The organism is Ciceribacter thiooxidans (assembly GCF_014126615.1).
Taxonomy (GTDB): Bacteria; Pseudomonadota; Alphaproteobacteria; order Rhizobiales; family Rhizobiaceae; genus Allorhizobium; species Allorhizobium thiooxidans.
Window position 1 is genome coordinate 1,348,932 of sequence record NZ_CP059896.1, and the last position, 55,904, is coordinate 1,404,835.

The 55,904-nt window shown below is 64.1% G+C and carries 56 protein-coding genes, 1 pseudogene and 2 riboswitches (2 of these 59 cut by a window edge); of the genes and pseudogenes, 34 read left to right on the top strand and 23 right to left on the bottom strand.

The genetic code is table 11. The features are described 5' to 3' along the window. The 3 genes from H4I97_RS06300 to H4I97_RS06310 all read right to left on the bottom strand — a co-directional run. Positions 1-1,499 carry the 5' portion of a sensor domain-containing protein gene (locus tag H4I97_RS06300; RefSeq protein WP_182307056.1) on the bottom strand. 964 nt of this gene lie to the left of the window's left edge, so only the first 1,499 of its 2,463 coding nucleotides appear in the window; it begins with the start codon at positions 1,497-1,499; its stop codon lies beyond the left edge, outside the window. A 165-nt stretch (positions 1,500-1,664) separates the two neighbouring features. Beyond that, the gene (locus tag H4I97_RS06305; RefSeq protein WP_182307057.1) at positions 1,665-2,213 is read right to left on the bottom strand and encodes an RBBP9/YdeN family alpha/beta hydrolase; all 549 of its coding nucleotides are present in this window, start codon (positions 2,211-2,213) and stop codon (positions 1,665-1,667) included. An 80-nt stretch (positions 2,214-2,293) separates the two neighbouring features. Beyond that, the gene (locus H4I97_RS06310) at positions 2,294-3,757 is read right to left on the bottom strand and encodes a ferredoxin reductase family protein (RefSeq protein ID WP_182307058.1); all 1,464 of its coding nucleotides are present in this window, start codon (positions 3,755-3,757) and stop codon (positions 2,294-2,296) included. Positions 3,758-3,931: 174 nt separating this feature from the next. On the opposite strand from H4I97_RS06310, the gene H4I97_RS06315 reads away from it, so the two are divergent. Continuing rightward, positions 3,932-4,390: a low affinity iron permease family protein gene (locus H4I97_RS06315; RefSeq protein WP_182307059.1), complete on the top strand. Its 459-nt coding sequence runs from the start codon at positions 3,932-3,934 to the stop codon at positions 4,388-4,390. Positions 4,391-4,402: 12 nt separating this feature from the next. Here H4I97_RS06315 and purB read toward each other — a convergent pair whose 3' ends face one another. The 4 genes from purB to rpe form a co-directional block, all read right to left on the bottom strand. After that, entirely contained in the window at positions 4,403-5,704 is a 1,302-nt protein-coding gene (gene purB / locus H4I97_RS06320) for an adenylosuccinate lyase (RefSeq protein WP_182307060.1), read from the bottom strand. Between the two features lie 61 nt (positions 5,705-5,765). After that, a complete protein-coding gene (locus tag H4I97_RS06325; protein WP_182307061.1) occupies positions 5,766-6,287 on the bottom strand; it encodes a hypothetical protein in 522 nt (173 codons plus the stop codon). A 1-nt stretch (position 6,288) separates the two neighbouring features. Continuing rightward, positions 6,289-7,023, bottom strand: coding sequence for a DUF2259 domain-containing protein (locus H4I97_RS06330; RefSeq protein ID WP_378143582.1), 735 nt, complete (start codon positions 7,021-7,023; stop codon positions 6,289-6,291). After that, positions 7,020-7,697 carry a ribulose-phosphate 3-epimerase gene (gene rpe, locus H4I97_RS06335; RefSeq protein ID WP_182307062.1) on the bottom strand — a complete coding sequence of 226 codons (678 nt, stop codon included), beginning with the start codon at positions 7,695-7,697 and terminating at the stop codon, positions 7,020-7,022. The genes H4I97_RS06330 and rpe overlap by 4 nt, the downstream gene beginning before the upstream one ends. 146 nt (positions 7,698-7,843) lie before the next feature. Here rpe and H4I97_RS06340 point away from each other — a divergent pair, with 146 nt between their 5' ends. The 3 genes from H4I97_RS06340 to H4I97_RS06350 all read left to right on the top strand — a co-directional run bounded on the left by H4I97_RS06340 (position 7,844) and on the right by H4I97_RS06350 (position 10,124). Then, on the top strand, positions 7,844-8,599 hold the full coding sequence (locus H4I97_RS06340; protein WP_182307063.1) for an SDR family NAD(P)-dependent oxidoreductase: 756 nt from the start codon (positions 7,844-7,846) through the stop codon (positions 8,597-8,599). Between the two features lie 131 nt (positions 8,600-8,730). Beyond that, positions 8,731-9,654, top strand: coding sequence for a pilus assembly protein TadG-related protein (locus tag H4I97_RS06345; protein WP_182307064.1), 924 nt, complete (start codon positions 8,731-8,733; stop codon positions 9,652-9,654). Beyond that, entirely contained in the window at positions 9,630-10,124 is a 495-nt protein-coding gene (locus H4I97_RS06350) for a vWA domain-containing protein (protein WP_182307065.1), read from the top strand. The genes H4I97_RS06345 and H4I97_RS06350 overlap by 25 nt, the downstream gene beginning before the upstream one ends. Positions 10,125-10,167: 43 nt before the next feature. On the opposite strand, the gene H4I97_RS06355 is transcribed toward H4I97_RS06350, so the two are convergent. Further along, positions 10,168-11,250, bottom strand: coding sequence for a branched-chain amino acid ABC transporter substrate-binding protein (locus tag H4I97_RS06355; RefSeq protein WP_244658723.1), 1,083 nt, complete (start codon positions 11,248-11,250; stop codon positions 10,168-10,170). A gap of 183 nt (positions 11,251-11,433) precedes the next feature. On the opposite strand from H4I97_RS06355, the gene H4I97_RS06360 reads away from it, so the two are divergent. From H4I97_RS06360 to H4I97_RS06390, 7 genes are read left to right on the top strand one after another with little or no spacing between them, the layout of a single operon-like run. Beyond that, a complete protein-coding gene (locus H4I97_RS06360) occupies positions 11,434-11,928 on the top strand; it encodes a flavin reductase (RefSeq protein WP_182307067.1) in 495 nt (164 codons plus the stop codon). A 23-nt stretch (positions 11,929-11,951) separates the two neighbouring features. After that, complete coding sequence (locus H4I97_RS06365) at positions 11,952-12,881, top strand: AAA family ATPase (RefSeq protein ID WP_182307068.1); 930 nt, start codon at positions 11,952-11,954, stop codon at positions 12,879-12,881. A gap of 1 nt (position 12,882) precedes the next feature. Continuing rightward, on the top strand, positions 12,883-14,154 hold the full coding sequence (locus H4I97_RS06370) for a vWA domain-containing protein (RefSeq protein WP_182307069.1): 1,272 nt from the start codon (positions 12,883-12,885) through the stop codon (positions 14,152-14,154). Further along, positions 14,138-14,467 carry an XdhC family protein gene (locus tag H4I97_RS06375; RefSeq protein ID WP_182307070.1) on the top strand — a complete coding sequence of 110 codons (330 nt, stop codon included), beginning with the start codon at positions 14,138-14,140 and terminating at the stop codon, positions 14,465-14,467. The genes H4I97_RS06370 and H4I97_RS06375 overlap by 17 nt, the downstream gene beginning before the upstream one ends. Next, the gene (locus H4I97_RS06380; RefSeq protein WP_182307071.1) at positions 14,467-15,171 is read left to right on the top strand and encodes an XdhC family protein; all 705 of its coding nucleotides are present in this window, start codon (positions 14,467-14,469) and stop codon (positions 15,169-15,171) included. Before H4I97_RS06375 ends, H4I97_RS06380 begins: the two co-directional genes overlap by 1 nt. Continuing rightward, positions 15,168-16,799, top strand: a complete 1,632-nt coding sequence (locus tag H4I97_RS06385) for an NTP transferase domain-containing protein (protein ID WP_182307072.1) — start codon at positions 15,168-15,170, stop codon at positions 16,797-16,799. The genes H4I97_RS06380 and H4I97_RS06385 overlap by 4 nt, the downstream gene beginning before the upstream one ends. 4 nt (positions 16,800-16,803) lie before the next feature. Next, positions 16,804-17,145, top strand: coding sequence for a TfoX/Sxy family protein (locus H4I97_RS06390; protein ID WP_182307073.1), 342 nt, complete (start codon positions 16,804-16,806; stop codon positions 17,143-17,145). On the opposite strand, the gene H4I97_RS06395 is transcribed toward H4I97_RS06390, so the two are convergent. The 6 genes from H4I97_RS06395 to H4I97_RS06420 all read right to left on the bottom strand — a co-directional run bounded on the left by H4I97_RS06395 (position 17,133) and on the right by H4I97_RS06420 (position 22,607). Beyond that, on the bottom strand, positions 17,133-17,540 hold the full coding sequence (locus H4I97_RS06395; protein ID WP_182307074.1) for an NUDIX domain-containing protein: 408 nt from the start codon (positions 17,538-17,540) through the stop codon (positions 17,133-17,135). The genes H4I97_RS06390 and H4I97_RS06395 overlap by 13 nt on opposite strands. Further along, positions 17,540-19,021 carry a DEAD/DEAH box helicase gene (locus H4I97_RS06400; RefSeq protein WP_182307075.1) on the bottom strand — a complete coding sequence of 494 codons (1,482 nt, stop codon included), beginning with the start codon at positions 19,019-19,021 and terminating at the stop codon, positions 17,540-17,542. Before H4I97_RS06400 ends, H4I97_RS06395 begins: the two co-directional genes overlap by 1 nt. Before the next feature lie 148 nt (positions 19,022-19,169). Then, positions 19,170-19,793 (bottom strand): LysE family translocator, encoded by a 624-nt coding sequence (locus tag H4I97_RS06405; protein ID WP_182307076.1) that lies wholly within the window; start codon positions 19,791-19,793, stop codon positions 19,170-19,172. Between the two features lie 58 nt (positions 19,794-19,851). Continuing rightward, on the bottom strand, positions 19,852-21,141 hold the full coding sequence (locus H4I97_RS06410) for a M23 family metallopeptidase (protein WP_244658724.1): 1,290 nt from the start codon (positions 21,139-21,141) through the stop codon (positions 19,852-19,854). A 160-nt stretch (positions 21,142-21,301) separates the two neighbouring features. Continuing rightward, positions 21,302-22,129 (bottom strand): ferritin-like domain-containing protein, encoded by an 828-nt coding sequence (locus H4I97_RS06415; RefSeq protein WP_182307077.1) that lies wholly within the window; start codon positions 22,127-22,129, stop codon positions 21,302-21,304. A gap of 1 nt (position 22,130) precedes the next feature. Further along, positions 22,131-22,607 carry a peroxiredoxin gene (locus tag H4I97_RS06420; RefSeq protein WP_182307078.1) on the bottom strand — a complete coding sequence of 159 codons (477 nt, stop codon included), beginning with the start codon at positions 22,605-22,607 and terminating at the stop codon, positions 22,131-22,133. 123 nt (positions 22,608-22,730) lie between these two features. On the opposite strand from H4I97_RS06420, the gene H4I97_RS06425 reads away from it, so the two are divergent. Further along, complete coding sequence (locus H4I97_RS06425; protein WP_182307079.1) at positions 22,731-26,141, top strand: hypothetical protein; 3,411 nt, start codon at positions 22,731-22,733, stop codon at positions 26,139-26,141. Positions 26,142-26,194: 53 nt separating this feature from the next. On the opposite strand, the gene tyrS is transcribed toward H4I97_RS06425, so the two are convergent. Continuing rightward, positions 26,195-27,448 carry a tyrosine--tRNA ligase gene (gene tyrS, locus H4I97_RS06430; protein ID WP_182307080.1) on the bottom strand — a complete coding sequence of 418 codons (1,254 nt, stop codon included), beginning with the start codon at positions 27,446-27,448 and terminating at the stop codon, positions 26,195-26,197. A gap of 123 nt (positions 27,449-27,571) precedes the next feature. On the opposite strand from tyrS, the gene H4I97_RS06435 reads away from it, so the two are divergent. Together H4I97_RS06435 and H4I97_RS06440 are read left to right on the top strand one after the other, a co-directional pair. After that, positions 27,572-28,717 (top strand): anhydro-N-acetylmuramic acid kinase, encoded by a 1,146-nt coding sequence (locus tag H4I97_RS06435; RefSeq protein WP_182307081.1) that lies wholly within the window; start codon positions 27,572-27,574, stop codon positions 28,715-28,717. 114 nt (positions 28,718-28,831) lie between these two features. Then, positions 28,832-29,998, top strand: coding sequence for a GGDEF domain-containing protein (locus H4I97_RS06440; RefSeq protein WP_182307082.1), 1,167 nt, complete (start codon positions 28,832-28,834; stop codon positions 29,996-29,998). Positions 29,999-30,063: 65 nt separating this feature from the next. Here H4I97_RS06440 and H4I97_RS06445 read toward each other — a convergent pair whose 3' ends face one another. Beyond that, complete coding sequence (locus H4I97_RS06445; RefSeq protein ID WP_182307083.1) at positions 30,064-30,741, bottom strand: alpha/beta hydrolase; 678 nt, start codon at positions 30,739-30,741, stop codon at positions 30,064-30,066. A gap of 217 nt (positions 30,742-30,958) precedes the next feature. Here H4I97_RS06445 and H4I97_RS06450 point away from each other — a divergent pair, with 217 nt between their 5' ends. The 9 genes from H4I97_RS06450 to H4I97_RS06490 all read left to right on the top strand — a co-directional run bounded on the left by H4I97_RS06450 (position 30,959) and on the right by H4I97_RS06490 (position 39,313). Then, positions 30,959-32,125, top strand: coding sequence for a cysteine desulfurase family protein (locus H4I97_RS06450; protein WP_182307084.1), 1,167 nt, complete (start codon positions 30,959-30,961; stop codon positions 32,123-32,125). A gap of 143 nt (positions 32,126-32,268) precedes the next feature. Continuing rightward, positions 32,269-33,738: a Fe-S cluster assembly protein SufB gene (sufB, locus tag H4I97_RS06455; protein WP_182307085.1), complete on the top strand. Its 1,470-nt coding sequence runs from the start codon at positions 32,269-32,271 to the stop codon at positions 33,736-33,738. A gap of 160 nt (positions 33,739-33,898) precedes the next feature. Next, positions 33,899-34,654, top strand: a complete 756-nt coding sequence (sufC, locus tag H4I97_RS06460) for a Fe-S cluster assembly ATPase SufC (RefSeq protein ID WP_129332726.1) — start codon at positions 33,899-33,901, stop codon at positions 34,652-34,654. Between the two features lie 23 nt (positions 34,655-34,677). Further along, positions 34,678-35,952, top strand: coding sequence for a Fe-S cluster assembly protein SufD (gene sufD / locus H4I97_RS06465; protein ID WP_182307086.1), 1,275 nt, complete (start codon positions 34,678-34,680; stop codon positions 35,950-35,952). Next, complete coding sequence (locus H4I97_RS06470) at positions 35,945-37,189, top strand: cysteine desulfurase (protein WP_182307087.1); 1,245 nt, start codon at positions 35,945-35,947, stop codon at positions 37,187-37,189. The genes sufD and H4I97_RS06470 overlap by 8 nt, the downstream gene beginning before the upstream one ends. Positions 37,190-37,199: 10 nt before the next feature. Then, complete coding sequence (locus H4I97_RS06475) at positions 37,200-37,580, top strand: SUF system Fe-S cluster assembly protein (protein WP_182307088.1); 381 nt, start codon at positions 37,200-37,202, stop codon at positions 37,578-37,580. A gap of 76 nt (positions 37,581-37,656) precedes the next feature. Beyond that, on the top strand, positions 37,657-38,049 hold the full coding sequence (gene sufA, locus H4I97_RS06480; RefSeq protein WP_182307089.1) for a Fe-S cluster assembly scaffold SufA: 393 nt from the start codon (positions 37,657-37,659) through the stop codon (positions 38,047-38,049). Positions 38,050-38,235: 186 nt separating this feature from the next. After that, positions 38,236-38,685, top strand: coding sequence for an Lrp/AsnC family transcriptional regulator (locus H4I97_RS06485; RefSeq protein WP_182307090.1), 450 nt, complete (start codon positions 38,236-38,238; stop codon positions 38,683-38,685). Position 38,686: 1 nt separating this feature from the next. After that, positions 38,687-39,313, top strand: coding sequence for a LysE family translocator (locus tag H4I97_RS06490; protein ID WP_182307091.1), 627 nt, complete (start codon positions 38,687-38,689; stop codon positions 39,311-39,313). 8 nt (positions 39,314-39,321) lie between these two features. On the opposite strand, the gene H4I97_RS06495 is transcribed toward H4I97_RS06490, so the two are convergent. From H4I97_RS06495 to gcvT, 6 genes are all read right to left on the bottom strand, one after another. Beyond that, on the bottom strand, positions 39,322-39,957 hold the full coding sequence (locus tag H4I97_RS06495; protein WP_182307092.1) for a LysE family translocator: 636 nt from the start codon (positions 39,955-39,957) through the stop codon (positions 39,322-39,324). A 116-nt stretch (positions 39,958-40,073) separates the two neighbouring features. Continuing rightward, positions 40,074-40,316: a flagellar basal body rod protein gene (locus tag H4I97_RS06500; protein ID WP_182307093.1), complete on the bottom strand. Its 243-nt coding sequence runs from the start codon at positions 40,314-40,316 to the stop codon at positions 40,074-40,076. A 233-nt stretch (positions 40,317-40,549) separates the two neighbouring features. Beyond that, positions 40,550-40,684: a hypothetical protein gene (locus tag H4I97_RS24760; protein ID WP_280527685.1), complete on the bottom strand. Its 135-nt coding sequence runs from the start codon at positions 40,682-40,684 to the stop codon at positions 40,550-40,552. Between the two features lie 107 nt (positions 40,685-40,791). Next, the gene (gene gcvP, locus H4I97_RS06505; RefSeq protein WP_182307094.1) at positions 40,792-43,656 is read right to left on the bottom strand and encodes an aminomethyl-transferring glycine dehydrogenase; all 2,865 of its coding nucleotides are present in this window, start codon (positions 43,654-43,656) and stop codon (positions 40,792-40,794) included. Continuing rightward, positions 43,653-44,015, bottom strand: a complete 363-nt coding sequence (gcvH, locus tag H4I97_RS06510; RefSeq protein ID WP_182307095.1) for a glycine cleavage system protein GcvH — start codon at positions 44,013-44,015, stop codon at positions 43,653-43,655. The genes gcvP and gcvH overlap by 4 nt, the downstream gene beginning before the upstream one ends. An 83-nt stretch (positions 44,016-44,098) precedes the next feature. Further along, a complete protein-coding gene (gene gcvT, locus H4I97_RS06515) occupies positions 44,099-45,232 on the bottom strand; it encodes a glycine cleavage system aminomethyltransferase GcvT (protein WP_182307096.1) in 1,134 nt (377 codons plus the stop codon). Between the two features lie 153 nt (positions 45,233-45,385). Continuing rightward, a riboswitch (glycine riboswitch) is annotated at positions 45,386-45,474 on the bottom strand. Positions 45,475-45,698: 224 nt separating this feature from the next. On the opposite strand from gcvT, the gene H4I97_RS06520 reads away from it, so the two are divergent. Then, positions 45,699-46,070, top strand: a complete 372-nt coding sequence (locus tag H4I97_RS06520; protein WP_182307097.1) for a hypothetical protein — start codon at positions 45,699-45,701, stop codon at positions 46,068-46,070. 336 nt (positions 46,071-46,406) lie between these two features. Then, positions 46,407-46,799, top strand: a pseudogene (locus tag H4I97_RS24515) (copper chaperone PCu(A)C); the annotation flags it as partial. Positions 46,800-46,878: 79 nt separating this feature from the next. Here the strand turns inward: H4I97_RS24515 and H4I97_RS06530 are convergent. Further along, a complete protein-coding gene (locus H4I97_RS06530; RefSeq protein ID WP_182307099.1) occupies positions 46,879-47,154 on the bottom strand; it encodes a hypothetical protein in 276 nt (91 codons plus the stop codon). A 290-nt stretch (positions 47,155-47,444) separates the two neighbouring features. On the opposite strand from H4I97_RS06530, the gene H4I97_RS06535 reads away from it, so the two are divergent. The 9 genes from H4I97_RS06535 to cobN form a co-directional block, all read left to right on the top strand. Further along, positions 47,445-47,981 carry a flavodoxin domain-containing protein gene (locus H4I97_RS06535; RefSeq protein ID WP_182307100.1) on the top strand — a complete coding sequence of 179 codons (537 nt, stop codon included), beginning with the start codon at positions 47,445-47,447 and terminating at the stop codon, positions 47,979-47,981. 59 nt (positions 47,982-48,040) lie between these two features. Beyond that, a complete protein-coding gene (crcB, locus tag H4I97_RS06540; protein ID WP_182307101.1) occupies positions 48,041-48,418 on the top strand; it encodes a fluoride efflux transporter CrcB in 378 nt (125 codons plus the stop codon). A gap of 94 nt (positions 48,419-48,512) precedes the next feature. Continuing rightward, on the top strand, positions 48,513-49,505 hold the full coding sequence (locus H4I97_RS06545) for an RluA family pseudouridine synthase (protein ID WP_182307102.1): 993 nt from the start codon (positions 48,513-48,515) through the stop codon (positions 49,503-49,505). Further along, positions 49,502-50,173, top strand: a complete 672-nt coding sequence (locus tag H4I97_RS06550; protein ID WP_182307103.1) for an HAD-IA family hydrolase — start codon at positions 49,502-49,504, stop codon at positions 50,171-50,173. The genes H4I97_RS06545 and H4I97_RS06550 overlap by 4 nt, the downstream gene beginning before the upstream one ends. Further along, positions 50,166-50,957, top strand: a complete 792-nt coding sequence (locus tag H4I97_RS06555) for an ATP12 family chaperone protein (RefSeq protein ID WP_182307104.1) — start codon at positions 50,166-50,168, stop codon at positions 50,955-50,957. The genes H4I97_RS06550 and H4I97_RS06555 overlap by 8 nt, the downstream gene beginning before the upstream one ends. 62 nt (positions 50,958-51,019) lie before the next feature. Further along, a complete protein-coding gene (locus H4I97_RS06560; RefSeq protein ID WP_182307105.1) occupies positions 51,020-51,487 on the top strand; it encodes a hypothetical protein in 468 nt (155 codons plus the stop codon). Positions 51,488-51,548: 61 nt separating this feature from the next. Further along, positions 51,549-51,916: riboswitch (cobalamin riboswitch) on the top strand. Positions 51,917-52,084: 168 nt separating this feature from the next. Beyond that, positions 52,085-52,609, top strand: coding sequence for a bifunctional adenosylcobinamide kinase/adenosylcobinamide-phosphate guanylyltransferase (cobU, locus tag H4I97_RS06565; protein ID WP_182307106.1), 525 nt, complete (start codon positions 52,085-52,087; stop codon positions 52,607-52,609). 3 nt (positions 52,610-52,612) lie between these two features. Then, positions 52,613-53,692, top strand: a complete 1,080-nt coding sequence (gene cobW, locus H4I97_RS06570) for a cobalamin biosynthesis protein CobW (protein WP_182307107.1) — start codon at positions 52,613-52,615, stop codon at positions 53,690-53,692. A gap of 947 nt (positions 53,693-54,639) precedes the next feature. Beyond that, positions 54,640-55,904, top strand: the 5' portion of a protein-coding gene (gene cobN, locus H4I97_RS06580) for a cobaltochelatase subunit CobN (RefSeq protein ID WP_425306241.1). 2,098 nt of this gene lie beyond the right edge of the window; 1,265 of the gene's 3,363 nt are visible here — the first part of the coding sequence; the start codon lies at positions 54,640-54,642; its stop codon lies beyond the right edge, outside the window.

The following is a 55,904-nucleotide window of genomic DNA, read 5'->3' on the forward strand; positions in this document are numbered from 1 at the left end:
AATTCCGCGATCAGCCGTTCCGCCATGACCGCAAGGGCGTCATCGTCGCCGTCGTAAGCTGTCAGGAAAACGAACTCGTCGCCGCCGATCCGCGCAACGAAGTCCCCGTTGTGGTGCATGGCGTCGCGCAATACGCGCGCGGCGTGGCGCAGCATCTGGTCACCGGCGTTGTGACCGAGTGTGTCGTTCACCTGCTTGAACCGGTCGAGGTCTATGTGCAGGGCGGCGAGCCCTTGTCCGCGCTCGTCGCAGTCGGCGACGATCCGGTCGAGCATCTGGTCAAGATAGCGGCGGTTCGGAAGGTCGGTCAGATAGTCGTGAAGGGCGATATGCTCGATCCGCGCCTTGGCCTCCTCGAGCTCCTCGTTGCGCGCCTCGGCAAGCGTTTTCGCCCTTTCGAGTTCCCTGTGCAGGACGACGTCGCCGGTGACGTCCCAATTGGCGCCGATCATCTTTCGGTGACCATCCGAATCGATGAAGGGCAGGGTGCGCGAGCGGATATAGTGCGTCGAACCATCCCGCAGGATCACGCGGTATTCGTCCGAGAACGGCAACAGATTGGCGACGTGGCGTTGGACCTCGCCGAACACGTGCTCTCGATCCTCCGGATGCAGCATACTCTCCCAGAGCCCGCCGATCTTGACCTCCTCCTTCCTTTCGACGCCATAGAGGGCGAACATGCCGTCGTCCCAATCCGACGTGCCGAGATCGAAATCAGCCTCGAATACGCCGACCCTGGATACTTCGAGGGCAACCTTCAGCCGCCGCGAGAGGTGTGTGAGGCGCTCCTCGGTCTGCTTGCGCGCGGTGATGTCCGTGTCCGTGCCGCTGATCCGCAGAGGACGTCCGTTGGGGGCACGCTCAATGCAAGCGCCTCGACATTCGATCCAGATGTAATGACCATCCCTGTGCAATTCGCGGTAGTCGAACGTCATGTAATCCGGATCGCCGGCGATCTGACGGTCGACACAATGGGCGACCCTTTCGCGGTCCTCCGGATGAATGCGCTCGAGCCAGGCATCCGTCTCGGACGGAATGGGTTCGTCGGGGCCGATGCCACGTATCTGCCGCCAGATGTCCGAGCAGTACCATTGGTCGAGGTCGGCGCGGTATTCCCACACGCCCGAGGACGAGCCCACGAGCGCGCTGTGCCAGCGGTTTTCCGATGCCTCGCAAGTCGCGAGCCGGTTCTTCAGGGAGGTGATGTCTGAAAGGGTGACGACAAAGAGGTCACCATCGTCCGGACACGGCGCAAGCGACCCCATGATCCAGGTTTTGCCGTCTTCCCTCTCGAGTTCGAGGCCGTGCTGTGCCTCGCCGCTCGCCGACGCGGAGAGGAGGGCTGCAGCGAACTGCGCCCGGCAAGCGGGAGTGAAGAGGCTGGAGAGGTGCCCGGCGCCGTTCAACAACGCATGCGCGGTCGCATTCGCTGCCCTTACGGCAGTTCTGACGTCAATGACGAGTGCCGCTGACGGAACTGCGCCAAGCAGGTCTGCCATCTTCGCCCGGTGCAACTCGTCCTCTTTTCGGCGGCTGCCTTCGGCCTGTGGCAATTCTAGCGCTCGCTTTGCATGGACATTTCCAGCGAAACGCTAACCTCCGCGAATTAAGATGAAATTAAAGGCGGTTCGTCGGCCCGTTCGGGCCAGCGATGGGGCCTTTCCTCAGAGCCGGGAAAGAAACTGGGCGAAAACCATCGTGCCTTCCGGCCAAGGGCCGTGGCCGGACTCGGCATTGATATGGCCGCACTCGCCCGCGTCGAGAAGCAGTGAACCCCAGGCATTCGCGACGTCCTCCGTCTGCTCGAACGCGCCGAACGGATCGTTGCGACTTGCCACCGTGATCGACGGGAACGGCAGCGGCTCGCGCGGGTAAGGTCCGAAGGTCATCAGGTGCCTGGGCCGGATCGCAGGGTTGGCGACGTCCGGCGGTGCGACGAAAAAGGCGCCCGCTACCTTGCTCGTGAACCGGGGAATGGCGTGGACCGCGGTCGCCACACCGAGCGAGTGAGCGACCAGCACCACCGGTCGGGTCGAGGCGTTCACCTCCTCGACCACGCGCTCCACCCAGTCCTCCCTGACGGGTTTCGACCACTCGGCCTGCTCCACGCGGCGGGCGGTCGAGAGTTTCGACTGCCATCGGCTTTGCCAGTGATCGGGGCCGGAATTGGTGTAACCGGGAATGATGAGAATATCGACGTCAGATGCTTTCATGCCGCTTATCTGCGTTCGCGAAGGCGCTGCGTCAAGACGAGCGCCGTGGGCGCAAGCAGAAAATAGGCTTCTCTGCCGAGTTAGCGGAAGAGGGCCGCAGTGAGGGCCACGGCGAAGGTCGCGCCATAGACGAGTGCCATCACGGAGATGAAACGCCGTCTCACGATCCGGCAGATGACGTCGTCACCCGCGTCGAAGTCGAAGCGTTCCATGACCACCCGTTCCGCCGGGACACCAGCTTCCACAAGCAAGCCGACGGCGGTTTCCATCATGACCGGCGGGCCGCAGACGAAGGCGGTGACGGCACCGGGATCGAGGCCATCGAGGATTCGGGCGAGGTGGCCCGCGTCGCAGGTCCCTTTTTCGCAGCCCGCCTCATCGTCCATATCGGTCAGGAAAATCGCCCTGAAATCATGTCCTGCCATCAGGTCCTCGATTTCCGTCCGGACCACGTGGTCGGCGGCCGACCGGGCACCGGCGATCAGCCTCACCGGTCGCGGGTCGCCGGCAGCAGCGAGTGCGCGAACGAGGCTCAGCACCGGTGCAATTCCGATACCGCCGGCGAGAAGCAGGATAGGACCGTCGCCTGCTTCGTTCAGCGTGAAGCTGCCGTGCGGTCCGTCGACGCCGATCCGCGTTCCGGACGCAAGGCGGGTGATGCTGCCGCTCATATCGCCGGCATCGCGGATCAGGAAACGCAGTTCCGGCAGGTCGGACGGGGCTGAGGCGATGGAGAACGGGTTGTCCGTCACCGTATGCCGGCGGCCGATCGTCAGCCAGGCGAATTGGCCGGCGGCGAAGGAAAAACGTTCGGGCGTATCCGTTTTCAGCACGAGTTCGGCGATCGTGGGGCTGAGTGCGCGCGCAGAGGCGACCGTGAACCCGTTGCGGAAGGCGTGGACAGGCCTGAGGACATAGACCACGAGGAGCGACGCCAAAGCAACGAGGGCGATGAAGAGCAATGCGGAAGCGCCGAGGGGATCGGCCATGAAACGGGCGTTCGTGAAGGCGTGGTGCAGCCCGAGTAGAACGAGAGCCACTGCCGCTGCACCGTGACCGAGGCGCCATGCCGGATAGGGCAGCAGCTTTCCGCGCAAATATTTGCCGGCGAGAATGAGGAAGACTGCAAGCAGCGTCGCAACCACGCCCGTGAAGAGGTCCGCGCGCAGCAGATATCCGAAGAGCCTTCGCGCCATCGCCGCGACACCGCTTTCGCCGGGGCGAAAGAGGAAGAAGACGATATGGAGGCCGAGCATGCCGAGAGCGCCGCCGGCGGCAAGCCGGTGAAAGCCCATGGTCCGGTCGAGACCGATCCGGCCGGAGATGGTCTCGAAGCGGCCCGAGGTCACGAACTGCATGAGGAACATGGCGAGTGCCGCGACACCCGCAGCGCGCGCAAGCAATGAGAATGCCGTCGGTCCTTGCTGCCCACCTGTAAACGATGCGAGCAGAACGGGGCCAGCCGTCAGGACGACATAGGCGACCGCGAGAAGCGGTGCGGACAAACCGATGAAGCGACCTCCGGCTGAACTGGGATGCGGCATTCGATGTTTCTCCCTAGGCGGACGCCATTCGCCGGCGGATGTATTGCCATTTCCGTATGCACGAATGTTCTGCTGTCGGTCTTGACGCAAGTCAATGTGGAAGCGTGTTCGCACACGCCGGAACGTCGCAGCACTTCGCGCGTTTACCTGCGACTTTTCTACGGCGGAGCACAAATGGCAGAGAAAATCAGTATCTTCGCACGATTTGCGACGGCGGTTTCTGAATGGACCGGCCGTCCGGCCGTTTTCGCTCTCGCCCTGGCATCGATTGCAGTCTGGGGACTGACCGGCCCAGTGTTCGGCTTCAGCGAAACGTGGCAACTGGTGGTCAATACCGGCACGACCATCATCACCTTCCTGATGGTCTTCGTGCTCCAGAACGCGCAGTCGCGCGATACCCGGGCGATCCAGACGAAGCTCGATGAACTGATCCTTACCAGCAAGGCGGAGAACCGTTTCATCGGCATCGAGAATCTCGATGAGGAAGAATTGAAGCGTCTCAACGCACTTCTCGGCGAGGCCGCAAAGCGTGACCTGCACGCGCGGGAGACGGCCCTTTCGACCTATGGTGGTGGTTCGCCGGCAGGACACGACGATGAGGCGCCGCCGCTCGAATCGGCGGCGCCTCGCTGACCGGTTGACGGCTCAGCCGAAAACGCGCCTGAAGATCGTGTCGACGTTCTTGGTGTGGTAACCGAGGTCGAACTTTTCGCGGATCTGCTCTTCGGAGAGCGCCTTGCGCACGTCGGCGTCGGCGAGCAGCTCCTCAAGGAAGTCCTTGCCCTGTTCCCAGACCTTCATGGCATTGCGCTGGACGAGGCGGTAGGCGTCCTCACGCGAGACGCCAGCCTGCGTGAGTGCCAGCAGCACGCGCTGCGAGTGCACGAGGCCGCGGAACTTGTTGAGGTTCTTCAACATGTTCTCGGGATAGACGACGAGCTTCTCGACGACGCCCGCGAGCCGGTTGAGGGCGAAGTCGAGGGTGATCGTCGTATCGGGACCGATGCCGCGTTCGACGCTCGAATGGCTGATGTCGCGTTCGTGCCAGAGCGCCACGTTTTCCATCGCCGGCACGACCGACATACGTACGAGGCGGGCGAGGCCGGTGAGGTTCTCCGTCAGGACCGGATTGCGCTTGTGCGGCATGGCCGACGAGCCCTTCTGGCCGGGCGAGAAGAATTCTTCCGCCTCCAGCACTTCCGTGCGCTGCATGTGACGGATCTCGATCGCAACGTTCTCGATCGAGGAGGCGATGACGCCGAGCGTTGCGAAGAACATCGCGTGCCGGTCGCGCGGGATCACCTGCGTCGAGATCGGTTCCGGCTTCAGACCGAGCTTTTCGCAGACATGTTCCTCGACGCGGGGGTCGATATTGGCGAAGGTACCGACGGCGCCGGAAATGGCACCCGTCGCGATCTCGGCACGCGCCGCTTCGAGGCGTGCACGGTTGCGGTTCATCTCGGCATAGAAGCGGGCGAAGGTCAGCCCCATCGTCGTCGGCTCGGCATGAATGCCGTGGCTGCGGCCGATGCGGATCGTATCCTTGTGTTCGAAGGCGCGGGTCTTCAGCGCAGCGAGGACGCGGTCCATGTCGGCAAGCAGGATGTCGGCGGCGCGAACGAGCTGGATGTTGAAGGTCGTGTCGAGCACGTCCGAAGAGGTCATGCCCTGATGGACGAAGCGGCTGTCGGGTCCGACGAATTCGGCAAGATGGGTGAGGAAAGCGATGACGTCGTGCTTGGTGACGGCCTCGATCTCGTCGATGCGGGCGACGTCGAACTCCGCCGCGCCGCCCTTTTCCCAGATGGTCTTTGCCGCTTCCTTCGGGATCACGCCGATCTCGGCGAGCGCGTCGCAAGCGTGGGCCTCGATCTCGAACCAGATGCGGAACTTGGTTTCGGGCGACCAGACGGCGACCATTTCGGGCCGGGAATAGCGGGGGATCATAGGCCTATCTTTCCTGGAAAGCTGCGGGATGGCGTCGCTTTAGCAAAGACCGCCGGCAATCTCAACGGTTGCGGCGTGCCAGCAGCAGGCTTGCCGCGACGAGAAAGACAAGGCCGAACGGCAGGAAGAGGCGCAAACCGAGGACGAAGAACTGAAAGACTGCCGAGGCAGACGTGAAGACGAACTGGAACGCCCAGATCCGCGTGCCGAAGGGGGCGTGCCACTGCGCGTAGAACGAGCGGTACTGCAGGGCGAAGAGGAAAGCGGTAAAGGCGACCGTGCCGATGGAGAGAAACAGGAAGCCAGCGGCAAAGCGTGTCTCCACCGGGCGGCCGAGGCTGAAGAAGCGGGTGACGGGCACGGCGGTCAGCCATCCGAGCATACCGCCGCCTAGAAAGAGTAGCAGCAACTGGTCCCGGTGGGCGTAGGGCGTCCAGTGCAGCACCCACATTGCGAGCTGGCAGGAAAGTGCCATGACCGCGCCCCAGACGGGCGCGCCGAGAAGCCAAAGGCCGACAGACGGAACGCTCGCCGCGAGGCGGCTGCGCGAGGTGAGCGGCGGGGGGCGGGAGGTCTGGAGCATGTCAGGGATGCACCGGTACGGCGATCCAGCGTCCGTCGCGGCCCTCGAAGCCGAAGCTCAGCACGAGGACGAGGGCCATGTGGACGGGAGGCCCCGACGGCGGCGTGTGGGTCACAACCCCAGCAAGACGGTAGCCCGTCGCGCAATTGCGGCTAGCGGGCAGATGGTCGTCTTCGTGGATCAGGTCGTCGGCCACGGTGCCGTCACGTTCGGTCAGGCGCAGCCGGAATCCCCTGACCTCATCGACGATGTCCTTGCAGGCCTGCGGCGCGGCAAGCGCATAGTCCTCCAGGGTCAGCGTATAGGGCTTGCCGAAGGGCGGGTCGCTGGGGAAGGGCAGGTATCGAAGCCGATGCGGGTCGGATTCGACGTCCGTAATCGGGTTGAAGGCGACGACTTGCCCCGGTTCATCGGCAAGACCATTGCCATCGATGAGCGGGGCTGCCTTCTTCGCCGCTTCGGCACGGGCGGCCCCGAGGCCCGCCTGCTCGTCATCGATCCGCACCCGGATCGGCGTTCCGGGGAGGTAGGTGTCGTTCACCGTGTCGAGAACGTAGATGTTCGAATAGGGAAAGCCGGATCCGTCCTGAACGCCGTATTCCTCGAAGGCGTAGATCTTGCCGTCGCCGGAAAAACCGATCGACCGGAAGCCGGCGATGTCACCGGCCGTGGCGGCCGTCGCGGCGAGCGCGAAACCGGCCGTCAGTCCTGCAAGCGATCCCCGCAATCCCCTCAACGACGTCCCTCTTCGGCAGCCTTTCTCAGACTGTCGACGGTTTTGCGGTAGTCGTCAACGCCTTCGCCCTTGTAGATCGCCGAGCCTGCGACCAGCACGTTGGCGCCGGCAGAGGTGACGAGCGGGGCTGTGGTCGCGGTGATCCCGCCGTCGACCTGCAGCATGATCGGGCGATCGCCGATCATCAGGTTCGCTTGGGCGATCTTCTCGACCATGGCCGGGATGAACTTCTGTCCGCCGAAGCCCGGATTGACGCTCATGATCAGGAGCAGGTCGATGTCGTCGAGCACGTGTTCGAGAACGGAGAGCGGGGTCGCCGGGTTGATCGAGACGCCCGCCTTCTTGCCGAGCGCCCGGATGGTCTGTAGCGAGCGGTGCAGGTGCGGGCCGGCTTCGGCGTGAACGGTGATGTAGTCGCAGCCGGCCTCGGCGAAGGTTTCGAGATACGGATCGGCGGGGGCGATCATCAGGTGGCAGTCGAAGACGGCCTTGGTGTAGGGCCGGAGCGCCTTCACCACCGCTGGGCCGAAGGTGATGTTCGGTACGAAGTGGCCATCCATCACGTCGAGATGGATCCAGTCTGCGCCCGCTTCGACGACGTCGGCGACTTCCTGGCCGAGCTTCGCGAAATTGGAGGCGAGGATCGAAGGGGCGATCAGCAGCGGGCGGGTCATGGGCTCTTTCCTTGTCGGCGGTGACTTTGGCGTGGCCTTAACATTGCGGGCGAGGCGCGGCAACCGTACCAAGGGCGAGGACATCCGGGCCACTTGACCTGGCCCGCTCGCCGGGCCATCCCTGCGGGTGGTTTGTGGAGGCGAGCATGAAGCGATTTGCGATCATTACCGGAGGGAGTTCGGGTATCGGGCGGCACCTGGTGTCGGCCTTCGCCGCGGACGGCTATGACGTTGCCTTCAGCTACCTCGGGGCCATCGAGGATGCCGAGACGACGGTTGCCGCCGCCTCCGGTGGCGGGCGGGTCCTGGCGGCAGCCTGCGACGTCGGCGATGCCGCGGCCGTGGAGCGCTTCGTGACCGAAGCCGAGGCATGGGCGGGCCAAGCGCCGGACGTGCTGGTCAACAATGCCGGCATACAGACCTGGTCGCCACTGCTCGAACTGTCCGAGGAACGCTGGGATGCGGTCATCCGCACCAATCTCAAGGGTACGTTCCTGAACACGCAGATCGTCGCCCGGCACATGGTTACCGCCGGCAAGGGCGGGTCGATCATCAACATCGGCTCCGGCTGCAACAAGCACGCCTTCCCGCGGCTCGTCGACTACACGGCGTCGAAGGGCGGCGTCGAACAGTTCACCAAGGTCGCGGCGGTCGAACTCGGGCCGAGCGGCATCCGCGTCAACTGCGTCGCGCCGGGCGCGATCGAGACCGAGCGGACGAAGGCAGAGGCTCCGGACTATGCCGAGACGTGGGGCGCGGTGACGCCGCTGCGCCGTGTCGGCACGCCGGACGACATCGCCGGTCCGGTGCTGTTTCTCGCAAGTGAAGCAGCGGGCTTCGTCACCGGCCAGACGATCTGGGTCGACGGCGGCGTATTTTCGCAGCCGCAATGGCCGTATTGACGCGACGGCTGGCCGGGCAGGCGGTCTCGCCCCGTGCCATTAAGTAATATTTAATTGCATATGTATTGTAATGGCGTCGTTTCGATACCGGAACGTCTCTTCCTCTTTTTTCTTTAGTAAGTGCTTATATTTTGAGTAGTTATCCTGGCAAGTTCGCGCGTGATATCCGCGGAAATTTCGGCGTCCTGACGGCAATTCTTTTCGCGACCATTGCCTTGGCGATCGGCATCGCCATAGACGTCAGCGTGGCTCTCAACCGGAAGATGGAGATACAGGCGGCCGCCGACGCCGCTGTCCTCTGGGCGGCGGGGCATTATGAGGATGGCATGGACCTCGCACCGCTCGAGCCAACGGTCCAAGCCTATCTTTCGACGAATTCGAACGACACGGCGGAGCTTCTCTCGGGACCAACACTCACCAGCGACGGAGACCTCTGCCTTATTGCGAAATCGCAGGTGCCCACCACATTCATGCGAATCGCGTCCATCGAGATGGTGCCGGTCAGCGTCAAGGCCTGCGCGCTGCCGATGAACCAGAACCAGATCGAGATAGCGCTCGTGCTCGACGTGTCGAGTTCGATGATCGAGCAGAACCGGTTCGTTCCGATGCAGACGGCCGTCACCAGCTTCCTCAACGGTCTGGCGAGCGACGGCGAACTTCCCTCGAATGTGCGGATATCGATCGTGCCGTTTTCGAGCCGCGTCAATTTCGGCATGCATTATTCCGGCTGGTTCACCAGCTATAACGGCTTGCCGGCCATTCCGACCCGGTGGACCAATCCGCAATCCGTCTATTCCTCGTCGAAGTACGGTTTCTCGAAGTGGCTGGACGGGCAGACCTGGCTCGCCTACACCTCCACCAACTACTACTGGACTGGATGTGCCGAGCCGAGGGCCGACGTCGATATGCGGACGACCGGCAATCTCACAGACCGATCGCTTGGCGACGCCCCCCGAGCGATGTCGGTTTTGTCGCGATGGACAGCAATCCTCAATCCGCCCAGAGCTTCTGTCCGCCGCCGATCACGGAGTTGTCGGGTGATCTCGCCGCACTGACGACAGTGGTCGACGGCCTGACGTCCGAGGGTTCGACGCGGCTCGACGCCGGCATGCTCGCCGGCTGGTACACGCTTTCGCCGCGATGGGCGAAAGCGTGGGAGACCGGCCAGCCGCTGGAATACGGAAAGACCGCCAAGAAGTACGTGGTCTTCATGACCGACGGCGGCATGAACGTGAAGTATGGTCCCTCCGACACCGACAAGCTGGACTGGCTTTGTGACAAGGAGCGCACCTCGGCCTGCAACAAGATCGCCGTCAACGCCCTGTTGTCGACCTGCAGCAAGATGAAGACGGCGGGAATAAAGATCTATTCGATTTCCTATTCCAACGATGCAGACGTCACCAACATCCGCGACTGCTCCTCGGGCACGGGCTATTATTATTCGGCGTCCGTCAGCAGCATCGAGGCGGTCTACAAGAAGATCGCCGAGGAGGTCGTTGTTCAGGCGCTACGCCTCTCGCGCTGACGGGCGACGCGCACTCGTCGCGCGTTCAGCCCAGGTGTCGGCGCTACTGTCCGACGGCGCCGGCGGGTACGAAGCGTCCGTCCCGCCACTCCATCAGCACGTAGGGATTGTCGGCAAGGTCGTGGCCGGGGTCGAAGGTGACGTTGCCGATCGCCGTCTCGAAGCCGGTTCCGACCAGAGCCTCGGCAACGGGCATGCCCATTGCAGAGGAGAGGCCCGCTGCATCGGCGACCAGCTCGACGCTGGCAAAGGCCGGTAGCACGTAGCCTTCCGGGACGATGCCCTTGCCGCGCAGGAAAGCAACGGCCTCCTGTGCCGAGGGGAAGTTATCGTATTCCGGCAGAGCAACGGCCAGTGTTCCCGCGGCGAGCGCGACCGGCTGGTCTGCGGCCCGCATGGCGTCGCCCCCCATCAGGGTCAGCGTCGTCTTTTCGGCCGCCGCATCGCGGGCAATGATCGCCACGTCGTTGCGGTCGCCGCCGACGAAGACGCGGGTGGCTCCGGTCTTCTTGAGACGCCGCACCAGCGCCACCTGCTGTTCCTGCCCGGGGCGGTAGGTATCGGTGAAGACCGGCTTCATGCCGCGCTCCTCCATTCCCGCCCGGACCGCCTCCACCAGTTCGCGACCGTGGATCGTGCCGTCTTCGACAAGCGCGACGGCATCTCCGGACCAGTCCCGCAGGATGACGTCAATGACCTTTTCGGCTTCGTCATCGGCGGTCGGTGCCATCCTGAAGAACGGCCATTCGTTCTTCAGGGCATCTTCCATCAGCACCTTCCATCGAACCGAAAGGGTGATCGCGGGGATGCCCGCCTCCTTGAGGAGCGGCAGCGCCCCGTCGAGCGACTCGCTGCAGAGAAAGCCGATCGCTGCCGTGACCTTCGCGTCCCTCAGTTCACGACCGATCGCTTCGCCGCTGCCCGCCTCGCAGGTTTCGGCGATGGGGCGAACCTCTATTCCGAGCCTCTCCGCCGCCGCTTCGGCACCATCCTGCATCTGTTTTCCGAGAAGCGCGAAGGGCCCCGACTGCGGTGCGACCACGCCGATGCTTGCCGCTGCCGCGGCCGTCGCCGACAGAGCCGTCGCGGCAAGCAGGACCGGCAGCAGGCGCAAGGCGGACTTCAAATTCTTGTTCTCCTTCACGAAACGGCGGCAGCTTATCCGAGACGCGGGGTCGCACAAACCGCAAATTGGCCGGTCGACGGCGGTTTTCGAAAAATCGTCGGCGTTGTGGAAAATGTAAACCTTGCAAGCCATATTGTGGGCAAACCAATGTGCGGTGAGAGCTTTTGCCGCGGAGAGAAGCGATTGTTGAACACGCAGCAGATGGATCCCGTCCTTTATCGGGAAGCGATGAGCCGCTACGCCGGTCACGTCCAGATCGTGACGACGGAATATGAGGGCGTGCGCCGCGGCGTCACGATCACGGCCGCCTGTTCGGTGTCGGACCGTCCGCCGATGTTGCTCGTCTGCCTCAACAACAACAACCCGAACAACGCGGTGTTCTTCGAGGCCGGCTATTTCGCGCTCAATACGCTCGGTGCGCAGCACCAGACGCTCGCCAACGCCTTTGCCGGCTTCGGCGTGAAAGAGGCCGACGCCCGCTTTGCGCTCGCAGAATGGCAGGTACTCTCGACCGGCGCGCCGGTGCTGAGCGATGCCGTGGTGGCTTTCGACTGCCGGGTCGCCGACCGCAAGGTGACGGCGACCCACACGGTGCTCTTCGGTGAGGTCGCGGCAGTTCATTTCGGGCCGCGCGAGCCGGCGCTCATCTATCTGGACCGCGGCTACCGCAGCTTGTAATCTCCTCTCGAAAGGGAGGAACGATGGCCAATTTACCGGTAGGGGGCATTCCCGCGACGATCGACGAGATGCTCGCACTCCTGTCGTCGCATGACTATCTTGCAAGCCGATCCCTGGCCACCGTCCTCTTCCTCGCGCTGAGGATGGAACGCCCGCTTTTTCTCGAAGGAGAGGCCGGCGTCGGCAAGACCGAGATCGCCAAGGTGCTTTCGGCGGCGCTCGACCGGCCGCTGATCCGCCTCCAGTGCTATGAGGGGCTGGACGTAGCCTCGGCCGTCTACGAGTGGAACTATCCGGCGCAGATGCTGGAGATCCGGCTTTCCGAGGCGGCGGGGATATCCGATCGTGACCGGCTGGAGCACGACATCTTTTCCGAACGCTACCTGATCCGCCGGCCAGTGCTGCAGGCGCTGACCAGTGAAGGCGGCCGTGCGCCGGTCTTCCTGATCGACGAACTCGATCGCACCGACGAGGCCTTCGAGGCCTTCCTGCTGGAGGTGCTTTCGGACTTCCAGGTGACGATCCCGGAATTCGGCACGGTCAAGGCAGCGCATCCGCCGATCGTCATCGTCACCAGCAACCGCACGCGCGAGGTGCACGATGCGCTGAAGCGCCGCTGCCTCTATCACTGGGTCGATTATCCCGACGCCCGGCAGGAGCTGGAGATCATCCGCCGCAAGGTGCCGGGCTGCAACGAGGCGCTGTCGCGGCAGGTGGTCGCCTATGTGCAGAAGCTGCGGACCGTCGATCTCTTCAAGAATCCCGGGGTCGCCGAGACGATCGACTGGGCGACGGCACTTACCGAGCTCGACCGGGTGGCACTCGATCCTGAGACCATTTCCGACACGCTGGGTACCTTGCTCAAATATCAGGACGACATCGCCCGCATCCAGGGCGGCGAAGGCCGGAAGATCCTGTCCGAGATCGAGGCCGAACTCAGGGCGGTGGGCTGACATGGAGAGCGAGGCCGGCAGGAGGGATGGGCTCGTCGTTCCGCCGGTTGCGGTCGGCGACGGCCGGTTTGCCGACAACATCGTCTTTTTCGCGCGGGTGCTGCGCAAGGCCGGCCTGAAACCCGGGCCCGGCTCGGTGGCAGATGCGATCGCCGCGGTCGATGCGATCGGGATCGGCTCGCGGGAGGAATTCCACGCCGCACTTTCCGCCGTCTTCGTCAAGCGGCACGAGGACCAGACGGTGTTCGACGAGGCTTTCCGTCTCTTCTGGCGCTCCCGCGACCTCGTCGGCAAGATGATCGCGATGATGTCGCCGGTGGCGCCTGACCGTAGTGAGAAGGACAAGGCCAGGGCCGGAGCGGCGAGGGTGAACGACGCGCTTTTCGCCGAACGGCAGCGCGAAGGCCGCGAAGACGAGGAGCCGGAACTCGAAATCGATGCGCGCTTCACCGTTTCCGGCAGCGAAGTGCTGCGGGGCATGGACTTCGCGCAGATGTCGGTCGAGGAGCTGGCGCTGGCGCGCAAGGAGATCGGCAGGCTCGTGCTGCCCTTCGACGAAGTGCCGGTGCGCCGTTACCGCGCCTCCCACCGGCCGCAGTCGGTCGATCCGCGGGCGACGATGCGAGCGTCGATGCGCACCGGTGGCGCGCTCATTCTTCCGCGCTTTCGCGAGCGCCGCACCATGCATCCGCCGCTGGTGATCCTCGCCGATATTTCCGGCTCGATGAGCCAGTACACCCGTGTCTTCCTGCATTTCCTACACGCGATGACGGAGCGACGCCGGCGCGTGCACACCTTTCTCTTCGGCACCCGGCTCACCAACGTGACGCGACAGATGCGCAATCGCGATCCCGACGAGGCGCTGGAGCAGTGCGCGGGTGCGGTGAAGGACTGGTCGGGCGGCACGCGCATCGGCGAGACGCTCCGCGAGTTCAATCGCAAGTGGTCGCGCCGCGTGCTCGGACAGGGAGCGGTGGTTCTTTTGATCACAGACGGGCTGGAGCGCGAGGATGTCGATCTCCTCGTTCACGAGATCGACCGGCTGCACCGGTCCTGCCGCCGCCTGATCTGGCTCAACCCGCTTCTGCGCTTCGAAGGCTTCGAGGCGCGGGCGCGTGGCGTCAGGGCGATGCTGCCGCATGTCGACGAACTGCGGCCGGTGCACAATCTCAATGCGCTCGGTGATCTCGTCGCCGCGCTCGGCGACGGCCGCAGCGGCGGCGGCGATCCGCGGCGTTTTCTCCCGGAGGGACATCATGGCACACGACATTGACGAGATTGATCCGCTGACGATCGCCGAGACGTGGCTTGACGAGGGCCGCAAGGTTGCGGTCGCGACCGTCGTGGAGACCTGGGGTTCGGCGCCGCGACCCGTCGGCAGCCATCTGGTGATCGACAGTGAGGGCAATTTCCACGGTTCCGTCTCCGGCGGCTGCGTGGAAGGTGCGGTCATCACCGAAGCCCTCGACGTGCTCGAAAAGGGCGAGCCGAGGATGCTCGAATTCGGTGTGGCCGACGAGACGGCCTGGCGCGTCGGGCTTTCCTGCGGCGGCCGCATCCGCGTCTACGTCGAAAGGCTCGGCTGATGGACCCGAGGCTCTTGAAGGAACTCAATGCGGCGCGGCAGGCGCGCAAGGCGGCTGTGCTGGTGACCAGCCTCGATGATGGCTGCAGCCGCCTCGTGATCGAGGGCGAGACGATCGAGGGTGGCCTCGGCTTGGAAGTCACGGAGCGTCTTCGCTCGGGCAAGTCCGGGTCAGTCGAGATCGACGGACGACCACACTTCCTCAACGTCTACCTGCCGCCGCCGCGCATCGTGGTGATCGGTGCGGTCCACATTAGCCAGGCGCTCTATCCCATGGCGCGTATCGCAGGCTTCGACCTGACGATCATCGACCCGCGGACGGCCTTTGCCACTGCAGAGCGGTTTACCGGTGCCGATCTCGTCGCCGACTGGCCTGAGGATGCGCTGAAGGCCCGCCCGCTCGATGGCTATACCGCGCTTGTGGCGCTCACCCATGATCCGAAGATCGACGATTATCCCATTGCGGCAGCGTTGAAATCCGGATGCTTCTATGTAGGCGCTCTCGGTAGCCGGAAGACCCACGGCAAGCGTGTGGAACGATTGAAGGCCGAAGGTTTTGGCGACGGCGAGATCGCCCGTATTTCCGCGCCGATCGGCCTCGACATCGGGGCCGCGACCCCAGGAGAGATCGCGGTGGCGATCCTCGCCGACATCATCCAGGCGTTCCGCCGGCGTGAACTCGCACAGGAAGAGGCTCGCGGATGATCTTCGGCGAATTTCCGGTCGAGGGTTCAGTAGGGCTGATCCTCGCCCATTCGGTCCGGCTGCCGGAGGGGCGGCTCGGCAAGGGGCACAGGATCACCGATACGGATGTAGCGCGGCTCCAGGCGGCCGGCATCGCGTCGGTCATCGCCTGCCGCATCGAGCCGGACGACCTCGGAGAGGACATTGCGGCAGCGATGTTGGCGGAGGCGATCGACGCCGCATACCTGCGCTTCTCGCCGGCGGCGACAGGCCGGGTGAACATCTATGCCACCTGCAACGGCCTCATCACCGCCGACCGCGCGGTGGTCGACCGTTTCAACCGCATCGACCCGGCGATCACCTTCGCCTGCCTTGCCGATCACAGCGACGTCCGCGACGGGGACATGCTCGCGACCGTCAAGATCATACCGCTTGCGGCGCCGCGTGCGAGTGTCGAGGCTGCGGCCGCCGTCTTCCGCGAGGCGTCGCCGATCCGCCTCAAACCCTATCGGGCCCATGCCGTCTCGCTCGTTGCGACCGAGCTGCCTTCGCTGAAGCCGTCGGTGATGGACAAGACCGCCCGCGTGCTGGGGCAGCGTCTCGCCGCTTCCGGCAGCCGGCTCGTCGACGAGCGACGCGTGGCACATCGGGCGGAGGCGGTGGCCGCCGCGATCGAACAGGCGCTGGCGGAACCGCAGCATGCGCCAAAGATGGTGGTTCTGTTCGGTGCTTCCGCCGTCGCCGATCCCGCCGACGTGTTGCCGGAAGCGATCCGGATGGCCGGCGGAACCGTCGAGCAGGTGGGACTGCCGGTCGATCCCGGCAATCTTCTCGTCCTCGGACACGTGGGGGACGTGCCCGTCGTGGGGGCGCCGGGCTGTGCGCGCTCGCCGAAGGAGAACGGCTTCGATTGGGTCTTGAACCGGCTGCTCGCCGGTGAGGAACCGACGGTGCACGACCTGACCGGCATGGGGGTCGGCGGCCTCCTGATGGAAATCCCGAGCCGGCCCATGCCGCGCGAGATCGCCGACGAGCCGGCGCGGCCGCGCGTCGTCGCCATCGTGCTTGCCGCGGGAAGGGCGAGCCGAATGGGCGAGGGCGGAGGTCACAAACTGCTTGCCGAGTTTTCGGGCGAACCGCTCGTCCGCCGTGCAGCGCGCATATCGCTCGGGAGCGGCGCCGACGGCGTCGTGATCGTGACCGGCTATCGTGCCGTCGAGATCCGCAACGCCCTCCAGGGGCTCGCCGTCGACATCGTGAACAACCCCGACTACGCGAGCGGTATGGCGAGCTCGCTAAAGGCCGGTCTCTCGAGCCCGGCCGCGCGGCGTGCCGACGGCGTGCTCGTTATGCTCGCCGACATGCCCGGTCTCGACACGCAGGACCTGCAGCGCCTTGTCGATGCGTTCGGCAGAGCCGGCGGACGCGCGATCGTGCGGGGGACGGCGGGCGGCAAGCGCGGCAACCCGGTGATCCTGCCGCGCACCACCTTCGAGGCCGTCCGGGCGCTCGAAGGCGATGTCGGCGCTCGCTCGATCGTCGAAGGCTCCGGGCTTACCGTCATCGACGTCGAGCTCGGCGCGGCGGCCCATCTCGACGTCGACACGCCCGAGGCGGTGCTGTCCGCCGGCGGGTTGCTCAAAGGGTGAGAGTATGGACAACGAAGCCCTTGAAGAAGTCTTCCAGTCGCTCGGTCGTGTGACGATCCGACGGATGTTCAGCGGCAAGGGCATCTATCACGATGGCCTGATCATGGCGCTCGTCGTCGACGGCGAGCTTCTCCTGAAGGCGGACGAGGTGAGTGCACCGGCCTTTGAGGAGGCTGGGGCGCGACGCTGGGTCTACAGCGGCAGTGCGCGGAAATCACCTGTCCGAATGCCCTACTGGTCGGTGCCGGATGTGGCCTACGACGACCCGGATGAAATGGCGAAATGGGTACGGCTTGCCTACGAGGCGGCGCTCAGGGCACCGCCGCCGCGTGGTCAGCGCAAGTAGGGAAGAAGGGCCGCGGTGAATGCCGAGAGCGGTTGCGGAAGGTCGTCGAGGGGAAACCATTCAATCTCGGCGATCTTGTCCGGCTCGGTGAGCTGTGCCTCTCCCTGAACATCGTTCGTCCGGTAGAGCAGCGAAACCCAGTGCTGGCGATCGGCGTCGATGATCTGTTCGGTCACGCAGACGAATTCGATTGCGCCGATCGTGAGGCCGGTTTCCTCTTCGGCCTCGCGCTTTGCTGCCTGTTCGGCGGGCTCGAGATGGTCGACCTTGCCGCCGACGATGTTCCAGAAGCCGGCTTCCGGGGCCTTCAGACGGCGGGCGAGCAGGAGTTTTCCGTCGCGCAGGATCGCGAGACCGACGCCGACGCCCGGGAAATGGACGCCGGGCAAGCCCATCAGGCCTTGGCCTGGATCAGCATGAAAGCCGGAATGTCATCGCCGAAGCCGACCGGGGTTGGGCCGTCGTCGCGATCGCGGTAGTGGTTGCGGCGTTCGCGGCGGTCGTCGTTCGCCGGGTTCGGCGTTCTGCCGCCGCGGGCCGGACGCTCCGCGTGGCTCGGCCGCTGATCCTTCTTCCGCTCTGCCTTCACGCTTTCGGTCCTCGCTGGCGTCTCTTCGATCTCTGCGGCCACAGTCTGCTCGATCTTCTTTTCAGATTTGTGACCTGCGTCGCGGCGGCCGCGACCCTTGTCCTTCGCTCCGCGGCGAACGCGCGATTCGTCGTGTTCGGCGGGCGGCGGCAGGGCGGTGAGGTCGCCGTTCTGCCATTCGATCTTGGTGCCGATCAGCTTCTCGATGGCATCCAGATGCTTGGTGTCGGACTTGGTGACGATCGTGAACGCCTTGCCCGAACGTCCGGCGCGGCCGGTACGGCCGATGCGGTGGACATAGTCCTCGGCATGGATCGGAACGTCGAAGTTGAAGACGTGGCTCACATCCGGGATGTCGAGACCGCGGGCGGCGACGTCCGAGGCTACGAGCAAGGTGATCTGGTTGTCCTTGAAGCCTGCGAGCATGTTGGTGCGCGAGCGCTGGTCCATGTCGCCGTGCAGGGCGCCGACGGAGAAGCCGTGGCGTTCCAGCGAGCGGAAGAGGTCGGCGACATCTTTCTTGCGGTTGCAGAAGATGATCGCGTTCTTGAGGTCGTCCTGCTCGCGGATGAGGTTGCGCAGCACCTCGCGCTTCTCGTAGTCCTTGTTGTTGGAGGCGACGAGCCGCTGGGTGACCGTCTTCGCCGTCGACGATGGCGGGGCGACCTCGATCCGCTCCGGGTTCTGCAGGAAGCGGTCAGCCAGCTTCTGGATCTCCGGCGGCATCGTCGCCGAGAAGAACAGCGTCTGGCGGGTGAAGGGAATCATCTTGGCGATGCGCTCGATGTCCGGGATGAAGCCCATGTCGAGCATACGGTCGGCCTCGTCGATGACGAGGATCTCGACGCCGGTCATGAGGAGCTTGCCGCGCTCGCAATGGTCGAGCAGGCGACCGGGCGTGCAGATCAGCACGTCGGCGCCGCGTTCGAGCTTGCGGTCCTGTTCGTCGAAGGAGACGCCGCCGATCAGCAGGGCGACGTTGAGCTTGTGATTCTTGCCGTACTTCTCGAAGTTCTCGGCGACCTGCGCGGCGAGTTCGCGCGTCGGTTCGAGGATCAGCGTGCGCGGCATGCGGGCGCGGGCGCGGCCCTTTTCGAGCAGCGTCAGCATCGGCAGCACGAAGGAGGCGGTCTTGCCCGTTCCCGTCTGTGCGATACCGCAGATGTCGCGGCGTTGCAGCGCGAAGGGAATGGCACCGGCCTGGATCGGGGTCGGGGTCGTGTAGCCGGCATCGGTGACGGCTGAAAGTACTTTTTGGCTCAGGCCAAGGTCAGAAAACGTGGTCAATGGGGGATCTGTTTCTGTTCCGGTTCTTGCGAACACAATTCGAACGCCTGCGAAGCGCCGGCGTCAACGTAAGCGCGGAATAGTGCCAAAATCCCCGAAAGTCAAGAAAACTGGACGATCTGTCGTAACAAAGGGTGAATGCAATCGCTCAACTGCCGCGGTGCGACATCATTACTGCGGCACCGGCCATGGCGAGCACGCTTCCGGCTGCACGATTGACCGCCTTTACTACGCGCGGCGTCGTCAGCAAGCGGCGCGCTCGGTGCGCGAGCCAGACATGCCCGCCGATCACCACGACCTCGACGATGACGATCGCCGCGGCCAGTGAAAGATAGTCGGCCAAACGGAAGTCTGCGCCGACGAAGTTCGGCAGCAGTGCCAGGTAGAAGAGCGGCATTTTCGGATTGCCGAGGTTGAGCGCGACGGCGGTCAGACAGACAGCAACGAGGTCGCGCCGATGCTCGAGCGGTCGCGCCTCCGGGAGAGTAGGCTCCGTCGTCCACAGACGGATGCCCATGTAGACGAGATAGGCCGCGCCGGCATAGCGGACGACTGTCATCAGCAGACCCATCTCGCCGGCGATCATGGAAAGACCGAAGGCGGCGAGCGCAAGATAGATCAGGATGCCGATCACGGTGCCGATCCCGTAGGCGATCCCCGAAGCGGGGCCGGCGGAGACGGTACGCGCCATGATCGTCATGTTGTCGGGACCGGGGCTCGCAGCAAAGACGAAAAAGGCCGCGGCAAAGGCCAGGAGGGTGGTCATGTCCATGCGCGTATTCCTCTCGTCTCGGCGATTGAGCTATACTCTAGCGTGTGACGACCTCACGTCAATCGATCAGCGCGGAGAGCTTCAGTCCGGCATTGACGAAATGCATCGGATCGATCGGGGCGCCGTTGCGGCGGACTTCGTAGTGGATGTGGGGACCGGTGGAGCGGCCGGTGCTGCCGGATTGGCCGATGACGTCTCCAGGCGCGATCTCGTCGCCGACCTTGACGAGAATGCGCGACATGTGGCCGTAGCGGGTGGTGAAGCCCATGCCGTGGTCGATCTCGACCATGTTGCCGTAACCGCCGACGGAGCCTGCCGTGATCACCTTGCCGCGGCCGGAGGCGCGGATCTCGCCGCCCACCGGGGAGCGGAAGTCGATCCCCGCATGGAGTGCAAGTCGGCCGAGGAACGGATCGCGGCGATTGCCGAACCCGCTCGTGATGTCGCGGCCGGGGGCAGGATTGCCGAAGGGGAGGTCGGTTGCGGTTTCCCGGGCCGTCTCGAGGCGGGCGAGCGCACCGTCGAGGCCGTTCAGCGAGTCTTCGAACGAGGTGGCGGGCTGGGGCGCAAGGTATGGACCGCCGATGGCGTCCGCGGCGGCAACGGGCGTCTCCTGATGCACATCCACGCCGTTCCGGGCCAGGATGGTCTCGATCTTGTCGGCGGTCTCGACCGCGCCGTCGGTGAGATCGCGGATGCGGTCGAACTGTTCCTGTTCGATATCCTTCAGCGAGATCGTCACCCTCGAAAAGATGCGGTCGGTGCGATCCGCGACCGATTCGCTGGCCGGCGCGTAGCCGAGCGCGGCGACCTCCGTTCGCTGTGGTTCCGTTGCAGGTTTGCCGAGCAGGCTCTCGATCGCCTTGATGCCGCCCGAGAGGCTGGCCTGTCTTGCGCCGATCACGGGTCGGGCGGCGGGAACGGGAGCTTCGGTGTCGAGGCCGGATTGTTCGGCCCGGTCGAGCAGGGCGCCGAGCCGTCCGTGGCGGGAAGAAAGCGCCATCTGCTGTTCGAGCAGCTTTTCGACCTTTTCTTCGACCACCTGCTGGTCGAGGAGTTGCCGGGAGGTCACGCGGTCGACCTGTGCGCGCAGCGCGGCGATGCGATCCTCATAGACGTGCTGCATGCGCGCCTGCCGCGCCATGGAGGCGCCAATCAGATTGTCGCGCATGACCAGATAGGTGGTGGCGCCGAGATAGCCGATCGCCATGACGCCGCAAAAGCAGAAGGCAAGTGCCGCCATCCACGGGCGAACCGTCATGTGGCGGATCTTGTCGCCGCTTGCGAGAATGATGACGTGCTGGGGCCGGCGCTTTCCGAAGACGTGATTGCCTGTTCTTGCGGTCACGGGCTTTCCTCAACTGGGCCGGTCGGACACCGCGCGAGACGTTCCTTCTCGCAACGGGAGAGCTGGAGCTTCGTAGGCTCCCGCTGGCTCGTCGCAAGTAGACATTGTTAAGGTTAACAAAGGCTTGAATTCGGCAGTCGCGAGAGGTCGCGGGCGGGTGTCAACCGCTGCTTGTCGAGGTGAGTGAGCGGTAGAAGGATGGCGTCAGTCCGGCCTCGGCGCGGGCGATATCGTTGAACGGGGCCTTGAGCGCGCCGCGGAAGTTTGCGCGCACCAGATCCTGGAAGGTTCGTGCGGGGTCTTTCCTTTCCCGTGCGCAGAGGAAACGGAACCATTTGGCGCCGATTGCCACATGACCCTTCTCGTCCTCGTAGATGACCTTCAGCACCTCGGCGCTCTCGAAATCACCGGTTTCGCGCATCTTTTCCTGGAGCGAGGGGGTGACGTCCAGCCCGCGGGCCTCGAGAATGAGCGGAACTACGGCGAGCCTCGCCGTCAGGTCGTTGCGGGTCGAATGGGCCGCCTGCCAGAGGCCGTCATGGGCCGGCATGTCGCCGTAGTCGGCGCCGAGCGCGCGCAGACGCTCGCGCACCATGCGGAAATGCTTGGCCTCCTCGAAGGCGACCTGCATCCAGCCGTCGAAGAAGGAATGCGGGACCGGCTCGGTGGCGAATCGCGCGACGATGTCGAGGGCGAGATCGACAGCGTTTAGCTCGATATGGGCGAGGGCGTGGAGGAGCGCGATTCGCCCCGGCAACGTGTGCAGCGAGCGTTTTCCAACGGCCTTGGGCGGGACGAGCTCCGGCCGTTCGGGACGACCGGGACGATCGGGCAATTCCGGGTCGAGCGGCGAGCGCAACGACAGCCGGCGGGCATGCCACCGGCGTGCGGTTTCCTGCGCAAGTGCCGTCTTGCGATCGAGATCGTGCGCGCTGATTGCCAGCGCAGCGCCGGCGCGCAACGACCGGATCTCGTCGTATTCGCCCATCTCAGGCACCCGCGAGCGCGCCGACGGCGTCGAGCACCTCTTGGGCGTGGCCCTTGACCTTCACCTTGTCCCAGATCCGGATGATGCGTCCGTCGGGGCCGATCAGGAACGTCGTGCGCACGACACCCATGAAGGAGCGGCCGTACATGCTCTTTTCCTTCCAGACACCGTATTCGGTCATCACTTTCGCCTCTTCGTCCGAGGCGAGAATGACGGTCAGTCCGTACTTGGTGATGAACTTGTCGTGGCTTTTCACCGGATCGGCGGACATGCCGATCACGACGGCGCCTTTCTTCTCGAACTCGGGCGCGAGCGCCGTGAAGTCGATCGCCTCGGCGGTGCAGCCCGTCGTGTTGTCCTTCGGATAGAAATAGAGAACGACCGGATGACCGGCGAAGCCCTTCAGCGACACGGTACCTCCGCCGTCGCGGGGAAGCTCGAAGTTCGGTGCCAAGTCTCCTGGTGTCAATTCCGCCATGGGATAACCTTTCTTTTGCCCGTTTTATGGATGAAATACGCGGCCATCGATATATAGTCCGCACGGCGACAGTCCAACATCGGATTGCGTCGGGAGCGGGCAAACGGAGACAGTCGCCAGCACATGGGAGAAATCCGCGGCGAAAAGGTAAGGTTCAGCAAGAAAGACATCGTTCCCTTGCACGACCTGCCGTCTGCGCGCGCCGAGGATCCGCTGATCGTGCACTGTCCGCCACGATCCACATGGTTGGGCAGGATCGCGCGCTTCACATTCGGTCTGTTCCTGCTCGCCGCCGTCCTGAGCGGCGGGTTTTTCGTCGTGATCGAAAGCGGGGCGCTCGACGCCACCTTCGCGAACGGTGCGCAAAGAGTTCTGAACAATGCGCTCGCTCCGCAGTATCGCGCTGAAATCTCCGGCACGGCGGTGCGTTTCTCCAGGGAGTGGAAGCTTGCGGTCGAGGCGCGGGACGTCACCGTGCATCGCGAGAGCGACGGGCTCATCGCGGCGGAGACGGAGGCGGTTCGTCTTGTCATCGATCCGATCGCGCTGCTTTCCGGCCGCTTCTCGGTGAGCGAAATCGAGGCGGACGGCGTGTCCGTCGACGAGTCGCTCTTTTCGTCCGGGCCGCCGCTCGACTTTGCCAAGCTCAGGGTGGATGCGGTCCCAACGCTGCTCGAGGCTGCATTCACGCAACTCGACCTCGTGCAGGGCTTCATTTCGAAGGGCGGGCTCGATCGCATGCGCATCGAGGGACTGGAGATCGCAATGGGCAAGGCGCGCGCCCGGCCGGTCCTGTTGTCGGTGCGCAATCTGGCGATGGAGCGCGGGATCGATGCGTCGCTGACGATCGCCGGAACGCTGGCGATCAACGGCTACGAGAGTCCGATTTCTGCGAAGGCGGTGAATGCCGAAGGGCAGACACGCTCGTTCAGCGCGTGGATCGGGGACGTGCGGCTTACACCGTTCCTGCTCCGGCGCGATTCGCGCGGCGACCCTCGCCAGGGATATGACGGCTCCGCAGAGGTGACGATCTCCGCCCGGCGCGGAACGGGGACGGAGAAGCCGGCCGTCTCGACGATCGCGCAGACCCATCGCGGCACGTTCTATCAGGACGGCAATCCGCAGGAGGTGACGCGGGGCACGCTCAATTTCGCCTATGATTTCTCGAAGGATACCATCGAGGTCGCATCCTCGCGGATCGATTTCGGCCCGATGGTCATGCCGATATCCGGCGGATTGATCGACCTTGACCGTCTGCCCGGAAACGAAGCGGCCGGACCGGGCATCGGCATCGATCTGTTGGTCGACGAGGGCCTGGCCAGCGTACCGTCCGCCGGGGAGCAGCCTTTCCCCTTCTCGTTCAAGATCTTCGGGCGCTTTCTCTACGACAGCGACGAACTGCAGCTCGACACATTGAGCGTCTCGACGCCGATGGGGCAGATGACCGGATCGCTCAGGGCGCGCTTTTTTGAAGGAGAAGGGCCGGAGGTCAGCTTCGGTGCACGCTTCGCGAACATGCAGACCACGGTCATCAAGCAGCTCTGGCCGTACTGGATTGCCGACAAGCCGCGTCGATGGGTGCTCGCCAACATTTTCGGCGGAACGGTGACCGAAGGATCGGTGCAGGTCTTCATTCCGAAGGGCCGCATGTCGGTGGAACCGCGGCCGCTGCACCTCGACGAGAACGAGCTCAGGATCAGTTTCGACATCGTCAACGCCCGCATGAACGTCACCGGGGACATCCCGCCGCTGCGCGATACCGATGCGCATTTCGAGCTCGCCGGGCCGAAGGTGACGACGACCATCAAGACGGCGACCTCGTACTTTCCCTCAGGCCGCAGCGTAAAGGTCGAGAGCGGCGACCTGGTTCTCGACGATGTCTACACGAAGCCTCTGATGGCGGACCTTTCGATCGCCGTTGCCGGCAGCGCCGATTCCGTCGCCGAACTGGTCTCTTTCCGCCCGATCAACGCCCTGAAGCGAATCGGTTTCGAGGCCTCCGACTTCAAGGGTACAGTCAAGGGAACAGCCGAGGTGCGGCTCGGGCTGATCTCCGAGCAGAATCCACCCGACCCGGTGTGGAAGGCCCATCTCGATCTTGCCGGTGTCGATCTCGCGAAGCCCTTCTCCGGGCGGAAGATCGACAACCTGAACGCCGCCCTGGATGTCGATCCCAAAGCCGCACGGCTGAAGGGCAAGGCCGACATCGATGGCGTTTCGATGGAACTCGCGGTTGCCGAGCCGGTCGAGGAGGACCCGCAATTCCATCGCGAGCGCCAGGTCAAGGTCGTTCTCGACGGTAGCAATATCGGCCGCTTCGCTCCGGGCCTCGACCGGATCGTTAACGGATCGGTGACCGTGCAGCTGGACCGCCTCGATGAAAAGCGGCAGGCGGTGACCGCGGATCTTACACGCGCAACGCTGACCGTTCCGTGGCTCGGCTGGACGAAGGGGGCAGGGATTCCCGCCAAGGCGAAGCTGGAGGTGACGGAGGGCGAAAAGCAGTCTGCGATCGACAAGTTCGTCCTCGACGGCGACGGGTTCGGCCTCAGCGGCTCGATGATCGTCGACAAGAACGGCCTCGTTTCCGCCGATCTCGCGCGCGTCAGGCTGTCGCCGAGCGACGACTATTCCGTCGTGCTCCGCCAGGCCAAGGGCGGCTACCAGGTCGCAGTCAACGGCAAGTCCGCCGATGTCCGCTCATTGATCGACCAGATGAAATCGCCCGGAGACGGCGGCGATGGCGATGCCGGTTCGGACCCGAACATCCGTATCGACGCCCAACTCGATCGGATGGTGGGCTTCGGCGACGAGGCGCTGTCGAACGTGACGCTCGACTACGCCTCGCGAGGCGGCAAGCTTTCGGGGCTCGACTTTTCGGCGGTGACCCGAAACGGCCAGGCGATCGTCGGTCAGATGCGCCGGCCGTCCGGGCTCGGCGAAGTGTCCGTGACGAGCGGCGACGCCGGCACCGTCGCCCGTTTCGCCAATCTCTACAGCCGGATGAACGGCGGGTTGCTGAACCTGAAGATGAAGGAGAATGCGAACGGCGTCTGGAATGGTTCCGTCGACCTGCGCAATTTCAGTCTCGACAACGAACAGCGCCTGCAGTCGATCGTCTCGACGCCCGCCGGGGCCGACGGGCGAAGCCTCAACAAGGCCGTCAAGCGGGACATTGACGTCAGCTCCGCACGCTTCCAGCGTGGCTTTGCGCGGCTGATCTACAGCGACCAGACGCTCCGGATCGAAAACGGCGTCGTGCGCGGCGAGCAGGTCGGCGCGACCTTCCAGGGGCTCGTTCGCGACAGCCAGGGGCGGATGGACCTCACAGGCACTTTCATGCCGGCCTACGGGCTCAACCGCCTCTTTGCCGAGTTGCCGGTGATCGGCATCCTGCTCGGCAACGGCCGCGACCGCGGCCTTCTCGGCATCACCTTCAAGCTCACGGGCGCGACGGAGCAGCCGAAGCTCGTCGTCAATCCGCTGTCGATCATCGCGCCCGGCGTCTTCCGGCAGATCTTCGAGTTCCGCTAAAAGAAAGCCGGCGTCAGGCGCCGGCTCGCATGTGCGGTCTGCAGGCGGCCGGATTAGGCCGGGCGCACCAGAATATGCTTCTTCTTACCGAGCGAGAGCTTGATCACGCCATCGGCCGTGACTTCGCTGGTGCCGATCGCCATGCGCTCGTCGGCGACCGCCTTGTCGTTGATGCGGACTGCGCCGCCCTGGACGTGGCGGCGAGCCTCGCCGTTGGAGGCGGCAAGACCCGCCCGGACGATCAGGCTGAGGAGGCCGACGCCGGCCTCAAGTTCGCCGGTCGGCACTTCGATCGACGGCAGGTTGTCGGCGATCGCGCCTTCCTCGAAGGTCTTGCGGGCCGTCTCGGCGGCTTCCTCGGCTGCGGCGCGGCCATGCAGGATCGCGGTGATCTCGGTCGCGAGGATCTTCTTCACCTCGTTGATTTCCGAGCCGGCAAGGGTCGACAGGCGCCCGACCTCGCTCATCGGCAGGGTGGTGTAGAGCTTCAGGAAGCGCGGGACATCCGCGTCCTCGGTGTTGCGCCAGTACTGCCAGAAATCATAGGCCGACAGCATATCCGCGTTGAGCCAGACGGCACCGGTCGCCGACTTGCCCATCTTCGCACCGGAAGAGGTGGTGAGCAGCGGCGAGGTCAGAGCGTAGAGCTGCGGCGTGCCCATGCGGTGGCCGAGGTCGATGCCGTTGACGATGTTGCCCCATTGGTCGGAGCCGCCCATCTGCAGCCGGCAGCCATAGCGCTTGGCAAGCTCGACGAAGTCGTAGGCCTGCAGGATCATGTAGTTGAATTCGAGGAACGACAGCGAATGCTCGCGCTCGAGCCGCGTCTTGACGCTGTCGAAGGACAGCATGCGGTTGACCGAGAAGTAGCGGCCGACGTCGCGGAGAAATTCGAGGTAGTTGATCGAACGCAGCCAGTCGGCATTGTTGATCATCAGCGCGTCCTTCGCGCCGTCCCCGTAGTTCAGGTAGTTCGAGAAGACCTTCTTGATCGAGGCGATATTGCTCTCGATCGTCTCGATGGTCATCAGCTGCCGCGCCTCGTCCTTGAACGAGGGGTCGCCGACCATGCCGGTGCCGCCGCCCATCAGCGAGATTGCGCGGTGGCCGGTCGCCTGGAACCAGTGCAGCATCATGATCTGGATCAGCGAACCCGCGTGCAGCGAGGGCGCCGTCGGGTCGAAGCCGATATAGGCGGTCACGGTTTCCTTCGTCAGCAGATCGTCGAGGCCGGATTCATCGGAAATCTGATGAATGAAGCCGCGCTCTTGCATCGTGTGGAGGAAATCGGACTTGAACTTCTTCATGACGACTGGGCTTTCTGGAAACGGAATGCGGGAGTGGCGGCGCTTTAGCATTGTTTTTTGAAATGTGCACCTGTTTCGGTCATGAATGTTGGCGTGCGACAACGCGAATCGGCAGGGCAGGCCATGGCAGAAATCTTCACCGCGATCGGACTGATGAGCGGCACCTCGATGGACGGCATCGACGTGGCGATGCTGGAGACTGACGGCGAGGGTATGGTCGTGCGACGGCAGAATCTTTCCGTCCCCTACGACCCGGCCTTTCGCGACCGTCTGAAGCAGGGGCTCGAGGACGCCAAGGCGGTCAGGGATCGCAGCGAACGGCCGGCAAGCCTTGCCGGTCTCGAACATGACCTGACGTTACGTCATTCAGACGCCGTGAAAGCGTTTCTCGAAAAAAACAACGTCTTGCGGGAAAAAGTTGATGTCGTCGGCTTCCACGGCCAGACGGTCCTGCATCGTCCGGACGCGGCGCTGACGGTGCAGATCGGCGACGGCGCATTGCTGGCGCGGGAGATCGGCATTCCGGTCGTCTACGATATGCGGGCGAACGACATGGCTCACGGCGGACAGGGCGCGCCGCTCGTTCCCGTCTACCACGCGGCACTCGCGCGCAATCTCGACAATCCCTTGTGGCCGGTCTGTTTCGTCAATATCGGCGGTATCTCCAATCTCACTTGGGTCGGCGCCGATGGTGCGATCGTTGCTTTCGACAGCGGGCCCGGCAATACGCTGATCGATCAGTGGGTGGAAGCCCATGCCGGCATTCCCTTCGACCAGGGCGGGCGGATCGCGAGCGAAGGCCGCGTGCTGCCTGCGCTTGCGGATCGCTATCTCTCCAGTCCGTTCTTTACGGACCAGAAGCGTCGGTCGCTCGACCGAAACGACTTCCTGCCGCCGGAGGGCGGCGATGCCGAGCTCTCCGACGGCGCGCGCACGCTCGCCTACGTCACCGCGGCGGCGATCTTCAAGTCGGCAGGACATCTCGAGGCGATGCCGAAGACCTTCGTGATCTGCGGTGGTGGTCGCCACAACGACACGGTGATGAAGGATCTGAAGGCACTGGCCGGGCGAAACGACGCGGCTCTGCTGACTGCCGAACAGGCGGGGTTCGACGGCGATGCCATGGAGGCGGAGGCTTGGGCCTATCTTGCCGTGCGCTCGCTGAAGGGCCTGCCTTTGACCTTTCCGGGGACGACGGGCGTGAAAGAGCCGGTCAGCGGTGGCGTTTTCGCGGATGTGGGCGCAATCCGCACTTGCCCGCGGCATTAATCCTTTGTTTTATAGCGTTCGCATATAGCATTTGAGATTGTGCACGGTGACATTCTCGCGTTTTGCGTGCTTTCGCCGTTTTAGGCCCGGTCTGTGGGGTTGGGTGTTGGCAGGATGGATGCCGCGTTTTCGCTTCTGGTCGTAAACTTCGTAATCGCCCAGATTTTCGTGCTCGCGTTCGGCGTTGTGGCGCTGAAGGGGCCGTCTCGCCGCTCCGGCCTCGGATTTGCCGTCGCCTTTGCGGTCGCTTCGCTGTCTGCCGTATGCGAAGCCTTGATACCCCTGACCGGTCACGTTCGCTTCTTCGCGATCGGTGCTTTCGTGACCCTGTTCGGCGGCTTTTGCCTGCTTGCCCGAAGCATTACGCGGCACTACGGGCTTCGCGTTCCCGGCGGTGTCTTCTGGTTGCTCTTCGTGTCGGGTGTTTTTACCGATTTCCTGATCTACGACCTACCGCGCGGAACAGTCGTTCATTCCGTCGCCTACCAGACGCCGTTCTTCTTGACGATGGCGCTTTCGGCCGTCGCCGTCTACCGCTCCGACCGCCGTTCGGCCGCGGACATGACGCTGTTCTCGATGCTCTCCTTGGGCGCCGCCTTCTTTCCGCTCAAGGCCTATGTCGCCGTTGCGGTTGGAGCCGGTGCTACGGCAAGTGGTTACCTCCTGAGCAAGTTCGCTCTCGTGTCCCAGGGGCTCGGGGCCGTGCTGATTGTGGCGACCGGGCTTGCAATGGTCGGCGTCTTCGTCAAGGAGGCGATTGATGACGCGGTGGCGAAGTCCGACATCGATCCTCTTTCGGGCATCTTTAACCGGCGTGGCTTTGCAAGGCGGGTGACGCCACGCCTTGAGCGGGCGAATGCAACCGCCGCCGGCGCGCTGATCCTGGCCGACATCGACCATTTCAAGCGGATCAACGACAATTTCGGCCATCACGTCGGTGACATCGTCATCCAGACCTTCGCCCGTGTGCTCCGCGAGGCCGCGCCGACCGACGCCGAGGTGGCCCGCATCGGCGGCGAAGAGTTCGCAATCTACATCCCGGCGGTCGACAGCGAGCTTGCGCGCGAATGCGCCCATAATATCCGCGGTGCCGTGTCCTCTGTCAGCCTCGGACAATGTGACAACGAGACGATCACCGCGAGCTTCGGCGTCGCCTCGATCTTCGGCGGTGACACGCTCGAGCGGGCGATGCAACGGGCGGATACCGCTCTCTATGCCGCCAAGGCGGCCGGCCGCGACCAGGTGCACCTGGCCGGCGGTTCGCAAGTACTGGCCTCCTGACGAGAAAGGAGGCGCGGCTCTTGCGGGCCGCGCCTCCGGTCTGTCGGGTCGAAGGTCGAATATCGTCAGCGGATGCGCTTGGCAGCCGGTTCCGGCACCAGTTCGCCGTCGAGGCGGCGATCGAGGTAATCCTCGCATTCGGTCAGAAGGGTTTCTGTCTGGCCGGAGAAGAAGTGGTTCGCACCCGGGATCGTCCTGTGCGTGATCAGGATGCCCTTCTGCGTCTTCAGCTTGTCCACCAGTCCCTGAACGTCCTTCTCCGGTGCTACCTTGTCGGCGTCCCCGTGGATGATCAGGCCGGAAGACGGGCAGGGCGCGAGGAAGGAGAAATCATAGGTATTCGGCTGCGGCGCGATAGAGATGAAGCCTTCGATCTCCGGACGGCGCATCAGGAGCTGCATGCCGATCCAGGCGCCGAAATTGTAGCCGGCGACCCAGCAGCTCTTGGAATCGGGATGCAGGCTCTGCACCCAGTCGAGCGCGGAGGCCGCGTCGGAAAGCTCGCCGGCACCATGGTCGAAATCGCCCTGGCTGCGACCGATGCCACGGAAGTTGAAGCGCAACGTCGTGAACCCGCGCTTCTGGAACATGTAGAAGAGCTGGTAGACGATCTGGTTGTTCATCGTGCCGCCGAACTGCGGATGCGGATGCAGGATGATTGCGATCGGCGCGCTTTTTTCCTTGGACGGCTGATAGCGGCCTTCGAGGCGGCCGGCTGGGCCGTTGAAAATCACTTCGGGCATGGATACTCCGGTCTTTCGTGTTTTTTCGGTTCCAGACTGTCCACAGGGCGGCACGATGACTTGACGAATGCAGTCAGCTTTTCTAGAACAAAGTTTAGAACCGTTCGAAACTGGATGATGGGTCACCCATTGTTGGACGTGTCATAAGGCAAGCCCGGCGGAAATTTCAAGAAAAATGCGCCGAGCGGGCCGGAATGGGTCAAAAGCGAAAATAGTCATGGCGAAACAACGCATCTACATGGACTGGAACGCGACGGCGCCTTTGCTCGGCGAAGCGCGCGCGGCCGTGCTCGATGCGCTGGCCGAACCGGGGAACCCGTCGTCAGTGCATGCCGAGGGGCGCGCGGCCCGCGCCATGGTCGAGAAGGCCCGCCGGCAGGTGGCCGCGCTTGTCGGCGCGGAACCGTCACATGTGACCTTCACCAGTTGCGCGACCGAAGCTGCGAACCATGTACTGACGCCCGAATTCCGCATGGGGCGGGCGCCGCTTGTCGCCTCGATGCTCTACGTTTCGGCGATCGAGCACCCGGCTCTGCACGAAGGCGGCCGCTTTGCCGCCGATCATGTCCGCGAGATCCCGGTGTCCGCTTCCGGCGTCGTCGACCTCGGTGCGCTGGAGACGTTGCTGGCTGCGCATCCTAAGGCAGAGGGACTGCCGCTTGTTGCCGTCATGCTCGTCAACAACGAGACGGGTGTCATCCAGCCGGTTGCCGACGTCGCCCGTGTCGTCCACGCTCACGGCGGACTGCTGGTGGTCGATGCCGTCCAGGCCGCCGGCCGCATTACGATCGACATGGGTGCGCTCGGCGCCGATTTCCTCATCCTGTCATCGCACAAGATCGGTGGCCCCAAGGGTGCGGGCGCGCTCGTCTCTCGCGGCGAGACGTTGATGCCGGTGCCGCTCCTCAAGGGCGGCGGCCAGGAGAAGGGGCATCGCGCCGGAACGGAGAACGTCGCCGCACTCGTCGGATTCGGCGCGGCTGCACAATGGATGTCCGAGGGTCTTACCGAACGAAATGCGGCAATCGGCGCCTTGCGAAACCGCCTCGAAGAGGGCATGCGTGCGGCGGCCTCCGATGTCGTCATCCACGGTGCGGGAGCGGCGCGGGTCGCCAATACCTGCTTCTTCACGCTGCCGGGCCTGAAAGCCGAGACGGGGCAGATCGCCTTCGACCTCGAGGGGCTCGCCCTGTCGGCCGGCGCGGCCTGCTCATCCGGCAAGGTCGGGCAGAGCAACGTGCTGACGGCGATGGGGCATGACGCGAAGACAGGCGGACTGCGCATTTCGCTCGGCCCGTCGACGACAGCGGATGAGGTCGAGCAGGCGATCGACATCTTTTCGCGCGTCGCATCGCGGCGCAAGATGGCCGGCGAGGCGGCCTGACACGGGATAAACTTGCGGAAAGTCAAATTTCCGCTTGCGGTAAGGGGTGAAATACACGCCTCTGACAATTACATAAGGGGCGGTTTCCGCTTCTGCGTTATCAAGCTGCCGGACCTTGGACCCGGCAAGATTGGAGAACGAGCATGGCTGCCGTACAGGAAACAATCGATCAGGTCCGCCAGATCGATGTGGATCAGTACAAGTACGGTTTTGAGACGATGATCGAAGTCGACAAGGCGCCGAAGGGCCTGTCGGAAGATATCATCCGTTTCATTTCCGCAAAGAAGAACGAACCGGAATGGATGCTGGAATGGCGTCTCGACGCCTATCGCCGCTGGCTCACCATGGAAGAGCCGACCTGGGCGCGCGTCCACTATCCGAAGATCGACTTCAACGACATCCACTACTATGCCGCGCCGAAGACCGCGGAAGGTCCGAAATCCCTCGACGAGGTCGATCCGGAGCTCCTGAAGGTCTATGAAAAGCTCGGCATTCCGCTGAAGGAACAGGAAATCCTGGCGGGCGTAGAAAAGTCGAAGATCGCCGTCGATGCCGTCTTCGACAGCGTCTCCGTCGTCACCACGTTCAAGGAAGAGCTGAAGAAGGCCGGCGTGATCTTCATGTCGATCTCGGAGGCGATCCGTGAGCATCCCGATCTTGTTCGCACGTATCTGGGCTCGGTCGTTCCGGTCTCCGACAACTATTATGCGACGCTGAATTCCGCCGTGTTCACGGACGGCTCCTTCGTGTTCGTGCCGAAGGGCGTGCGTTGCCCGATGGAGCTTTCGACCTATTTCCGCATCAACGAGAAGAACACCGGCCAGTTCGAGCGCACGCTAATCGTCGCCGAGGAAGGCGCCTACGTCTCCTATCTCGAAGGCTGCACAGCCCCGCAGCGCGACGAGAACCAGCTGCATGCGGCGGTCGTCGAACTCGTCGCCCTGGATGACGCCGAGATCAAGTATTCCACCGTCCAGAACTGGTATCCGGGCGACAAGGAAGGCAAGGGCGGCATCTACAACTTCGTCACCAAGCGTGGCGATTGCCGCGGCAAGAATTCCAAGATCTCCTGGACCCAGGTCGAGACCGGCTCGGCGATCACCTGGAAATATCCTTCCTGCATCCTGCGCGGCGACGGTTCGCGCGGCGAGTTCTACTCGATCGCCGTTTCCAACGGCTACCAGCAGGTCGACAGCGGCACCAAGATGCTGCACCTCGGCAAGAACACGTCGAGCCGCATCATCTCGAAGGGCATCTCCGCCGGCCGCTCGAACAACACCTATCGCGGTCAGGTGTCGATCCACCGCAAGGCCGCGAACGCGCGCAACTTCACCAATTGCGATTCGCTCCTGATCGGCGACAAGTGTGGCGCGCATACCGTGCCCTACATCGAGGCCAAGAACACGACGGCGAAGGTCGAGCACGAGGCGACCACCTCGAAGATCTCCGAGGACCAGAAGTTCTACGCGATGCAGCGCGGCATTCCCGAAGAGGAGGCGATCGCACTGATCGTCAACGGTTTCGTCCGCGACGTCATCCAGCAGCTGCCGATGGAATTCGCTGTCGAAGCCCAGAAGCTGATCAACATCTCGCTCGAGGGGAGCGTGGGGTGACGAGGATCTACTGCCGGAAGGGCTGAACGCGACACCGGTGTGAACAAGAACAGGTAGATCCTCGGGACAAGCCCGGGGATGACGGAATTGCAAGGCGCCGGACGGCGCAACAGGAAACGACAGGCGGCCCTTGAACCGCCCGATGGACAGGAACACAGACATGCTTGAAATCAGAAACCTGCACGCCCGCATCGCCGAAGATGGCACCGAAATCATCCGCGGCCTGAACCTCACCGTCAAGGCCGGCGAAGTGGCGGCGATCATGGGGCCGAATGGCTCGGGCAAGTCGACGCTCTCCTACATCCTGTCGGGCCGCGAGGATTATGAAGTTACCGAGGGCGATATCCTCTACAACGGCGAGAGCATTCTGGAGCTCGATCCGGCAGAGCGCGCGGCAAAGGGCATTTTCCTCGCCTTCCAGTATCCGGTCGAAATTCCGGGTGTGGCCACCATGCAGTTCCTCAAGGTGGCAATGAACGAACAGCGCAAGGCGCGCGGCGAGCCGGAACTGACGACGCCGGAATTCATGCGCCGCGTGAAGGAAGCATCCGCCGAGCTGAAGATCGCCCCCGACATGCTGAAGCGGCCGCTCAATGTCGGCTTCTCCGGCGGCGAGAAGAAGCGTGCCGAAATCCTGCAGATGGCGCTTCTGGAGCCGAAGCTCTGCATCCTCGACGAGACCGACAGTGGCCTCGACATCGACGCGCTGAAGATCGTCGCCGACGGCGTCAACGCACTGAAGTCGCCGGATCGTGCCGTGATCGTCATCACCCACTATCAGCGGCTCCTCGACTACATCGTGCCGGATACCGTCCATGTCCTCTACAAGGGGCAGATCGTCAAGACCGGGGACAAGAACCTGGCACTCGAACTGGAAGCCGGCGGTTATGCCGACATCATCGGACAAGCGGCCTGACCGGCCGGGAAGGAGTCCTGACGATGACCCTGCAAGCAGCCAACCGACTGACGGCGGCGGAAACGCAGCTGATCGACAGCTATTCGAACCAGATCGGCGAACTTCCGGGCGACGGCAGCGTTCTCGCCGCGCGCGACCGGCTCTTCGACGAGCTCAAGCGCGGCGGCCTGCCGACCCGCCGGATCGAGGCCTGGCACTACACGGATCTGAAGAACCTGTTGCGAGCCGTTCCGGACTATGCCGTGGCGACGAATGCCGCGGCGGTCGCGCCCGTGGTTGTCGGTTCGAGCCTGCTTACCCTTTTGCAGGGCGCGGCTCGGGACATCCGCGCGCCGGAAGGTGTCGGTGTCCAGCCTTTCCGCGGTAAGCTTGCCGACGGTTCGGCCGTGAGCCAGCTCGTCGCCTATGACCGTGACGATACGATCGGGCGCATCAACAGCAGTTTCGTCCGTGACGGCTTTGCCATATCGGTCGAGGCCGACGCGGCTGTCGAAGCGCCGATCGAGCTGCAGTCGGCCCATGGCGCCGGCCAGCTTCACGTCCGCTATCCGGTCACCTTCGGCGCAAAGAGCCGCGCGACGGTCATCGAACGGCATATCGGCAACGGCACGGGACCGGCGTTCGTCTCCGCCGTCAGCGATCTCGTCCTCGGCGAAGACGCCGAAGTGACGTGGATCATCCTTCAGGCCCAGGGCAAGGACGACACCCATCTCGGGCAGATCAAGGCCGAGCTCGGTGCCGGGGCAAAGTTCCGCCTCTTCATCATCAATGCAGGCGGCAAGCTGGTGCGGCAGGAGGTTCATGTCCGAACCGCCGGCGAGGGCTCCGATTTCACCCTGCGCGGCATCAACCTGATCGGCGGCGAGAGCCATGTCGACGTCACGATGACGCTTGGCCACGACGTCGCGAACACCACCTCGACGGAGATCGTCCGCAACGTGGTCTTTGATCGCGGACGCGGCGTCTTCCAGGGGATGATCAGGGTTGCCCCCGATGCGCAGAAGACCGACGCCCGCATGGCTTGCAACACGTTGCTGCTGTCCGACGACGGCGAATTTTCGGTCAAGCCGGAGCTCGAGATTTTTGCCGACGACGTGCAGTGCGCCCACGGCGCGACCGTTGCCGACATCGATCACAACCATCTCTACTACATGATGTCGCGCGGCGTTCCGGAGAAGCAGGCACGGGCACTGCTCGTGCGGGCCTTCGTCGCGGAGATCGTCGAGGAACTGGAAGGCGAGGCTCTGGTGGAGGCGCTTGAGGCGTTGATCTCCGATTGGCTGGAACGCCATGGCTGATCTTTCCTCCACAGTCGCGGCTTACGACGTCGAGCGCGTCCGGCAGGATTTTCCGATCCTGTCGCGCGAAGTCTATGGCAAGCCGCTGGTCTACCTCGACAATGCCGCCTCGGCCCAGAAGCCGAAGCAGGTGATCGACGCGATCTCGCACGCCTACGCGCACGAATACGCCAACGTTCATCGCGGCCTGCACTTCCTCTCGAATACCGCGACCGAGGCCTACGAAGGTGCGCGCGAGAAGGTGCGGCGTTTCCTCAATGCTGGCTCGGTCGACGAACTGGTCTTCACCAAATCCTCGACCGAGGCGATCAACACCGTCGCCTATGGCTGGGGCATGACGCATATCGGCGAGGGCGACGAGATCGTGCTGTCGATCCTCGAGCACCATTCGAACATCGTGCCCTGGCATTTCCTGCGCGAACGCAAGGGGGCCAAGCTCGTCTGGGCGCCGGTCGATGACGACGGTGCCTTCCACATCGAGAATTTCGAGAAGTGCCTGACCGAGCGGACCAAGCTCGTCGCGATCACCCACATGTCGAATGCGCTCGGCACCGTGGTGCCGGTCAAGGAAGTCTGCCGCATTGCCCATGAGCGCGGCATTCCGGTGCTCGTCGACGGTAGCCAGGGCGCGGTACACATGCCAGTCGACGTCCGCGACATCGACTGCGACTGGTATGCCGTCACGGGACACAAGCTCTATGGTCCTTCGGGCATCGGCGCGCTTTACGGCAAGATGGAGCGGCTGAAGGAAATGCAGCCCTTCATGGGCGGCGGCGAAATGATCGTCGAGGTGACCGAAGACCGCGTGACCTACAACGACCCGCCGCATCGTTTCGAGGCGGGCACCCCGCCGATCGTCCAGGCGATCGGCCTCGGTCATGCCCTCGACTACATCGACAGCCTCGGCCGCGAGGCGATCGCCGCGCATGAGGCGGAACTTGCCGCCTATGCCGAGGAACGGCTGCGGGCGATCAATTCCCTGCGCATCCTCGGCAATGCGCCCGGCAAGGGGGCGATCTTCTCCTTCGAGCTCGCGGGCATTCATGCCCACGACGTCTCGATGCTGATCGATCGCCGCGGCGTGGCTGTCCGGGCCGGCACGCATTGTGCACAGCCGTTGCTTGCGCGCTTCGGTGTGACCTCGACCTGCCGGGCGTCGTTCGGCCTCTACAACACCCGCGCCGAAGTCGATGCGCTGGCCGATGCGCTCAACCACGCGCGTACATTCTTTGCTTGAGGAGCCGCTCATGAGTGTGAACGAGAGCGAACATAAGCCGGACTTTCGCGAGGATATCGTGCAGTCTGACATTCCGCAGGCGGAGCTTGCGCGCCTTTCCGACGACATCGTCGCGGCGCTCAAGACCGTCTATGATCCGGAAATTCCAGCCGACATCTTCGAGCTGGGGCTGATCTACAAGATCGACATCGACGACGACCGCATGGTGAAGATCGTCATGACGCTCACAGCGCCGGGCTGCCCGGTGGCGGGCGAGATGCCGAGCTGGGTGCAGAACGCCGTCAGTGCCGTCGAGGGCGTTTCCGGCGTCGAGGTGGAGATGACATTCGATCCGCCGTGGACGCCCGACCGCATGTCGGAAGAGGCCCAGGTGGCGGTCGGCTGGTATTGATCGTCGTCAAGGCCGGAACTACATTTAGCGAACCGAAGCGCCGGACCTTGAACCCGGCTGCGGCAGGAGACAGGAAATGGGCTTTCAAGTCATGACCATGACGGACGCCGCTGCCGAGCGCGTTCGCGCGATCGTCGCAGGTTCCGGGCCGGACGCGCAGGGCGTCCGCGTCGGGATCAAGAAGGGCGGCTGTGCCGGCATGGAATACACGATCGAGCTCGTGACGGCGCCGAGCGCCAAGGACGATCTCATCGAACGCGACGGCGCGAAGGTCTGGGTCGACCCGGCCGCGGTTCTCTACCTTCTCGGTACCGAGATGGACTTCGAGACGACGAAGCTGCGTTCCGGTTTCACCTTCAGCAATCCCAATCAGACGTCGGCCTGCGGCTGCGGCGAATCCGTCGAGCTGAAGGCGGCAGACCTTGCCGACCTCGCACGCCAGAAGGACGCAGCGGTGACCGCCGGCTGAGCAGCCTGCGGCTTCACCTGCTCTTCCGCTCTGTTTCCGATAATTGTTTCTTCAGCCGGCAGCGGCAGCCCGAAGGGCGCGCGGCTTTCGAACGCGCAGGCGCAGCACCCGGAGGCTGTGTGCTTCCGTGTGAATTTTCTGCAAAAACTATTGCTCTACGTTTCGTAATTTGTATAGTTTGCGGCCATGGATACAATAGACCACAAAATCATCAGTCTTCTTGCGGAGGATTCGCGGCGTTCGCTCAGCGATATCGGTGAGCATGTAAGCCTCTCTCCCTCCGCTGTCAACGAGCGCATGCGGCGGCTTCTGGCGTCGGGAGCCATCAAGCGCTTCACCGTGGATGCCGACCACGCCGCATTGGGGATGGACATTCTCGCCTTCGTCTTCGTGTCTCTGGATGCGCGGGCGAACGAGGAGGCGTTCCGTGCCTACATGACCGATCACAGGTCGATCGCGGAGTGTCACCACATCACCGGCGCATGGTCCTATCTCATCAAGATCAGGGTCGGTGCGTTGACGGACATCGAGGAGTTTCTCGCCGATCTCAAGGTGCGCGGTTTCCTCGCCCGCAGCGAGACCGTGATCGCACTCTCCACCATAACCGAAACCCCGTTCACGCCCCCGGAGATCTGACATGGCGGTCGCGCTGGTCGCTAAGGGCATCGTCCTCGGTCTGGCGATCGCGGCGCCTCTCGGTCCGATCGGTGCGCTCTGCATCAACCGGACGCTGGAACGCGGCTTCTGGGCCGGTGTCGCCGGCGGTCTCGGAACGGCGCTCGCCGACGGCACCTACGCGCTGATGGCGGCGGCGGGCTTCGCCGCCTTCGCCTTTGTGCTCGATGCCGTCTCGTTGCCGCTGCAACTCGTCGGCGGGGCATTCATGCTGTGGCTTGGCTGGACCAGTTTCCGGCCACGTCCGCCAGTCGCCGCCGCGACGGTCGGCACGCGCGACCTTCTTGCAACCACGATATCGACCTTCTTCCTCACCATCACCAACCCGGCGACCATCCTCTCCTTCGCCGCCATCTTCGCCGGGCTCGGGCTCGCCGGTGCAGGGGATCGCTGGAGTGCGGCGTTGCTGGTTCTCGGCGTTTTCGCCGGCTCGATGCTCTGGTGGTTCTTTCTCTCCGGGCTGGTGGCGATGCTGCAGCATCGCCTGCCGCCGTCCTTCGCCCTCTGGGTCTCGCGCGTCTCCGGCGTCGTCCTCCTTGCCTTCGGCGCGATTGCGATCGGCATGGGCGTGAAGGGGCTGTTGGGGTGACACCCCTTTTAGGTGGCTCGTTTCGCCCAGGCCAGCGACACGGCGGACAGCAAAAGGGCGCCACCGCATCCCTTTTCCAGCCAGCGTCTCGCCACAGAGGCGGCAAATCGCGTCGTCCTCGCGCCGGCGAGGGCATAGCCGAACATGATGCAAAACTCGACGACGGAAAAGACAACCGTTAGTATCAAGAACTGCAGAAATTGCGGCTGACCGGCGTCGATGAACTGCGGCAGCAGTGCCGAGAAGAAGAGGTATGCTTTCGGATTTGTCATCGCAACGAACATGCTCTGCAGGCATATCTTCATCGCCGAGTTTTGATCCGGTTCCGGGGTCAGCTCGTCCTGCGCCTTGAACTCGGAATGACCGAAGCGGATCATCCTGTATCCGAGCCATGCGAGATAGCCCGCACCAAGGTATTTGACGACCGAGAACCAGAATTCCGACGCAGCGAGGACCGCACCGAGACCGGCAGCCACGGCCGCTATCAAAAGGACGTCGGAGAGCAGAACGCCGATCATTCCAGCACAGGCTCTTTTCAGTCCGTAGCGTGAACCGTTCGCCATGGCCAAGATGACATCCGGCCCGGGCGTGACGACAGCGACAAAGGTGACGGTGGCGAAGGCGATGATCGTTCCGAGCTGCATGTGAGCCAGTCCTCCTGCTCATCCAGCTAGCCGCAATTTCCGTAGAATGGCAAGGCTTGGCGACCGTCATTACCGGTTGGCGGACGCTACGTGCCGAATCCCTCCGGCGACGGTATTCAGTCCCGCTTTATCGAGGCGAGCACGTCCCACATATCCGCCCCGGTTTCCCAGACGGCCGCATTGGCTTTGAAACCGATTTCAGCCCGGACTGCGTCGAGCATCTCCTGCCCGAGATCGATGTCCGATGTGCCGGGGAGCGATGTCGTGACACCGGCGACATTCCGCGCCGAGGCGGTGAGGCTGTGCGTGTTCGCCTGCATGCCCGAAACGGCAATATTCAAAATTGCGGAAATACCCATGGTCTTGCCCTGACGTTCTATGCGCGTGGGGCCACGCTAGGCCATCGGCGTTTGCAGCGTGTGAAGAAGCAGGGTTGACGATTTGGATGCTTTGCGGGTGGCTTTTGTATCGAAACGGGACGCCACCACCTTCTTTCCAGTCGGGGCAATAGGTAATCATAGAAATAGGAAATTAGCTGGATAGCTAAATATGTTGTCGCGATAGGCCGATCGGTGGATCTGTGCACCGCCGCCTACTTGCGCGAGACGGCAAGCCAGCCGACGAGTGCGATCGGAATGCCGACGGCAATGCCGATTGCCATGTTGTCGAGGACGGTGGCGCCGAGGGTTGCTCCGATCCCGACCCCGATTGCGATCCAGAGTGCCATGCCTGCCACCCTATTTGTCGTCGATGGCCATTTTGCGGCTCGTACCCGAAAGAGAGAGAGCCCGCCGGGGAAGGCGGGCTCTCGGGTTTTTCGGTGAAGAAGGCCGGTTATTCCGCGGCTTCGGCGTATTCGCTCATCGGCGGGCAGGTGCAGACGAGATTGCGGTCGCCGTAGACGTTGTCGACGCGGTTCACCGGCGACCAGTACTTGTCGACCCGGAAGGCGCCGGGCGGGAAGCAGGCCTGCTCGCGGCTGTAGGGCCGGTTCCACTCGCCGACGAGGTCCTCCACCGTGTGCGGGGCGTTCTTCAGCGGGTTGTCGTTGCGGTCCATGCGGCCCTCTTCGACGGCGCGGGCTTCCTCGCGGATCGCCAGCATCGCGTCGCAGAAGCGGTCGATTTCTGCCTTCGTCTCGCTTTCGGTCGGCTCGATCATCAGCGTGCCGGCGACCGGCCAGCTCATGGTCGGGGCGTGGAAGCCGCAGTCGATCAGACGCTTGGCGATGTCGTCGACGGTGGTGCCGGAAGTGTCTGCGAGCGGGCGAGTGTCGATGATGCACTCGTGCGCAACACGGCCGCGCCCGGACTTGTAGAGCACATCGTAGGCGCCCTTCAGCCGTGCGGCGATGTAGTTGGCGTTGAGGATCGCCACCTTGGTCGCCTGCGTCAGGCCTTCGCCGCCCATCATCAGGCAGTAGCTCCAGGAGATCGGCAGGATCGACGGCGAACCGTAAGGTGCCGCCGACACTGCGCCCGCCCGGCCGTCGGTTGCCACGTGACCGGGAAGGTAGGGGGCCAGGTGCGCCTTGACGCCGATCGGTCCCATGCCCGGACCACCGCCGCCATGCGGAATGCAGAAGGTCTTGTGCAGGTTCAGGTGGCTGACGTCGGAGCCGATGTCGCCGGGACGGGCAAGGCCCACCATGGCGTTCATATTGGCACCGTCGAGATAGACCTGGCCGCCGTGCTCGTGGGTGATCCGGCAGATTTCCCGCACCGTCTCCTCGAACACGCCGTGGGTCGAGGGGTAGGTGACCATGCAGCAGGAGAGCGTGTCGGCATACTGCTCGGCCTTGGCGCGGAAGTCGTCGAGGTCGACGTCGCCGTTTTCCTTCGCCTTGACCGGCACAACTTCCATGCCGGCCATATGCGCGGAGGCAGGATTGGTGCCGTGCGCAGAGGTCGGGATGAGGCAGACGGTACGATGGGCGTCACCGCGGGCGAGATGATAATTGCGGATCGTCAGCAGGCCTGCATATTCGCCCTGCGCACCGGAGTTTGGCTGCATGGAGAAGGCGTCGTAGCCGGTGACGGCGCAGAGCTTTTCGGAAAGATCATCGATCATCTCCTTGTAGCCGAGGGCCTGGTCGGCCGGCACGAAGGGATGGATGTCGGAAAATTCCGGCCAGGTGATCGGCAGCATTTCTGCCGTGGCGTTGAGCTTCATCGTGCAGGAGCCGAGAGGGATCATCGCCCGGTCGAGCGCGAGGTCGCGGTCGGAGAGCCGGCGGATGTAGCGGGTCATCTCGCTTTCGGCGCGGTTCATGTGGAAGATCGGGTGCGTCATGTACTCGCTCTTGCGGAGCAGGTCCTTCGGCAGCCGGTAGCCGGGCTCGAATTCGGCGAGCACGAAATTGCCGCCGAAGGCACGCCAGACCGCTTCCAGCGTCGCCGGGCGTGTGCGCTCGTCGAGGCTGATCCCGATCTTCGTCTCGCCGACCTTGCGCAGGTTGACGCCTTCCGCGCGGGCGGCACGCAGCACGAGGCCCTGCATATGGCCGACATCGACGGTGATCGTGTCGAAGAAGGTGTCCGGCTCGACCTTGTAGCCGAGCTTTTCCAGCCCCTTCGCCATCAGGACGGCCTTCTGGTGGACGGCCTGGGCGATCGCCTTGATGCCCTTCGGTCCGTGGAAGACGCCGTACATCGAGGCCATGACGGCAAGCAGCACCTGGGCGGTGCAGATGTTCGACGTTGCCTTCTCGCGGCGGATGTGCTGTTCGCGGGTCTGCAACGACAGGCGGTAGGCACGGTTGCCGCGGGCATCGACCGAAACGCCGACAAGACGGCCGGGCATCGAGCGCTTGTAGGCATCCTTGACGGCCATGTAGGCGGCGTGCGGGCCGCCGTAGCCGACCGGCACGCCGAAGCGCTGGGTCGAGCCGATGGCGATGTCCGCGCCCATTTCGCCCGGCGCCTTCAGGAGCGCCAGCGCCAGCGGATCTGCCGCGACGGCGGCGATTGCGCCGGCATCGTGGAGCTCGGCGATCAGGCCGGTGAAGTCGTGCACGTGGCCATAGGTGCCGGGATACTGGAAGAGCGCCCCGAAGACCTTCGCCGGATCGAGATCGGTGAAGGGATTGCCGACGACGACCTCCCAGCCGAGCGGTGCCGCGCGGGTCTCAATCACCGCAATGGTCTGCGGGTGGCAGTTCTCGTCGACAAAGAAGGCCTTGGCCTTCGACTTGGCGACGCGTTCGGCCATGGCCATCGCCTCGGCGCCGGCGGTCGCCTCGTCGAGGAGCGAGGCGTTGGCGACGTCGAGACCGGTCAGGTCGCAGATCATCGTCTGGTAGTTCAGGAGCGCCTCCAGGCGCCCTTGCGAAATCTCCGGCTGATACGGCGTGTAGGCGGTGTACCAGGCCGGGTTTTCCAGGATGTTGCGCTGAATGACCGGCGGCGTGATCGTGCCGTAATAGCCCTGGCCGATCAGCGAGACGAGAACTTCGTTCTTGTTGGCCGTCTCGCGCAGCTTGTCGAGCGCCTCGCGCTCGGTCATCGGGGCGCCCCAGGTGAGGGGCACCTGCTGGCGGATGGAGCCAGGCACGGTGTCGTCGATCAGCGCGTCGAGGCTCGGGTAGCCGATGAGCGCCAGCATCTCCTCCATCTCCGCCGGCGAAGGGCCGATGTGGCGGCGATTGGCGAAGTCGTAGGGCTGGTAATCGGTAAACTGGAATTCGGTCGGCGTGCTCATGCGATCAGCTCTTTGTAAGCGGCTTCATCGAGCAGCTTTTCGGCGTCGGAGGGGTTGGCGAGCTTCAGCTTGAAGAACCAGCCGGCACCCTGCGGGTCGGAATTGACGAGCGAGGGATCGTCGACGATCGACTGGTTGACCTCGGTCACCTCGCCGTCGAGCGGGCAGTAGACTTCGGACGCGGCCTTGACCGATTCGACGGTCGCGGCGTCGCCGCCCTTCTTGAAGCTTGCACCGACGTCCGGAAGCTCGACGAAGACCAGGTCGCCGAGCTGTTCGGCGGCGTGGGTGGTGATGCCAACGATCGCGATGTCGCCCTCGATCTTCAGCCACTCGTGTTCTTCGGTGAATTTCAGCATGTGATGTTCCTCTCTTGATGTGTTGGGCAGCGACCCGTCCTCACGCCGCTAGCAGCCGGATGAGGACGGTCGCGGACATGGGGTCAGCGTTTGTAGGTCTGAGTGACGAAGGGGAGTGCGGCGACGGTCATCGGCAGGTACTTGCCGCGGACCTCGGCATAGACGGTCGTGCCGACCGCCACATGGGAGGAGGGCAGGTAGCCCATCGCGACCGGGCCGCCGGCCGAAGGACCGAAGGTGCCGGAGGTGACTTCGCCGATCTCGCTCGTGCCGTTCTCGTCGCTGTAGATCTTGGCATGCGAGCGCACCGGCGCCTTGCCGTCCGGCTTCAGGCCGACACGGCGGCGGGCCGGGCCGTTCTCGAGTTCGGAAAGGATGCGCTCCGCTCCGGGGAAACCGCCTTCGCGGGCGCCGCCCTTGCGGCGAGCCTTCTGGATCGCCCATTCGATCGCGCCCTCGACCGGCGAGGTCGTCGTGTCGATGTCGTTGCCGTAAAGGCAGAGGCCGGCTTCGAGGCGCAGCGAATCGCGGGCACCGAGGCCGATCGGTTCGCAGTCGGGATGGGCGAGCAGGGCCTTGGCGAGGTCAACCGCCCTGTCGGCCGGCACGGAAATCTCGAAACCGTCCTCGCCGGAATAGCCGGAGCGGGAGACGATGCAGGCAATCCCGGCAATCGTCGCGTCGCGGACGTCCATGAACTTCATCGAAGCAATGTCGGGAGAGAGCGAGGCGAGCACGGCCTCGGCCTTCGGTCCCTGCAGAGCCAGCAGGGCGCGATCGAGAAGTTCGACCTCGCAGGTGTCGGCGAGCTTTGCCTTCATGTGGGCGACGTCGGCGTCCTTGCAGGCGGCGTTGACGACCACCAGCAGGTGATCGCCGCGATTGGTGATCATCAGGTCGTCGAGAATGCCGCCGTTGTCATCGGTGAAGAAGCCGTAGCGCTGGCGACCGGCCTTCAAACCGAGAATGTCGACCGGAACGAGTTTTTCGAGGGCGAGGGCTGCGTCCTCGACGCGGCCGCTCCTGGCGCGCAGGATGACCTGACCCATGTGCGAGACATCGAAAAGCCCCGCCTTTTCGCGTGTCTGAAGATGTTCCTTGAGGACACCCGCCGGATACTGCACCGGCATGTCATAGCCGGCAAACGGCACCATCTTGGCGCCGAGCGACAGGTGAAGGTCATAGAGAGGGGTGCGTTTCAGTTGGGCGGTATCCAAAGGGCGCCTCCGGTTTTCGCGCTCGATGCGCTGGCTCAGGTCATGGCGCGCGAATGCCCGCCGGTTACGTGAGCCCCCTCTGTCCGTTTGCCTGAGATTGTTATCCCTTCGGCGCGCATCCCGTCAGACGGAATGCTTCTCTCCAGAGTCCAATGGCACCTTGTGGTCCTTTCGCCTGAGAGTTTCCGGGGCGGTTGCTCCTTCGGCACCGGATCGAACCGGCTTCTCCCAACAAGATGGCTTGGCATTATCTGGCAAGGCCGGCGGTTGGCAAGAGGCTTGCGTCGTTGTGAAGCAAATAATTGTCGCTGTCGTCTTGCAGGTCTTTACGGACGACGTTGTCGACGATGGTTTGTTCTTGATCAAAGACAGCTGCGACGTGACGCCCGAATGTGGCGACGGTTGCACAGGGTCGTTGATTCCGCCGCGAAAGACGCTAAGGATGAAGCCGCCCGGAGGTTACGGAATGACGAAGGCGAAATGGATCGGTGGCGGTTTGGTGCGCATGTTCTGCGCGCTCGCCGTGCTGTCGCTGGCCTTCGCCCACAAACCGCCGCAGGTATTGGCGGCGTCTATCGAAAACGCCTCTTATGTCCTTCCCGACGGCAGCTATGCCGACCTGTGCGTCGGCAACATGGCGGTGAAGCACCCGACTGCGAGCGGCTTCTGCGAAGCCTGCGTCCTCGCCGCGGCGACGCTCCTGCCGGTGCCGCCGGAAGAAGGCTGGTTGCTCTCCTTCTTCGCGAGCCTCGACAACGAACCAGTCGCGGTCGCGCGCTATCTCGGCCCCGAATCTGTCGAGCGTCCACGCTCTCGTGCGCCGCCGGCCTTCGCCTGATCTTTCGAGAATTTTCGTCAGAAACAATGCCGCCCCGCGGCGCGTTCCGGTCGCCTCCCATTCTGTTTCAGAGGACCGGTCAGGAGAACTATAATGAAAGTCACCATATCCCGCCTCACCCTTGCTGTCGTCAGTGTCGCAGCCGGTGCCGTCTTCGCTCATGCGAGCCTCGCCTGCAGCATGCATGACGATGCCGCGGCGGCGACGCCGGCCGTCATGCACGCCGGTCACAACATGAGTGCTCCGGTGGTCAAGGTCGCCAATCCCGGCGGTCAGCAGATGAACGGCGCGATGGCCGGTTCCGGCATGGGTGTCGTCAATCCGGGCGGAATGGAAACCGTCAAGCTCGGCGATCTCGAACTGAGTGGCGGCTTCACCAAGGCGATGCTTCCCGGCCAGCCGGTCGGCGGTGGTTTCGTCGTCATCAAGAACTCCGGTTCTGCGGATGACGTGCTGGTTGCTGCCGAATCGGACGTGGCGGACCGTGTGGAACTCCACGAAATGGTCATGGAAAACGACGTCATGAAAATGCGGCCTCTGAAGGACGGCATTCCGGTTCCGGCCGGTGGGACGGTCGAACTGAAGCCCGGTGGCCTGCACATGATGTTCATGGGCGTCAAGGAGCCCTTCGTCGAGGGCGGCACAGTCAAGGTGAAGCTGACCTTCAAGAATGCCGGCTCGGCCGATGTCGTTCTGCCCGTCGGCCCCGCCGCACCGAAGAAGATGTAAGCGAGCGCCGGGCTCAGCCATAAAGAAGCGCCGCGGACGAGGGGGCCGCGGCGCTTTTTGAATCAGTGCCGAAATATCCTCAGGAGGTAGAACTGAGATAGGCGGCGAGCGCTTCCTTGAGGGTCGCTTGCTCATGCTTCGCCTGGCCGGCCGTCAGGAAGTGGAGTGACAGCGCCGGCGGCTGCACGACGGTTAGAATTGCACGCAGCCTGAAGTCGTCGCCCTTGGCGGCGCGCTCTGCAAAGACCTGCAATTGCTCCTCGACCAGCGTACCGCGAGGAACACGCTGCGGCGGCTTTGTCGCTTCCATCGCATAAGCGGCCGTCGTGGCCGAAACTGTAACTACCTGAGGCATGGCTATCACCGGTATCTCTATCCCTGCAGGATATGGCATGCCTCTCTACGGACCGCTAAATCCGGCAGAGGCATTTTAGTCAAATGCGATGTAGTGCCGAACGGCGTTTCGGGACTGCGGCGAAAGGCGCCGGAGGAACCATCCGAAATGGCGGAGGGGCAGGCTTGCAATCGCTCGCCGATCTGTCATTTTGCTTGCAAATTCAGGCGTCAGTCCGCTGATTTCGGCGGTGACGAGCGGTAGTTATGCGGTGGCTCCGGCGGGGTGCCGATCAAGGGACGGAGGGGAAAATGAACATTCTCATTGGCTTTGTCAGCATCGAAGGCCAGACGCGCAAGATTGCCGAAAAGATTGCCGAGCATGTCGAGAAGGCCGGTCATCGCGCGGTCTTCTTCAACGTCACCTCCATGGCCGAATACGCACTCGAGCGGCCGGAAGCGGTGATCCTCTGCGCCCCGATCCACGCCGGGCGCTATCCCGCGCCCTTCGTCGATTTCGTCCGCCGCGAGAGGGATTTTCTGAAATCGGTGCCGAGCGCCTTCGTCTCCGTCTCGTTGTTCATCCGCAGCGAGTTCGAGGAGGAACGCGAGGAAGCGCGTCATTTCCCCGACACCTTGATGGCCGAGACCGGCTGGACGCCGGGCAGGGTGCTCAATGCCGCCGGTGCCCTGCGCTACACCGAATACGACTTCTTCAAGCGCTGGATGGCGAAGCGCCTCGCCGCGCGTGAGGGGGCGCCGACCGATGCCAGCCAGAACTTCGAATTCACGGACTGGGCCGAGCTTGAGCGTTTCGTCGCCGATTTCCTTGCGGGCGCAAAGGCCTGAGACGACCGGTTGAATAATGGAGCCCGCCCGGCCGGCCCCAACGTGATGGAAGGCGTGACGTGAACCAGATCCTCCTCGTAGCCGCCGGCGGTGCGGTCGGCTCGGTCTGCCGCTATCTCGTCGGCGTCGGGTTGCTGCGGCTGGCCGGCTCCGCCTTTCCCTGGGGCACGTTCGCCGTCAATCTCGTCGGCTCGTTCGGCATCGGCGTTCTGGCGGAACTGATCGTCGCGCGTTTCGGCGCCTCGCCGGAGATGCGGCTCTTGCTGATCACCGGCTTCCTCGGCGGGTTCACGACCTTCTCCGCCTTCGCACTCGACGCCGTCTCGCTGTTCGAGCGCGGGGAAGCGCTGTCGAGCCTCGTCTATGTCGGCGCGAGCGTCGGTCTCTCGCTGATTGCGACCGTCGCGGGCATTGGCGTCATGCGTTCGCTGCTCTGAGACAGCTTTTAAGCTTCCCTTCGGCAGGCGAAATGCTCTAAAGCCCCTGATGCGCGGCGTTCGGGCCGTGCGGAAATTTGTCGAAAGAGCGGAAATGGCGGGCGTCGAGCATATCAAGGTGGATGCGGACGAGGCCGGAATGCGGCTTGACCGTTGGTTCAAGGTGCACTTTCCGGGCCTCGGTTTCGGTGCATTGCAGAAGCTTCTGCGATCCGGTCAGGTGCGTATCGACGGCGGCCGGGCGAAGAGCGATACGCGCGTGCAGCCGGACCAGATGATCCGCGTTCCGCCGCTCGACGTCGACGCCAAGGCCAAGACGGGGCCGATCGCCGGCAAGGATCTGAAACACTCGGGCGACGGCGAACTCCTCTCGCGCATGCTGCTTTACGAGGACGAAAAGGTCTTCGTGCTCAACAAGCCGGCGGGCCTTGCCGTTCAGGGTGGGTCGGGTGTGACCCGCCACATCGACAAGATGCTCGAGGCCTGGACGAACAAGAAGGGCGAGAAGCCGCGTCTCGTTCACCGCATCGACCGCGACACCTCCGGTGTTCTCGTCGTCGCCCGCTCGCGCGGCGCCGCGCAGAAGCTGACGGCCGCCTTCCGCGAGCGCGACACCCACAAGATCTACTGGTCGCTGGTCAAGGGCGTGCCGCGCAAGCACGAAGACAAGATTTCAACCTGGCTCGTCAAGGAGCAGACTCCGGACGGTGACCGCATGCGCGTCGCCAAACACGGCGAGGAGGGGGCAGACCACGCCGTCTCCTATTACCGGGTGATCGACACGGCCGCGCAGAACCTCGCCTGGCTGGAGATGGAGCCCTATACGGGGCGCACCCATCAGCTTCGCGTCCATGCGCTCTATATGGGGCACCCGATCATCGGCGATCCGAAATACTTCATCGACGATCCGAACTGGGATTTTCCGGGCGGCGTCCAGAAGCGGCTGCATCTCCATGCGCGCTCCATCGACATTCCGCATCCTTCCGGCGGGCGGCTGAAGGTGACGGCGCCGCTGCCGCCGCACATGGTGCAGAGCTGGAACCTGCTCGGCTTCGACGAGGCCGATGGAGCGAGGGACGAGGAATGAAACTCGTTCTCTTCGATTGCGACGGTACGCTCGTCGACAGTGTCGGCCTCATCCATGCGGTGATGACGCGCACCTTCCTTCACTTCGGCCACGCCGCGCCGGATGTCGAACGCACGAAGGCGATCATCGGCCTGAGCCTCGATCTCGCGATCGCCACCATGCAGGGCAAGCCGGATGTCGACCACGAGGCGGGGGCGATGGCACTCTACTACAAGGCGGTTTTCGCCGAGGTGCGTGCCGAGCTGGGCTTCGAGGAGCCGCTCTATGACGGGATTGCCGAGGTGATCGCGGCGATGGTTCGCCGGGACGACCTTTTGATCGGGGCGGTGACCGGCAAGTCCCGCCGCGGCCTCGACGGCGTGCTTGAAACCCATGGGTTGAAGCCCCATTTCGTCGTTTCACGGACGGCGGACGACTGTCCGTCGAAACCCAATCCGGCCATGGTCCTGGAGTGCTGCCGCGAAACCGGCATGGATGCGCGGGATGCGGTCGTCATCGGCGACGCGATCTACGACATGCAGATGGGCAAGGCCGCCGGCGCCCGGGCGATCGGTGTCTCCTGGGGCTATTCGACGACCGCCGCGCTGCTGCTTGCCGGCGCCGACGCCGTCGTCGATCGCCCGGCCGACCTCCTGGCTCATATCATGAAAGGAGCCGTCGATGCGTGACCTTCTCAGCGATTTCGGCCCCGAGCCGAGCGACCCGGACCCGGTGCGCCGCGCACAGATCCAGATGCAGCGGCCGCAGGCCAAGCGCTTCTACACTGAAGTCGACACGCGGAGCGAGGATGACGGCGTCGCCGTCCTGCTCGACGGACGCGGCGTGAAGACGCCGGCGAAACGTGCGCTGCGGCTGCCGACGGCCGAGGCTGCCGAACTGGTCGCTTCGGAGTGGCGCGCACAGGGCGAGACGATCGATCCGGCGACGATGCCGACGACCCGGCTTGCCAATACCGCGATCGACGCTGTCGCCGATCAGGTCGATGCCGTGTTCGAGGATATTGTGCGCTACGCCGGCAACGACCTGCTCTGCTACCACGCGGAATCGCCGCAGGAACTCGTCGAACGGCAGGCGCGGCAGTGGGGACGGGTGATCGACTGGGTGGCTTCCTCCCACGGCGCCCGCTTCGTTCTCGCCGCCGGCATCGTGCATCAGGCGCAGCCACAGGCGGCAATCGATGCCTTCGCTTCGGCGCTCGGCGCCTACCGGACGCCGTTCGAACTCGCGGCGCTGCACGTCGTGACGACGCTGACCGGTTCGGCGATCCTGGCGCTCGCCTTCGCCGAAGGCTTTCTTTCCGTCCCCGAGATCTGGGCGCTCGCCCATCTCGACGAAGACTGGACGGAGGAGCATTGGGGCGTCGACGAGGAGGCGCAGGCCCGCCGGGCCAAGCGCTTCGAGGAGATGGACGCTGCGGCGCGCCTGTTCCGGGCCGTGCGGGCTGCCGCTTAACGCGGCGCTAACCATAACGGTGACAGGCTCTTTCGACCGAATCGGGATCGGATCAGCCTGTCATGCTTCTGCGGTTCTGCCATGCCGCCATCGCCCTTCTCCTTTCCGCGCTGCTGTCGTCGTGCAGTATCGCGGGGGCGGGGGCCTTTACGCCGCGCAAGGTCTATGACGTCCGCGACCTGACGGTACTCGCCGATATCCGTGTGCCGAAGGCGGTGATCGTCGGCACCGACAGCCGTATTGCCGCGGCGATCGCTGCGACCGTGCCGCGGCCGGAGGCGCCACCGGTGGTGCTCTCGGTGCGGATCGGTTCCTACCGGCCGGACATTTCGCCGCTCAACCGCCGCAGCGAGGCAACAGTCACGGTGACCGCTGTCTCGGTCATCGACGGTTCTCCGGTCGCGAGCGCGACCTTCCCGGTTACGAGCGGAACGGAAAACCCGGATTTCGAGGCGGAGGCGCTTGCCGAAGCGGTCGCCGCGCGCATCCGCTCGCTCTTCGCGCTGAGCATGCCGTCGGCGCTTCAGTGATGGGCTGAGGGACGGCTTGCCGCCCTCCCGTTCGAATTGACTTCACCTTCGCTTGCGCCTAAGCGTTTTTCATTCGGATGGTTTCCGCGCCGTCGATACGGAGCGGAACGCAAAAGGGAATGCGACGGTGGGGACCCAAGCCGGGCCTGCCAATCGCAGCCGACCCCGCGACTGTAGAGCGGTGAGGGTCCTTCATCCGGCGAGCCGGAATATCCGTGACGGGTCCGCAAGGAGCGGACGGCGGGTTCTTCGGCGAAACCGGAAAAGCCACTGGAGTGGCGACACGAACAGCCGGGGCCGGGACGCCTCTATTTCTACGAATCGTCCGCCCTTCGTGTCGCCTCGAAGCTTCGGGAAGGCGAGAGAGACCCGTTGGCGCAAGGCGCCTCAACCGCGAGCCAGGAGACCTGCCACCCGTGCCGGGCTTTGAAAGCCCATCCTGGGGAAAATCCCCGTTGCCAGCACGGAGGTTGTCGTGGCGACATCTTGTGACGGCGGGATCGTGCGATCCCGCATTTCCATATCCTTTCTGCCGGGCCGCGCGCCCGGCCTCTTCCCGTGTCCATCTTTCCGGCGCTCTGCTGCGGAGGTCCGTCCTTGAGCGCGGCTGACGGCCATTGCGTCTTCGTGCTCGGCGGTGCCCGTTCGGGCAAGTCACGGCATGCGGAGACGCTTGCCGAGGTGAGCGGGCTCGAACGCCATTATGTCGCGACCGGACGCGCCTTCGATGACGAAATGCGCGAACGCATAGCCCTGCATCGCGAAAGCCGCGGTGGGCTCTGGACGACCCATGAGGAGCCGGTCGACCTTGCCGGCGTTCTCCGGCGCATTGATGCGCCGGGCCGTGTGGTGCTCGTCGACTGCCTGACGCTCTGGGTCACGAACCTGATGCTGGACGAACGCGATGTCGCCGCCGAAAGCGCGCGCCTCGTCGCGGTCCTGCCGACGCTTCAGGCGCGGCTCATCCTCGTGTCGAACGAGGTCGGGCTCGGCATCGTGCCGGAAAACCGCATGGCGCGCGAATTCCGCGACCATGCCGGGCGGCTCCACCAGATGGTCGCGTCGGTCGCGACCGAAGTCTATTTCGTCGCGGCGGGACTGCCGCTGAAAATGAAGGGTTGAACCATGCTGCAGCAGAAGATCCCGGCAACCGTCATCACCGGCTTCCTCGGCGCCGGAAAGACGACGATCATCCGCAACATGCTGATGAACGCCAACGGCAAGAAGATCGCGCTCATCATCAACGAATTCGGCGACCTCGGCGTCGATGGTGAGGTGCTGAAGGGCTGCGGTGCCGACAATTGCACCGAGGACGACATCATCGAGCTTACCAATGGCTGCATCTGCTGCACGGTGGCCGACGATTTCGTGCCGACCATGCAGAAACTGCTCGAACGTGAGGAGCGGCCGGACCACATCGTCATCGAGACCTCCGGCCTCGCCCTGCCGCAGCCGCTGGTCGCCGCCTTCAACTGGCCGGACATCCGCACCCGCGTCACCGTCGACGGCGTGGTGACCGTGGTCGACAGTGCCGCGGTGGCGGCCGGTCGTTTCGCCGACGATCACGACCGGGTCGACGCCATGCGCGAGCAGGATGCCTCGCTCGACCACGACAGCCCGCTCGAAGAACTCTTCGAGGACCAGCTCACCTGCGCCGACCTGATCGTCCTCAACAAGACCGATCTGCTGGACGGCGAGGGGATCGCGGCAGTCCGCTCCGAGGTTGCGGGACGCATCAACCGCAAGCCGACGCTGGTCGAGGCGAGGAACGGCGAAGTTCCCGCGATCGTGCTCCTCGGCCTCGGCGCCGGTTCGGAAGCCGATATCGAAAACCGCAGGTCGCACCACGAGCTTGAGCACGAGGCAGCGCACGCCTCAGGTGAGGGGCACGACCACCTGCATCACCACGACCACGACGAGTTCGAGAGCTTTGCGCTGAGGCTTCCGGCGATCGCCGATCCGGCCGCCTTCGTCGAACGGCTGAGGGCCGTCATCGAAACCCACGACATCCTGCGTCTCAAGGGCTTTGTCGACGTGCCCGGCAAGCCGATGCGGCTCGTCATCCAGGCGGTCGGCTCGCGGATCGACACCTATTTCGACCGTCCCTGGGCGGCCGGCGAGAAGCGCGAAACCCGCCTCGTCGTCATCGGCCTGCACGAATGGGATTTTGCGGCGGTGGTCGAGGCGGTCGAGAAGGCGGCCTGAGGATCGATTGAGCTCATGAATATCTCGATTACCCCCCTCTGGCCTGCCGGCCATCTCCCCCTCAAGGGGGAGATCACCATGCGGAGACGCCCGGTCGTTCCGTCAGCGCTGAAGCGGGGCGGTTGCTCGGAGAACAGGTTAGAAGGGTTTTTCGGGCAGCTCGACTTGTCGGCTTCCGATCTCCCCCTTGAGGGGGAGATGGCCGGCAGGCCAGAGGGAGGTGTTGTCGACGCGATACGCCTCGGCGCGAACTCTTGGGGAAGCGACACGGCCATGCATCTTCTCCTAGCCCAGAAAGGCTCGATCAGCGACGGCGAGGAAGCGATCGATCTCGGCCAGAGCGCCGGTGACATCATCTTCCTGACGGCGGCCGATACTGAGCTTTCCGCGATCGCCGCGGCGGTGCGGGCGCGCGGCGAGGCCGGTCCGAAGTGGCGTCTCGCGAGCCTGATGGCGCTGAAACATCCGATGTCGGTCGACACCTATGTCGAGCGGACCGCACGCCATGCGCGGCTGATCGTGGTTCGGGCGCTCGGCGGTGCCAGCTATTTCCAGTATGCACTGGAAGCCCTGCATGCGGCGGCACAACGATCGGGCGCGATGATCGCCGTGCTTCCGGGCGACGACAAGCCGGACGAGGGGCTTTCGAGTTTTTCCAACCTGCCGGCGGGGGACCTCGCATCGCTCTGGGCCTATCTGATCGAGGGCGGCGATGCCAATGCCGGCGGTGTGGTCGCCTATGCCGAAGCACTCGTCGCCGGGACCGAGAGGCCCGAGCCGGCGCGGCCGCTGCTGAAAGCCGGCATCTGGTGGCCGGGCCGTGGCGTGATTGGCGTGGAGGAATGGAAAGAGGCGTCGAAGATTGCCCCTCATCCGCCTGCCGGCACCTTCTCCCCGTCGGACGGGGAGAAGGGACAAGGGGTGACGTCGGCGTCTCCTTCTCCCGCGTGCGGGGAGAAGGTGCCCGAAGGGCGGATGAGGGGCCGAGCACCGACGAGCATTCGCTGCCCGTCGTCGCCGTCTGCTTCTACCGAGCGCTCGTCCAGAGCGGCGAGACGAAGCCGGTGGAGGCCCTGATCGACGCCTTGGAGGCCGAAGGGCTCGCCGCATTGCCGGTCTTCGTCTCGAGCCTCAAGGATGCCGTCTCGGTCGATACGCTGCGCGCGATCTTTGCCGAGGCGCCGCCCGCCGTGGTCATCAATGCGACGGGCTTTGCTGTTTCCGCGCCGGGCGCCGAGCGCCGGGCGACCGTCCTTGATGAAGGCGGAGCCGTCGTCCTGCAGGCGATCTTTTCGGCGTCCGCGAAGGATGCATGGCAGGCCTCCAGCCAGGGCCTTTCGGCGCGTGATCTCGCGATGAACGTGGCACTGCCCGAGGTCGACGGACGGGTGCTTGCCCGCGCCGTCTCGTTCAAGTCGGCGGCCCGCTTCGACGAACGCGTCGAGGCGAACATCGTCACCCACGAACCGGAACCAGGGCGGACGGCCTTCGTCGCGGCGCTCTCTGCGCGCTGGGCGCGTCTCAGGCATGCGCCGGCCGACGAACGGCGTGTGGCGCTCATCATGGCGAACTACCCGAACCGCGACGGCCGTCTCGGCAACGGCGTCGGCCTCGACACCCCGGCCGGGACGATCGAGGTGCTGCGGGCGATGGAGAAGACCGGCTACGCCGTCGGCCAAGTGCCGGAGAACGGCGACGCCCTGATGACGCATCTGATGGCAGGACCGACGAACGCCGCGAATGACGGTCGGGAAATTCGCGAAACCATTTCCCTGAACCGGTACAAGGCCTTCTTCGAAAAGCTTCCGAAAGTGATTCAGGACGAGGTCGCGGCCCGCTGGGGCGCGCCGGAGAACGATCCCTTCTTCGTCGACGGGCGGTTCGCGCTGCCGCTGTCGCGGTTCGGCAATCTGCTCGTCGGTATCCAGCCCGCCCGCGGTTACAACATCGATCCGAAGGAGAGCTATCACTCTCCGGACCTCGTGCCACCGCACGGCTATCTTGCCTTCTACGCGCATCTGAGGACGGTCTTCGACGCCCATGCGGTGATCCATATGGGCAAGCACGGCAACCTTGAATGGCTGCCGGGCAAGGCGCTGGCACTTTCCGAGACCTGCTATCCGGAGGCGGTGTTCGGACCCTTGCCGCATCTCTATCCCTTCATCGTCAACGATCCCGGCGAGGGTACGCAGGCGAAGCGGCGAACCTCGGC

Excerpts from the sequence above, each read along its gene's own strand:
- H4I97_RS06305 (WP_182307057.1), bottom strand. The coding sequence starts at position 2,213 with ATGAAAGCATCTGACGTCGATATTCTCATCATTCCCGGTTACACCAAT.
- H4I97_RS06310 (WP_182307058.1), bottom strand. The coding sequence starts at position 3,757 with ATGCCGCATCCCAGTTCAGCCGGAGGTCGCTTCATCGGTTTGTCCGCA.
- H4I97_RS06315 (WP_182307059.1), top strand. The coding sequence starts at position 3,932 with ATGGCAGAGAAAATCAGTATCTTCGCACGATTTGCGACGGCGGTTTCT.
- purB (WP_182307060.1), bottom strand. The coding sequence starts at position 5,704 with ATGATCCCCCGCTATTCCCGGCCCGAAATGGTCGCCGTCTGGTCGCCC.
- H4I97_RS06325 (WP_182307061.1), bottom strand. The coding sequence starts at position 6,287 with ATGCTCCAGACCTCCCGCCCCCCGCCGCTCACCTCGCGCAGCCGCCTC.
- rpe (WP_182307062.1), bottom strand. The coding sequence starts at position 7,697 with ATGACCCGCCCGCTGCTGATCGCCCCTTCGATCCTCGCCTCCAATTTC.
- H4I97_RS06340 (WP_182307063.1), top strand. The coding sequence starts at position 7,844 with ATGAAGCGATTTGCGATCATTACCGGAGGGAGTTCGGGTATCGGGCGG.
- H4I97_RS06365 (WP_182307068.1), top strand. The coding sequence starts at position 11,952 with ATGGCCAATTTACCGGTAGGGGGCATTCCCGCGACGATCGACGAGATG.
- H4I97_RS06370 (WP_182307069.1), top strand. The coding sequence starts at position 12,883 with ATGGAGAGCGAGGCCGGCAGGAGGGATGGGCTCGTCGTTCCGCCGGTT.
- H4I97_RS06375 (WP_182307070.1), top strand. The coding sequence starts at position 14,138 with ATGGCACACGACATTGACGAGATTGATCCGCTGACGATCGCCGAGACG.
- H4I97_RS06380 (WP_182307071.1), top strand. The coding sequence starts at position 14,467 with ATGGACCCGAGGCTCTTGAAGGAACTCAATGCGGCGCGGCAGGCGCGC.
- H4I97_RS06385 (WP_182307072.1), top strand. The coding sequence starts at position 15,168 with ATGATCTTCGGCGAATTTCCGGTCGAGGGTTCAGTAGGGCTGATCCTC.
- H4I97_RS06390 (WP_182307073.1), top strand. The coding sequence starts at position 16,804 with ATGGACAACGAAGCCCTTGAAGAAGTCTTCCAGTCGCTCGGTCGTGTG.
- H4I97_RS06395 (WP_182307074.1), bottom strand. The coding sequence starts at position 17,540 with ATGGGCTTGCCCGGCGTCCATTTCCCGGGCGTCGGCGTCGGTCTCGCG.
- H4I97_RS06405 (WP_182307076.1), bottom strand. The coding sequence starts at position 19,793 with ATGGACATGACCACCCTCCTGGCCTTTGCCGCGGCCTTTTTCGTCTTT.
- H4I97_RS06415 (WP_182307077.1), bottom strand. The coding sequence starts at position 22,129 with ATGGGCGAATACGACGAGATCCGGTCGTTGCGCGCCGGCGCTGCGCTG.
- H4I97_RS06420 (WP_182307078.1), bottom strand. The coding sequence starts at position 22,607 with ATGGCGGAATTGACACCAGGAGACTTGGCACCGAACTTCGAGCTTCCC.
- H4I97_RS06425 (WP_182307079.1), top strand. The coding sequence starts at position 22,731 with ATGGGAGAAATCCGCGGCGAAAAGGTAAGGTTCAGCAAGAAAGACATC.
- tyrS (WP_182307080.1), bottom strand. The coding sequence starts at position 27,448 with ATGAAGAAGTTCAAGTCCGATTTCCTCCACACGATGCAAGAGCGCGGC.
- H4I97_RS06435 (WP_182307081.1), top strand. The coding sequence starts at position 27,572 with ATGGCAGAAATCTTCACCGCGATCGGACTGATGAGCGGCACCTCGATG.
- H4I97_RS06440 (WP_182307082.1), top strand. The coding sequence starts at position 28,832 with ATGGATGCCGCGTTTTCGCTTCTGGTCGTAAACTTCGTAATCGCCCAG.
- H4I97_RS06445 (WP_182307083.1), bottom strand. The coding sequence starts at position 30,741 with ATGCCCGAAGTGATTTTCAACGGCCCAGCCGGCCGCCTCGAAGGCCGC.
- H4I97_RS06450 (WP_182307084.1), top strand. The coding sequence starts at position 30,959 with ATGGCGAAACAACGCATCTACATGGACTGGAACGCGACGGCGCCTTTG.
- sufB (WP_182307085.1), top strand. The coding sequence starts at position 32,269 with ATGGCTGCCGTACAGGAAACAATCGATCAGGTCCGCCAGATCGATGTG.
- sufC (WP_129332726.1), top strand. The coding sequence starts at position 33,899 with ATGCTTGAAATCAGAAACCTGCACGCCCGCATCGCCGAAGATGGCACC.
- sufD (WP_182307086.1), top strand. The coding sequence starts at position 34,678 with ATGACCCTGCAAGCAGCCAACCGACTGACGGCGGCGGAAACGCAGCTG.
- H4I97_RS06470 (WP_182307087.1), top strand. The coding sequence starts at position 35,945 with ATGGCTGATCTTTCCTCCACAGTCGCGGCTTACGACGTCGAGCGCGTC.
- H4I97_RS06475 (WP_182307088.1), top strand. The coding sequence starts at position 37,200 with ATGAGTGTGAACGAGAGCGAACATAAGCCGGACTTTCGCGAGGATATC.
- sufA (WP_182307089.1), top strand. The coding sequence starts at position 37,657 with ATGGGCTTTCAAGTCATGACCATGACGGACGCCGCTGCCGAGCGCGTT.
- H4I97_RS06485 (WP_182307090.1), top strand. The coding sequence starts at position 38,236 with ATGGATACAATAGACCACAAAATCATCAGTCTTCTTGCGGAGGATTCG.
- H4I97_RS06490 (WP_182307091.1), top strand. The coding sequence starts at position 38,687 with ATGGCGGTCGCGCTGGTCGCTAAGGGCATCGTCCTCGGTCTGGCGATC.
- H4I97_RS06495 (WP_182307092.1), bottom strand. The coding sequence starts at position 39,957 with ATGCAGCTCGGAACGATCATCGCCTTCGCCACCGTCACCTTTGTCGCT.
- H4I97_RS06500 (WP_182307093.1), bottom strand. The coding sequence starts at position 40,316 with ATGGGTATTTCCGCAATTTTGAATATTGCCGTTTCGGGCATGCAGGCG.
- H4I97_RS24760 (WP_280527685.1), bottom strand. The coding sequence starts at position 40,684 with ATGGCACTCTGGATCGCAATCGGGGTCGGGATCGGAGCAACCCTCGGC.
- gcvP (WP_182307094.1), bottom strand. The coding sequence starts at position 43,656 with ATGAGCACGCCGACCGAATTCCAGTTTACCGATTACCAGCCCTACGAC.
- gcvH (WP_182307095.1), bottom strand. The coding sequence starts at position 44,015 with ATGCTGAAATTCACCGAAGAACACGAGTGGCTGAAGATCGAGGGCGAC.
- H4I97_RS06520 (WP_182307097.1), top strand. The coding sequence starts at position 45,699 with ATGACGAAGGCGAAATGGATCGGTGGCGGTTTGGTGCGCATGTTCTGC.
- H4I97_RS06530 (WP_182307099.1), bottom strand. The coding sequence starts at position 47,154 with ATGCCTCAGGTAGTTACAGTTTCGGCCACGACGGCCGCTTATGCGATG.
- H4I97_RS06535 (WP_182307100.1), top strand. The coding sequence starts at position 47,445 with ATGAACATTCTCATTGGCTTTGTCAGCATCGAAGGCCAGACGCGCAAG.
- H4I97_RS06545 (WP_182307102.1), top strand. The coding sequence starts at position 48,513 with ATGGCGGGCGTCGAGCATATCAAGGTGGATGCGGACGAGGCCGGAATG.
- H4I97_RS06550 (WP_182307103.1), top strand. The coding sequence starts at position 49,502 with ATGAAACTCGTTCTCTTCGATTGCGACGGTACGCTCGTCGACAGTGTC.
- H4I97_RS06555 (WP_182307104.1), top strand. The coding sequence starts at position 50,166 with ATGCGTGACCTTCTCAGCGATTTCGGCCCCGAGCCGAGCGACCCGGAC.
- H4I97_RS06560 (WP_182307105.1), top strand. The coding sequence starts at position 51,020 with ATGCTTCTGCGGTTCTGCCATGCCGCCATCGCCCTTCTCCTTTCCGCG.
- cobW (WP_182307107.1), top strand. The coding sequence starts at position 52,613 with ATGCTGCAGCAGAAGATCCCGGCAACCGTCATCACCGGCTTCCTCGGC.